The sequence below is a fragment of the Microbacterium aureliae genome, from assembly GCF_054780155.1.
Genome location: NZ_BAAGWW010000002.1, coordinates 378,169 through 432,674, shown reverse-complemented (window position 1 = coordinate 432,674; position 54,506 = coordinate 378,169). Strand labels below are relative to the sequence as shown.

Genomic DNA, 54,506 nt, shown 5'->3' with positions numbered 1-54,506 from the left:
ACCCGGCCTGGATCGAGGAGCCCACGAGCCCCGACGACATCCTCGGCCACGCCGAGATCCGCCGCGCGATCGCCCCGATCCGGGTCGCGACCGGCGAGCACGCGCAGAACCGCGTGATCTTCAAGCAGCTGCTGCAGGCCGAGGCCATCTCGGTCATGCAGATCGACGCCGTGCGCGTGGGCGGCGTCAACGAGAACATCGCGAACCTGCTGCTGGCGGCGAAGTTCGGCGTGCCGGTGTGCCCGCACGCCGGCGGCGTGGGCCTGTGCGAGGCGGTGCAGCACCTGTCGATGTTCGACTTCGTCGCCGTCAGCGGCACCCGCGAGGGCCGGGTCATCGAGTACGTCGATCACCTGCACGAGCACTTCGAGACTCCCACCCGCATCGTCGGCGGCTCCTACCTCGCCCCCACCGCGCCCGGAACGGGGATGCAGATGAAGGCCGACAGCATCCGCTCCTACACCTGGACCGGTGCGCATGCGCGCGGCTGAGGACCGCGCCTCGCCCACCCCCGCTCTGAGCACCCTCGCCTACGGGGCGGCCAACCTCGGCAACCTCTTCCGTCCGCTGACGGATGCCGAGGCGACGGCGATCCTCGAGACGGCCTGGGAGTCCGGCATCCGGTACTTCGACACCGCCCCTCATTACGGCCTGGGGCTGTCGGAGCGGCGGCTGGGCGAGTTCCTGCGGACGAAGCCCCGCGACGAGTTCGTCCTCTCTACGAAGGCGGGCCGCCTGCTGCGGCCGAATCCGGACGACGACGGCGGGCTGGATCTGGCGGCGGACTTCCACGTGCGCACGACCCTGCGCCGCGAGTGGGACCTGAGCGCCGAGGGCGTGCGCACGAGTCTCGAAGAATCGCTGGAGCGGCTGGGCCTGGACCGCGTCGACATCCTCTACCTGCACGACCCCGAGCGCCACGACCTGGAGCAGGCCGTCGCCGAGGCGCTGCCGGGTCTCGAGCAGCTCCGGGCGGACGGCGTCGTGCGCGCGGTGGGCGTCGGGTCGATGGTCGCCGATGCGGTCGAGACGGCCGTGCGGGCCGCCGACCTGGACGTCGTGATGATCGCGGGCCGCCACACCCTGATCGAACCGGATGCCGCGCGGGGCGCACTCGGCGCCTGCCGGGAGCGCGGAGTGGATGTCGTCGCCGCGTCGGTGTTCAATTCGGGCCTGCTGGCATCGGCGACCCCGGAGAGGTCCGCCCGGTACGAGTACGGCGACGTGCCCGACGGGGTGTGGGATCGCCTGCAGCGGATCCTCGCGGTGTGCCGCGCGTGGGACGTCCCGCTGCCCGCCGCGGCCGTGCAGTTCCCGCTGCGGGAGCGCGCCGTCGCCTCGGTCGTCGTCGGCGCGAGCCGGCCGGATCACCTGCGCCAGAACGCCGCGTACATGTCGTCGCCCATCCCCGAGGGATTCTGGGACGAACTCACCGCCGCGGGGCTCATCCCCGCCTGAACCGAGGAGCATCGATGCTCGAAGGAATCCACCCCCTGCTGACCGGGGCTCTGCTGCACCACCTCGACGACATGGGGCACTCCGACGCCGTGGTGATCGCCGACGCGCACTTCCCCGCGGCGGCGGTCGGCCGTCGCGTGATGGATCTGCCCGGCACGACCACCCCCGACGTCGTGGCGGCGATCCGCACCGTCCTCCCCCTCGACGACGCCCCGGCGCTGGACCTGATGGCCTCGGCCGACGGCTCGGTGCTCGAGGTGCAGCGCGAACTCATGTCCGCCGCGGGGACGACGGCGGACACCACCCGGCTCCTCGAGCGGTTCGCGTACTACGACGAGGCCGCCAAGGCGTACCTGGTGATCAGGACGGGCGAGACGCGCGTGTACGGCAACGCCCTGCTGCGCAAGGGTGTCGTGGGACGCCGCTGACGCGTGCCATGTTTCGGTCGGAGGGTAGCGCTGAAATCGATTTCAGCATATGCTCGCGCCAGGTCTACGACGAGGAGACGGAATGAGCCAGGGCGGCACGCGCGACGCCGTCGCCGATGAATCGGCGGGCGTGGGCGGCGAGATCGTGGGGGTCGTCCCACAGGTTCCGCCAGATGCCCAGCGCGTTGCTGAGCGACGGGCTCACCACGGCGGACGAGAAGGACTCGAACACCACCGGGCCGTCGTAGCCGCGGGCGGCGAGCGCGGCGAAGACGTCGTCGAAGTCGACCGATCCGGTGCCCAGGTAGCCGCGGTGGCTCTCGCCGATGTGGACGTAGCCGAGCAGGTCGCCGGCGGTCCGCACCGCGTCGCCGAACGAGTTCTCCTCGATGTTGGCGTGATAGGTGTCCAGGTGCAGCGTCACGTCGCCGTCGATGCCGCCGAGCAGTCGCAGGCCGTCGGCCGCGGTGTTGGCGACGTTGGTCTCGTAACGGTTGACGATCTCGAGCGACAGGCGCACTCCGCTGTCCGCAGCCCGGCGGGCGAGCCTGCCCAGCGCCGCCTGGCTCGCCGCCACGCCCTCCGCCGTCGCGGGCCGGTCGTACTTGCGCATCGCGGAGTAGATCACGCCGCACAGCACGTCGCCGCCCATGGCGGCCACGTGCGCGATGCACTGCTCCAGCATGCGCTCGCCGGCGGCACGCGCGCCCTCGTCCGCGCTGGTGAGGTCGGTGGCATCGGTCAGGCCGAGCGATGCGGTCACGGCGAGTCCGTGATCGGCGGCGAGACTGCCGGCGAGCGCCGCATCGAAGCCCTCCGGCTCCATGAGGGGGATCTCGAGCAGGTCGAATCCGGCGCGGGACGCTCCCTCGACGGCGGTCGTCAGTCCCTCGCGATCGAACGTCCCCGTGAAGACGAGCGCGTGCGCACCGATGAGCATGGTTCCTCCCTCGCACCGTCCCGCGACCGTCGAGGGAAGGTTGTGACCGAGATGTTATTACAGGTCTTTCAATTCGATGGACGGATAGATACATTGAGATACAAGTCCCGGCGACGCGACCGACCCGACCTCCGACGAAGCAGGTGAAACAGTGAGTGAACCCATCCTCAAAGTCGAGGGCATCAGCAAGGGATTCCCCGGAGTCCAGGCCCTCAAGGACGTCCACCTCGAGGTGTACCCCGGCGAAGTCCTCGTCCTCGTCGGTGAGAACGGCGCCGGCAAGTCCACGCTGATGAAGATCCTCTCGGGGATCTACCAGAAGGACAGCGGCCGCATCCTGTTCAACGGCGAAGAGGTCGAGATCCCCGGCCCGCTGCAGGCGCAGCACATGGGCGTGACGATCATCCACCAGGAGATGAACCTCATGCCCGACCTGACGGCCGCGCAGAACATCTACATCGGCCGCGAGCCGAAGGTCGGGCCGTTCGTGTCCGAGAGCCGCCTGAACCGCCAGGCGCGCCAGCTGCTGCAGCGACTGGGCATCAACGTCGACGCCAAGCAGCTCGTCGGGGACCTGACCGTCGCGAAGCAGCAGATGGTCGAGATCGCCAAGGCGCTGTCCTTCGACGCCAAGGTGCTCATCATGGACGAGCCGACCTCGGCGCTCACCGACACCGAGGTCGAGACGCTGTTCGCCCTGATCGCGCAGCTGAAGGAGCGCGGCACCGCGATCGTCTACATCTCGCACCGCATGGACGAGCTCCGCCGGCTCGCCGACCGGGTGACGGTGCTCCGCGACGGCACCTACATCGGCTCGCTCGAGCGAGCGGACATCTCGATCCCCCGGATCATCGAGATGATGGTCGGCCGCAAGATCGACGAGGGCCGCCGGCCTGTGGCCCGCGAGCACCTGAACGACCCCGTCGTCCTCGACGTGCAGGGCCTGTCGACCAAGGCGCTGCTCGACGACGTCAGCTTCCAGCTCCACCGGGGCGAGATCCTCGGCTTCGCCGGCCTCATGGGGGCCGGCCGCACCGAGACCGCACGGGCGATCATCGGCGCGGACCCGCGGGACGGCGGCGTCATCACCATCGCCGGCCGCGAGGCCAAGATCCACCAGCCCGCCGACGCGGTGCGGCGAGGGGTCGGCTACCTGAGCGAGGACCGGAAGCTCCTCGGGCTGATGCTCGAGCAGGACGTCACGTTCAACACCGTGCTGGCCTCCCTCGGCCGCTACGCCAACAACATCGGCTGGATGTCCGACGGCAAGGCCAAGAACATCGCCAAGGACTACGTGCGCAAGCTCCGCGTGAAGACCCCGTCGGTGAACCAGGTGGTGAAGCTGCTCTCGGGCGGCAACCAGCAGAAGGTCGTCATCGCCAGATGGCTGCTGCGCGACTGCGACGTGCTCATCTTCGACGAGCCCACGCGCGGCATCGACGTCGGGGCCAAGGAGGAGATCTACCGCGTGATGCGCGACCTCGCCGACAGCGGCAAGTCGATCATCGTCATCTCGTCGGAGCTCCCGGAGATCCTCCGCGTCGCGAACCGGATCGTCGTGATGGCGAACGGACGAGTCACCGGCACTCTTCGCAACGAAGAGGCGAGCCAGGAAAAGATCATGCAGTTGGCCGCGCACGCGGAGGAGGAAGAATGAGCACGCAGAACACCCCGGGACCGTCAACGACGACGGTGATCCAGACCGCCGTCGACGAGCCGAACTCGTCCGGGGGGATCGCCGCCTTCCTGAGGCGCCAGCTCCAGCAGTCCCTGGCGTTCGGGACGCTGATCGTCCTGATCGTCTTCTTCTCGGTCTTCGGCAACAACTTCCTGACCTGGAGCAACATCTCGGGCATCCTGCTGGCCACCGCGGTCATCGGCATCCTGGCTCTGGGAACGACGTTCGTGATCATCACCGGCGGCATCGACCTGTCGATCGGCACCGGCATGACCCTCTCGGCGGTGATGACCGGCGTCTTCATCGCCAATCTCGGGCTGCCGGTCTGGATCGGCGTCCTGGGCGGCATCGCCACGGGCGTGCTGATGGGCATGATCAACGGCCTCAACATCACCTTCCTGCGACTGCCGCCGTTCATCGCGACGCTGGCGATGATGATGATCGCGCAGGGCCTGGCGCTCGTGATCTCGGGCGTGCGTCCGATCTACTTCTCGGGCCCCGCGCCGGACTTCAAGCAGATCGCCCTCGGCACGCTCGTCCCGGGCCTGCCGAACGCCGTCCTCATCACGCTGATCCTCGCCGTGGTGGCCTACCTGACGCTGAACAAGTCGATCCTCGGCCGCTACACCTTCGCGATCGGCTCCAACGAAGAGGCGACCCGCCTGTCGGGCGTGAACACCCGCCGCTGGAAGATCATGATCTACATGTTCGCGGGCGCCTTCACCGGCATCGCGGGCGTCGTCCTGGCCTCGCGGCTGGACTCCGCCCAGCCCCAGCTCGGCGTCGGCTACGAACTGCAGGCGATCGCCGCGGTCATCATCGGCGGCACGTCCCTGCTGGGCGGCCGCGGATCGATCCTCGGCACGGTGATCGGTGCGCTGATCATGAGCGTGCTGATCAACGGCCTGCGCATCATGGCCATCCAGACCGAGTGGCAGAACGTCGTGGTGGGCATCGTCATCCTCATCGCCGTGTTCTTCGACTCGCTGCGCAACCGCAACGCCACCTGACCTCGCCGGCGGCGATGTGCCCGCCGCCGGCCCGTCACGACCGTGACGGCGGACCCTTCGGCACACCCATACCAGTCCGCAATCGACCGGATCCCCCGGTCACCACCCAACAAACAATGGAGTTTCCATGAAGTACGGCAAGAAGGTCGCCTTCGCCGCAACCCTGGCGGCGGCATCCCTCATGTTCGCCGGCTGCAACTCGGGCGCCGGCACCACCGACGGCGCCACGGACGCACCGAGCGGCGACGGTGACAAGATGTACATCGCGATGGTGTCCAAGGGCTTCCAGCACCAGTTCTGGCAGGCGGTCAAGCAGGGCGCCGAAGAGAAGGCCGCCGAGCTCGGCGTCGAGATCACCTTCGACGGCCCCGCCTCCGAGACCGAGGTCGACGCGCAGCTGCAGATGCTGCAGACCGCGATCGACCGCGGCCCCGACGCCATCGCGTACGCCGCGCTCGACCCCGAGGCCTGCATCCCGCTGTACAACACCGCGGAGGCCGCCGGCATCCCGATCGTCGAGTTCGACGCACCGTGCGACAGCGAGTACTCGCAGTCGCTGGCCGCGACCGACAGCAAGGCCGCGGGCGCGCTGGCGGCGCAGCACATGGCCGAGCTCATCGGCGGCGAGGGCGAGGTCGCGATCGTCGGCCACAGCCAGATCAACTCCACCGGTGTCGAGCGCCGCGACGGCTTCGTCGAAGAGATCGAGGCCAACTTCCCCGACATCGAGATCGTCGACATCCAGTACGGTGACGGCGACCACCTGAAGTCGGCGGACATCGCCAAGGCGATGATCTCGGCCCACCCGGACCTCAAGGGCATCTACGGCACCAACGAGGGCTCGGCGATCGGCGTCGTCAACGCCGTCAACGAGCTCGGCCTGCCCAAGGGCGAGCTGACCATCGTCGGCTTCGACTCCGGCGCCGCCCAGATCAACGCGATCAAGGACGGCACGATGGCCGGCGCCATCACGCAGGACCCGATCGGCATCGGCGCCACGGTCGTGCAGGCCGCCTACGACGCCGCCAACGGTGACGAGGTCGAGGAGTTCTACGACACCGGCTCGTACTGGTACGACGCCGAGAACATCGACGACCCGAAGATCGCCGCGGTCCTCTACGAGTGACCCGCGCGTAGCGGATGCCCCCGTCCTCGGACGGGGGCATCCGTGTTTCCGGGCGAGGTTCGCGGGACGCGTACCGGGCGCGCAGCCGTGGTTCGCCGCCGTCAGCGCCCGAGGGTCAGCAGACGGGCGGGGTTTCGGACCAGGATGCCGGTGACGACGTCGTCGCCGAGCGCCGCCCGCAGCCGCGGGACGTACCGCTCGCCGAGGTAGCGCAGTCCCGGCATCCCGCCGTACGAGAGGTACCGGGTGCGGCGGGCGACGTCGCCGCCGAGCACGACGCGGTCGCCCGCCCCGGCGGCGATCACGCGCTCGGTGAGGGCGACGAGCTCGGCGTCGCTGCGCGTGCGCGGGCGCGCGCATCCGTCGTAGCCGAGGTAGGCCCCGCGCGCGGCGAGCTCGACGTGCAGCACGGGGTCGGGGTCGCGGTCGGCGTGGGCGAGAACGACCCGGTGGGCGGCGACGCCGCCCGACTCGAGCAGATCGAGCACCTCCTGCGCCGCCGTGCAGAACTCCAGGTGCACCATCACCGGCACACCCGTCTCACGGTGGGCGGCGGCGACGGCCTCGAGCGTCTCGTGCTCGAACGGCGAGATCCGCCAGTAGTCGATGCCGGCCTTCAGCAGCCCGGCACGCACCGGCGCGCCGTCGGGCGCCTGCGCCGGGGTGTCGGGGGCAGCCTCGTCCGCCGGCATCCCGTCGGCGATGTCGGCGACCAGTCGCCGGATCAGCCGCTCGCCCCGCAGCCCTCGCACGGGGTGCGTCTCGGGGTAGTGCGCCTCGCGGTGCCGGCCGGTCGTGGCCACCACTCGCAGCCCGGTGGCGGCGCTGATCCGCGCGATGGCCTCGGGGTCGCGGCCGAGGCCCAGGGGCGTCGCGTCGACCATGGCCGCGAACCCGCTGTCGCGGAGCGACGCCGCCTCGGCGCCCGACGCGCGCTCGTCGTCGAGGTCGTCGCCGGGCAGCAGCGGCGAGGTCTGGAACAGGTGCTCGTGGTAGTCCGTCGCCCCCAGCGCGTCGCCGGGGATGTCGCCGAGCACCGTCCGGATCATCGCGTGGTCTCCGCCGCCTCTGCCAGCCGGTCGACCAGGTCGGGGGTGAGCCGCAGGTCGAAGACGTCGGCGACGACCTGCGACCAGCCGTGGATGAAGTACCGCCAGCCGTCGACGACCTCGAGCCCGCGGGACTCCGCCCGCGCCCGCGCCTGGTGCAGGAACTCCAGCGAGCCACGGTAGTTGAACTCCCACACCTTCCCGCCCTGCGGGAAGACGACGTCGTCGGGCAGGGGCGATCCGGGACGATCCTTGCCGAGGCCGGTGGCGTTGACCACGACGGATGCCGGGGGCAGCGCCGCGACGAGGGCGGCGGTGTCCGCATCCGTGGTGATCCTGACGTACCGGATCAGCTCGGGCGGGGTCCCCCGCCGCTCGTGCACGGCGCGCAGGTGGTCGAGCTCGGAGTCCGACAACGCGGTCACCGTGACGCGGGCCGGCCGCTCGGACGGGTCGCGCTCGGCGATCGCCCACGTGAGGGCGGTGCCGGATCCGCCCGCCCCGAGCACCAGCAGCTCGCCGCCCGTGCGGGCGAAGTGGTCGCGCGGCAGGAAGTCGTCCAGCGCCAGCGAGACGGTGAGCGGGTCCTTCGCCTGCCCGATGAGCCGGTCGCCGCGCTTGGAGATGCTGGAGATCTCGCGGCACGAGGTGGCGAAGTCGTCGAGGTCGTCGAACATGTCGGACGCCGCGGCGAACACGTTCATCTTGTGCGTGGTCACCAGCGCGCCGCGGTGATGCGGGTCGTCGCGGATGTGCGCCACAAGCTCACGGTACTGCTCGCGCGTGGCGTCCAGCGGCAGGTCGTGGCCGACGAGCCGGTCGGTGGGCAGGTCCAGGATGCGCGCCCACAGCGGGAAGACGGCGTTGATCGAGGACGAGGCCGTGCTGACCCCGACGAATCCCATGTGGTCGGCGCTCATGCGTCCTTCTTCGTGGCGGCCGGCGCAGCCGGAGTGTTGACGGCGTTGCGGGCGGCGCGCCCGTCGAGCACGGCGAGGGCGTTGTCGAGCGCCCCCTGGCCCATCAGGTCGACCGCCTCGACGGTCTGGGCGCCGAGGTGCGGGGTGACGGTGACGCGGTCGGCGAGGTCGGCGGCCAGCAGCGGACTGTCGCCGCCGGCGGTGTCGCCGGCGAGCATGTCGGCGGCGTACGCGCCGAGCGACCCGCCGCGGAGCGCGTCGGCGACGGCCTGCTCGTCGACGAGGTCCGCGCGCGCGGTGTTGACGATGACGGCGCCCGGGCGCAGCAGCGCCAGCCGCGCGGCGTCGACGAGGGTCTGCCCGCCGGGGGCGTGCAGCGTGATGACGTCGGCGGCGGCGAAGATGGCGTCGACGTCGGCGGGCTCGGCGCCCGCGGCGCGGACGTCCGCCTCGGGAAGGTACGGGTCGAACGCGAGGATGCGGGAGCCGAACCCCGACAGCCGTGCGGCGACCCCGCGGCCGATCCGTCCGAAGCCGACGACCCCGACGACCGCGGCCCCGAGCTGGCGGCCGCGGCGCGCGGACCAGTCGCCGGCGCGCACACGGCGGTCGCCGTCGACGGTGTGCCGCAGGGCGGCGAGCATGAGGCCGACGGCGTGGTCGGCGACGGCGTCGGCGTTGGCGCCGGGGGTGTTCGTCACCACGATGCCCCGCCGCGTGGCCTCGTCGACGTCGACGGCTTCGACGCCGACGCCGTAGCGGGCGATCACACGCAGGCGCGGGGCGAGGGCGAGGTGGGCGGCGGTGACCGGACCGGTGCCCGCGACCCAGGCGTCGACGGTGGGCAGGATGCCGGAGAGCTCGTCCACATCGTGGTGCGAGGCGGCGCGGACCAGGGTGTGGCCGGCGGACTCGAGCTGCGCGGCGAGGTCGGCGGCTCCGTCGCCGAACGATCGGCTGGTGACGAGGATGACGGCCATCAGGCCTCCTTTCGGGCGAACCAGGGTTCGAGGGCGGTGTAGGCGGCGACGAACTCCGCGTGGCGGGCGGCATAGGCCGCGCGCCGGGCGGGGTCGGGGGTGAACTCGGCGGTCACGGCGCTGAGCGAGCGCGCGGCCGAGAAGTCGGCGACGCCCAGGGCCGCGGCGCCGGTGACGGCCGCTCCCAGGCTGTTGGCCTCTTCGACGACGGTCCGCCGACGGACGGGGATCCCCCAGATGTCGGCGAGCACCCCCAGCAGCACGTCGCTCTGCGCGCCCCCGCCGACCGCGTCGATGCGGTCGATCGTGGCCCCGGCATCCCGGAACGCGTGCAGGCACGACAGCAGGTTGAAGCCGACGCCCTCGAGGACGGCGCGCACCAGGTGGCGGCGGTCGTGATGGCGGCCGATGCCCACGAACGCCGCGCGCGCGTCCGGGTTCCACCACGGCGAACGCTCGCCGAGCAGGTAGGGCAGGAAGTACAGGCCGCCGGTGTCGATGTCGCCGCCGGCCTCGCCGACCAGCCGCCCGGTCTCGGGCCGCGCCGGATCGGCCGACAGGGCCTCGGCGATCCACTGGATCGAGGCGCCGCCGGCCTGCATCGTCGCGGTCGGGACGAACATGCCGGGCACGACATGGTCGAACGTGAAGGTGCGGCGGTGCGGGTCGTGCAGCGGCGTGGCAGATGCGAACGAGATCCACGACGAGGTCCCCAGGCACACGTACGCGCCGTCCTCGGGCGCGACGACGCCCGAGCCGACCGCGGCCATCGGGCCGTCGCCGCCGCCCATCACCACGCGCACGCCGGCGGGCAGGCCGAGGGCCTCGGCCGCGTCCGGCAGCAGGTCGCCGACGACGGTGACGGAGTCGACGATCTCGGGGAAGAGCCCGGCGTCCAGGCCTGCCGCGGCCAGGACCTCGGGGGACCAGTCCCCGCTCAGCTGGTCGTACGCGTTGGTGCCGCTGGCGTCGGAGCGGTCGGTGGCCAGGCGCCCGGTGAGGCGCAGCACGATGTAGTCCTTGGCGATGCAGAACCGCCGCACCCGGCGCCACACGTCGGGCTCGTGGTCGCGGACCCACATGACCTTCTCGATCGAGTAGGTGGGGTTCAGCCGGTGGCCCAGCATGCGGTACGCCCGCTCGTCGCCGAGCGCCGCAGACAGGCGCTCCGCCTGCGCTCCCGCCCGGGTGTCGGCCCAGATGATCGCGGGGCGGACGGGCGCGCCGTGCTCGTCCAGCAGCACGGCGCCCATCATCTGACCGCTGATGACGATGCCGGTGACGGCGTCCGCGGCATCCTCCGCCTGACGGATCAGGGTGCGCGTCGCCTCGACGACGGCACCCCACCACTGGCGGGGGTCCTGCTCGGCGACGCCGCCGGCGGCGTAGTGGGTGCCGTAGCCGACGGTCACCGCCGCCAGCAGCGTGCCGTCGTCGCGGTGCAGCGACGCCTTGTCGCCGGTCGTGCCGAGGTCGTGGGCGATGAGCATGTCAGGCGTCGTAGGGTCGCAGCTCGGTCGCGCCGTCGGCGCCGCGGTACGCCCGCCGGCCCATGCCGTGCTCGAGCACCCAGCCGTAGTCGTGGCCGGCGCCGCCGGGGTAGACGGCCAGGAAGGCGTAGGGCTCGTCGCCGGTGTTCACCGAGCGGTGCGCCCAGCCGGGCGGGATGTAGCCGATGGTGCCGGGCAGCATGTCGAGCCACTCGGTGCGCTCGCCGTCCGACATCAGCAGGCCGCCGGTGCCGGTGAGGGCGAGGTAGATCTCGCCCTGGTGATCGGGATGCTGGTGCCCCTTGGTCATCCACAGTTCGCCGCCCGTGGTGCCGGGGTGGATCGTGGTGATCGACTGGGGCAGCTCCCGCTCGATCTCGGGGACCGGGGTCGAGGTCACCGTGTAGACCACCGGGTCGCCGTCCGCCACGGCGGCCCGCCACGCCTCGCGATCGGCGAAGAGGCCGTCGAGGTCGCTCATGCGACGGGTGAGGGTGGGTCCGGGTGGGTCGAACGACAGCGTCTGCTGATCGAACGCGATGGCGAACGGGGCGATGGGGGGCGTCCGGAACTCGGGCATGTGTCCTCCTCGACGACGAGCCGACGGCACGTCAAGCCTGTAATGACAAGTCACTATAGCGCGTCGGGCGCCACTTGTCATGACAGGTTCGGGATTCACTCCCCGCGGTCGGACTCGCCCTCGCCGGGCGGCAGCGGGTGGCGCGGGCGCCACACGACGACCTCGGTCGCCCGCCGCACCCGCGTGCCGTGGCGCAGCGTCACGACCGCGCCGCTGGCCCCCGCCGCGAACACCCGCGCGCCGGGCCGCGCCTGCCGCTCGGCGGCGAGCTGCTGCTCGAGGTCGCGCACCCGGCGCGTCAGGTCATGGACCCGCTGCTCGAGGGTGATCAGCCGGGCGATGGCGGGCAGGCTCATGCCGTCCGCCGACAGCCGGGCGACCTCGCGCAGCTGCTCGACGTGGCGCAGCGAGTAGCGCCGCGATCCGCCCTGGGTGCGGGCGGGCACCACCAGTCCCAGCCGGTCGTACTGGCGCAGGGTCTGGGGGTGCATGCCCGACAGCTCGGCCGCCGCCGCGATCGCGAAGATCGGCGCGTCCTCGTCGAGGTCGGCTCGGTCCATCGCTCAGCTCCTCGCTGGTGTCAGCCGCGGGCCTTGGCCATCAGGTCGGCACGCGGGTTCTCTTTGGGCTCCAGCTCGTGGAAGCGCTCGAGCGCCCGGCGCGCGTCGTCGTCGAGGTGCGTCGGCACGGCGACCTGGACCTCGGCGAGCAGGTCGCCGGTGGCCTTGGAGGTGTGGATGCCGCGGCCCTTGACCCGCAGCACGCGGCCCGAGGGGGTCCCGGGCGCCACGCGCAGCTTGACCGGCTCCCCGCCGAGGGTGGGCACCTCGATCGTCGCGCCGAGGGCGGCCTCGGTGAAGGTGACCGGGACGGTGACCCGCAGGTTCGCGCCCTCGCGCACGAAGACGGGGTGCGGACGCACCGCCACCTGCACGACGATGTCGCCGGCCTCGCCGCCGTCCGGGGACGGGCGGCCGCGGCCGCGCAGCCGAATCTTCTGACCGTCGGCGACCCCCGCGGGGATCTTCACCTTGAACGGCCGGCCGTCCTCGCTCTGCAGCGTGATGGTCTCGCCCTTGGCGGCGGTGACGAAGTCCAGCGTGGTGCGCGCGGTGACGTCGGCCCCGCGGGTCGGACCCCCGAAACCGCGGAAGCCGCCGCTGGTCTGCCCGAACCGGCCCGAACCGAACGAGCCGCCGGGCTGCTGGTTGAACATCGAGAAGATGTCCTCGAAGTCCTGCGTCTGGTAGCGGCCGCGCCCCTGGCCGAAGGCGCTGAAGACGTCCTCGAACCCGCCGGCGCTCTGGCCGCCCGCGGTGAAGCGGGCGCCGGAGCCCATGGCGCGGATCTGGTCGTACTCCTGCCGCTGCTCGGCGTCGCTGAGCACCGAGTACGCCTCGCTGATCTCTTTGAACTTCGCCTCGGCCTTGGCGTCACCGGCGTTGGAGTCCGGGTGGTACTGCCGCGCGAGCTTGCGGTAGGTCTTCTTCAGGTCCGCGTCCGAGACGTCCTTGGACACCCCGAGGACCTTGTAGAAGTCCTTGTCGAACCAGTCCTGACTGGCCATGCGGTCCCCCGTCTAGTCCGTGGGCACCGCGACGACGACCTTCGCCGGACGCAGCTCGACCGAACCCAGCCGGTAGCCGATCTCGACGACCTCGAGGATCGTCGCCTGCTCGGTGCCCGGGGTGGGCGCCTGGAAGATCGCCTCGTGGTGCTGCGGGTCGAACGCCTCGCCCGCCTCGCCGTAGGTGCTCAGACCGATGCGCTCGGCGACGCCGCGCAGCTTCTCGGCGATCGCGGCGAATGCGGTGCCCGCCTCGAGATCGCCGTGCTTCTCGGCGCGGTCGAGGTCGTCGAGCACCGGCAGCAGCCCCTTGGCGACGGAGCCCTTGGCGCGCTCGATCTCGACCTCGCGCTGCTCCTCGGTGCGCCGGCGGTAGTTGGCGTACTCCGCCTGCAGGCGCTTGAGGTCGGTCAGCAGCGCGCTCTCGAGGTCGGCGATGACGGCGTCCTCGGCGGCGGCGTCGGCGTTCTGCGACGCACCCAGGATGTCGTCGACGGTGAGTTCGTCGTCGCCCTCGCCCGCGTCGCCCGCCTGGTCCTGCGGCGCGGGGCCGGAGGACTGCTCCTCCGGCCCCGGCTGTGCGGACTGGGCTTCTTCGGGCTCGGACGCCGAGGCGTCCTGGGGCTCTTCGAAGTCCTTGTCGGCCATGATTACTTGCGCTCCTCCTCGTCGTCGACGACCTCTGCGTCGATGACGTCCTCATCGGATGCCGGCTGCTCGCCACCCTCGGCGGGCTGCTCGCCCGCGGCCGAGGCCTGCTGCTCGGCCTGACCGGCGGCGTAGATCGCCTCGCCCAGCTTGGTCTGGGACTGGTTCAGCTTGTCGTACGCGGTCTTCACGGCCTCGTCGTCGTCACCGGCCAGCGCGGTCTTGAGCGCGTCGACGTCGGCCTGCACGTCGGTCTTGACGTCCTCGGGCAGCTTGTCGGCGTTCTCCTGGATGAGCTTGTCGATGGAGTACGACAGGGTCTCGGCCTGGTTGCGGACCTCGGCGGCCTCGCGGCGCTTCCTGTCCTCGGCGGCGTGCTCCTCGGCCTCGCGCACCATGCGCTCGATGTCCTCCTTGGGCAGCGACGAGCCGCCCGTGATGGTCATCGACTGCTCCTTGCCGGTGCCCTTGTCCTTCGCCGAGACGTGGACGATGCCGTTCGCGTCGATGTCGAAGGTGACCTCGACCTGCGGGATGCCGCGGGGGGCGGGGGCGATGCCGGTGAGCTCGAAAGTGCCCAGCGGCTTGTTGTCGCGGGTGAACTCGCGCTCGCCCTGGAAGACCTGGATGGCCACCGACGGCTGGTTGTCGTCGGCGGTGGTGAAGGTCTCGCTGCGCTTGGTCGGGATGGCGGTGTTGCGCTCGATGAGCTTGGTCATGATGCCGCCCTTGGTCTCGATGCCGAGGCTCAGGGGGGTGACGTCGATGAGCAGCACGTCCTTGCGCTCACCCTTGAGGACGCCGGCCTGCAGGGCGGCGCCGACGGCGACGACCTCGTCCGGGTTCACGCCCTTGTTGGGCTCCTTGCCGCCGGTCTCCTTCTTCACCAGCTCCGACACCGCGGGCATGCGGGTCGAACCGCCGACGAGCACGACGTGGTCGATGTCGCCGACCTTGATGCCGGCCTCGCGGATGACGTCCTCGAAGGGCTTCTTGGTGCGGTCGAGCAGGTCCTTGGTGAGGTCCTCGAACTTCGCGCGCGACAGCGTCTCGGACAGCGAGACCGGGCCGGAGTCCGTCAGCGACAGGTAGGGCAGGTTGATCGAGGTCGACGACGAGCTCGAGAGCTCCTTCTTCGCCTGCTCGGCCGCCTCCTTCAGACGCTGCAGGGCGATCTTGTCGCCCGAGACGTCCACGCCGGTGGTGTCCTTGAACTGCTTGATGAGGTAGTCCACGACCCGCTGATCCCAGTCGTCGCCGCCCAGGCGGTTGTCACCGGCGGTCGAGCGCACCTGGATGGTCGAGAAGTCGTCGTCCTTGCCCACCTCGAGCAGCGAGACGTCGAACGTGCCGCCACCGAGGTCGAAGACGAGGATGAGCTCGTCCTCCTTGCCCTTGTCGAGGCCGTAGGCCAGGGCGGCGGCGGTGGGCTCGTTGATGATGCGCAGCACGTTCAGGCCCGCGATCTCGCCGGCCTCCTTGGTGGCCTGGCGCTCGGCGTCGTTGAAGTACGCCGGGACGGTGATGACGGCATCCGTCACCGTGTCGCCCAGGTACTGCTCGGCGTCGCGCTTGAGCTTCTGCAGGATGCGGGCCGAGATCTCCTGCGGCGTCCACTTCTTGCCGTCGACGTCGAAGCCCCAGTCGGTGCCCATGTGGCGCTTGACGCTCGAGACGGTGCGGTCGACGTTGGTGACGGCCTGGCGCTTGGCGGTCTCGCCGACGAGCACCTCGCCGTCCTTCGTGAAGGCGACCACCGAGGGGGTGGTGCGGAAGCCCTCGGCGTTGGCGATGACTTTCGGCTCGCCACCCTCGAGGACCGAGACGACGGAGTTCGTCGTCCCCAGGTCGATACCCACAGCACGTGCCATGTCTGTCTCCTTCTTTCGGAAGTGTCGAAGTCAGCTCGCGATCTTGAGTCGCGATGGCTCAACCGTACTCCGGGTCCCTGAACGTGTCAAATGAAGTTGATATGACCCGACTCAAGTTCTCAGGATGCCGTCAGGCGCTGCCGCCTTCTGCGCTCGGCCTGCCGGCGCTTCGTCCACGCCGCGAAGCCGGGGTGATCGGGGATCCGAGCCAGGAAGGGCCCGGCGCTGATCGTGATGAGGACGTAGGCCGTCGCGAGCGCCGCGAGGGATCGGTCGACGCCGGCCGCGACGGCGAGCCCGGCGATGACGATCGAGAACTCCCCCCGCGGCGTGAGCGAGAAGCCGGCGCGCCAGCGCCCGGCCTCGCCGATCCCCGCGGTGCGGGCGGCGAGGTAGCCGCTGAGCACCTTGGTGCCGATCGTGACGACCGCCAGCAGCGTCGCCGGGATGAGCATGGGGACGAGGTCGCGGGGGTCGGTGGACAGGCCGAAGAAGAGGAAGAACACCGACGCGAACAGGTCGCGGAGGGGGGTCAGCAGCCGGGCGGCGTGCGTGGCCACCGGTCCCGAGATGGCGATGCCGACGAGGAACGCGCCGACCGCCGACGACACGCTCGCGCCGGCGGCGAGCCCCGCCACCAGCAGCGTCAGCCCCAGCACCGACAGCAGCAGCACCTCGGCGTTGCGCGACCACACCAGGCGCGACACGATGTGCCCGTGCCGCAGGGCGACGTAGAGGATCACGAGCACGGCGGCGAGCGCGACCACGACCGTCACGGTGCCCGCGGCCCAGCCCGCACCCACCAGCACCGCGGTGAGGATCGGCAGATAGAACGCCATCGCGAGGTCCTCGATGACGAGCATCGACAGGATCACCGGGGTCTCGCGGTTGGTGAGGCGCCCGAGGTCCTGCAGCATCTTGGCGATCACGCCCGACGACGAGATCCACGTGATGCCGGCCAGGGCCACGGCCGCCACCGGGCCCCACCCGAGCGCCAGGGCGAGAAGTGCGCCCGGTACGGCGTTGAGCACCATGTCGATCGCGCCCGCGGTGCGTGCCGCGTGCAGGTTCGTCACGAGCTCGCGCGCGGTGTACTCCAGGCCCAGCATCACCAGCAGCAGGATGATGCCGATCTCGGCGCCGATCTCGATGAACTCCACGCCGGCGGCGACCGGCAGCAGGCCGCCCTCTCCGAACGCGAGTCCCCCGATGAGGATGAGGGGGATCGGCGAGATCCCCAGGCGCGCGGCGAGTCGTCCCAGCAGCGCGATCCCGAGCAGGAGCGCGCCGATCTCGATGAGGACGAGCGCGCCGTGGTCCATCCGGGTCAGCTCCCGGCGATGATGCGCGCGAGGGACTCCAGCCCCTCGCGAGTGCCGACGGCGACGAGGGTGTCCCCCGCGCGGATCGGGTCGGCCGGGCCCGGCGCGGGCAGCACCCCGGCATCCCGCACGATCGCCACGATCGACGAGCGGGTGCGCGTGCGCGCCTTGGTGTCGCCGAGGGGGCGCCCGGCGAACGGCGAGTCGGCGGGCACGGGGATCTGCTCGGTGGCAAGGCCGTCCACCTGCTCGCGCAACTGGGCGATCTGGGTGAGGATGAGCGAGCCGCCGAGGACCTCGGACAGCGCGGTCGCCTCGTCGTCGGCGAGCGGGATCGTGCAGGCGGCGCGGTCGGGATCGTCCTCGTCCGACACGGCGAGCTCGCGGCCGCCGTCGCGGAAGGTCACCACCGAGATCCGCCGGCCGGTGTCGGTCTCGATGTCATGACGGATGCCGATGCCGGCCAGTTCGACGCGTTCCACGTGCACGGACATGAGCCCATCATGGCACCGCGCCCGCCGGGCTGCCGGGGCGCTGCGGCCCGCGGCGATAGCCTGTGCCCAGCCGCGACGAAGCGGCGCCCGTGGCGGAACCCGCCGTTCACCGAGAGGTCCTACCGTGACCGACATGCCGCTGCCCCACCAGCCCGCACCCGAGTCCGAGATCGCCCCGCCGACGTCGGCCCGGGCCGGCCGCCGGGGGGTGCTGGCGTGGGCGCTGTGGGACTGGGGGTCGGCGGCGTTCAACGCCGTCGTGACGACGTTCGTCTTCTCGACGTATCTGGCCTCGTCGCTCTTCGTCGACCCCGCGATCGTCGACGCCGCCGCCGGCAGCGACCGCGACCCGGCGCTCGAGCGGGCCCTGGCCGAGAACGCCGGCGTCGTGGGACTCGCGCTCATGATCGCCGGCATCCTGATCGCCGCGCTCGCCCCGGTGCTGGGGCAGCGCTCGGACGGCACGGGCCGCCGCAAGCTGTGGCTGGGCATCAACACCGGCGTCGTCGTGATCGCGATGGCGGCGATGTTCTTCGTCGAGGGGGCGCCGGCCTATCTCGTGCTGGGCGCCACGCTGCTGGCGGTGGGCAACGTCTTCTTCGAGTTCGCCGGCGTCAACTACAACGCGATGCTCGTGCAGGTCTCGACCCGCCAGAACATGGGCCGCGTCTCGGGGTTCGGCTGGGGAATGGGATACGTCGGCGGCGTCGTGCTGCTGCTGATCCTGCTCGTGCTGTTCATCCAGAGCTTCGGCACCGAGGGCCGCGCCGGGGTGCTGGGCATCCCCACCGACGGCGGACTGCACATCCGCCTGGCCGTGCTGACCTCGGCGGTGTGGTTCGCAGTCTTCGCGATCCCGGTGCTGCTGCGGGTGCCCGAGGTGCCGGCACGCGAGCGCCGGGTGCGCGTCGGGTTCTTCCGCTCCTACGCGGTGCTGTGGGCGACGATCACGAAGCTGTGGCGCGGCAACCGGCAGGTGCTGATGTTCCTGCTGGCCAGTGCCGTCTTCCGCGACGGCCTGGCCGGGGTGTTCACGTTCGGCGCGATCATCGCCGCGCAGGTCTTCGGCTTCTCGTCGTCCGAGGTGCTGTACTTCGCCGTCGCCGCCAACGTGGTCGCCGGCATCTCGACGATGCTCGCCGGGCGCCTGGACGACCGCTTCGGGCCGAAGAACGTGATCCTCGCCTCGCTCGTCGGCCTGATCGTCGCCGGCACCGCGGTGCTGTTCATCGGGACCGCGCAGATCGGCTTCTGGATCGCGGGGCTCTTCCTCACCGCGTTCGTCGGCCCGATCCAGTCGGCCAGCAGGTCGTTCCTTGCGCGCATCACGCCCGAGGGCCGCGAGGGCGAGATCTTCGGCCTCTACGCCACCACCGGCCGTGCGGTGTCGTTCCTCGCGCCGGGCCTGTTCGCCCTCTTCGTGGCCGTCTCGGGGAGCACGCGCCTCGGCATCCTGGGCATCGTGCTGGTGCTGGCGGCGGGACTGCTGCTGATGCTGCCGGTGCGGGCGAAGCAGGCCGTCATCGACTGAACGCCGCGGCGGTCCGCCCGGGCCGGGGCGGTCAGCGCGGCCAGCCGTCGGCGAGCTTCGCCAGCAGCCTCGCGAGCTCTTCCCGCTCGGCCTCGGTGAACCTGCCGAGCGCGGCGGCCACCGACTCGCGGCGCTCGTCCTGGAACCCGCGCACCGCCGACCGTCCGCGCTCGGTCAGGGCGATCCGCGAGCGGCGGGCATCGTCGGGGTCGACCTGGCGCTCGACCAGCCCCAGCTCGACCGACTGCTGCACGAGCCGCGAGGCGCGCGGCTGGTCGACGCCGACCGCCTCGGCGACGTCGGTGATGGACAGCGGGCCGGATGCCGCGACCAGCGCCTCGAGCATGCGCAGGCGCGCGGGTCCGGCGAACTTCGCGCCGTGCCCCCACGGACCGCCGCGGCCGTGATGGTGATGCGGATGGCCGTGCTCGCCGTGCGCGTGCCCATTCGACGGCGGGCCGAACGCCTGCGGACCGGCTCCGGCAGGCCGGGGCGGCCCCGCGGGCCGCAGGCGTGCGAGCGCGGCCGCTATCGCGTCGATCGGGTCAGGTGCGTCGCGGGCCATGCCTCGAATTTACATGCGTATTGACATTGATCGTGAATACATGTCACACTGCATCTACTTGTCATTCGACATGCAATCAACCGAAGGATCACCACCATGACCACCGAAGACACCACTCCCGACGCCGCCCCGGCGACCCTGCAGGACATCTCGGCCCGCCTCACCGCGATCGAGGGGATGATCGGCGACCTCGCCGCCCGCCGCGGCAAGAAACGACATGGCAGGCACGCGCACGCCCATGAGGGCCACGGGCCCGGGTACGGCCACCACGGGCACCCGCACCACGGGAACGCCCACCGGCCGCGCCACTGCGGCCACCACGACGCACGCTGAGCGCACCCGCACGCCGTGCCCGACCGGGGACCGTGCGGCAGAATGGGCCGGGATGAGCAGCATCCCGGCCCTTCTCGCGATCTCGCACGGCACGTCCTCGCCCGCGGGCCAGGCGGCGATCGCCGCGCTGGTGGACGCCGTCGCCGCGCGACTGCCCGACGTGACGGTCCGCCTCGGCCACGTCGACGTGCAGCAGCCCGACGTCCCGGCCAGTCTCGACGCGCTGCCCGAGGGGCAGCCGGTGGTCATCGTGCCGCTGCTGCTGTCGGCCGGCTACCACGTGCGCATCGACCTCATCGAGCAGACCGAAGGTCGCGACGGGGTGACCATCGCCCGCGCGCTCGGCCCCGACGAGCGGCTGGTCGACGCGCTCCTCGCCCGCCTCGCGCCGCTGGCACCCGGGCCCGACGACGCGGTCGTGCTGGCGGTCGCGGGCTCCAGCGACGATCGCGCCAACGACGACTGCCGCGCGACGGCGGACATGCTCGCCGAGCGCCTCGGGCGCCCGGTCACCACCGGCTTCCTCGCCGCGGCCGACCCCCGCGTGGGTCCCGCCGTCGCCGAGGCCCGCACGCGGGCGTCCCGGGTGGTCGTCGCCGACTACCTGATGGCCCCGGGCTACTTCCACGACCTCGCGGTGCGGCTCGCCGGCCCCGACCCAGTCGCCCGCCCCCTGCTCGACGACGACGAGCCACCGGCATCCCTCGTCGATCTCGTGATCGACCGCTACCGCGAGGCGGCCGCGACCGCCGCGCCCGCCGACGCAACTGTGTGACGCCGTGTTGCGGCCGTTAACGCCGCTTGACACCTGAGGGCGCGCCCTCAGGTTCCCCCGCCTACTCTCGTCAGGTGGACTCGACGGAGTCCGCACCGGGCTCGCCCGGGAACGACGGAGGCCACCGTGACCATCAGCGACACTTCGACCAGCACCCGCGCCCCGCGCGGCGAGAGTGCCCGCGCGCGTCCGCCGCGCCCCTCGTCCAAGCCCAACGGGCAGTGGAAGGTCGACGGCACGACCCCGCTCAACGGCAACGAGGAGTGGAAGCAGGTCGACAACGGCCTGAGCGTGCGCGAGCGCATCGAAACGGTGTACTCCAAGGGCGGCTTCGCCTCGATCGACCCCACCGACCTGCACGGGCGCTTCCGCGTGTGGGGCCTGTACACCCAGCGCAAGCCCGGCATCGACGGCGGCCGCACCGCCACCCTCGAACCCCACGAGCTCGAAGACGAGTACTTCATGATGCGCGTGCGCATCGACGGGGGCCAGCTGACCACCGAGCAGCTGCGGGTCATCGCCGGGATCTCGACGGAGTTCGGCCGCGACACCGCCGACATCACCGACCGCCAGAACATCCAGCTGCACTGGATCCGGGTCGAGGACGTCCCCGAGATCTGGCGTCGCCTCGAGGCCGTGGGCCTGGGCACGACCGAGGCGTGCGGCGACGTGCCCCGCGTGATCCTCGGATCCCCCGTCGCGGGCATCTCGGCCGACGAACTGATCGACCCGACGCCCCAGATCGACGAGATCACCTCGCGGTTCATCGGCGACGCGTCGCTGGCGAACCTGCCCCGCAAGTTCAAGTCGGCCATCACCGGCCACCCCAGCCAGGACGTCGTGCACGAGATCAACGACGTCGCCTTCGTCGCCGTCGAGCACCCCGAGCTCGGCATCGGCTACGACCTGTGGGTCGGCGGCGGGCTGTCGACGACGCCGCGGCTGGGCGAACGCCTCGGCGCGTTCGTCTCACCCGATCGCGTCGCCGAGGCCTGGCACGGCGTCGCGCAGATCTTCCGCGACTACGGCTACCGGCGCCTGCGCAACAAGGCGCGGCTGAAGTTCCTGCTCGCCGAGTGGGGCGCCGAGAAGTTCCGCCAGGTGCTGCAGGACGAGTACCTCGGCTACGAGCTGCCCGACGGCCCCGCCGCTCCGAAGCCCAAGACGGTCGGCGACCACGTCGGCGTGCACCGCCAGAAGGACGGCCGCTTCTACGTCGGCGCGACCCCCATCGTCGGTCGGGTCTCGGGCCCGAACCTCGGCAGGCTCGCCGACCTCATCGAGGCGCACGGCTCGACGCGGCTGCGCACCACCCCGCACCAGAAGTTCGTGATCCTCGACATCCCCGAGGACCGCGTCGAGTCGCTCATCGCGGGCCTGGACGAGCTGGGGCTGTCGGCGCGGCCGAGCCTCATCCGCCGCGGCACGATCGCGTGCACCGGCATCGAGTTCTGCAAGCTCGCGATCGTCGAGACCAAGGCGTACGCCACCGCCGCCGTACTCGACCTCGAGAAGCGCCTCGAGCAGTTCGAACTGCCGCATCCGATCTCGCTGCACGTCAACGGCTGCCCCAACTCGTGCGCGCGCATCCAAACCGCCGACATCGGCCTGAAGGGCCAGCTCGTCACGATCGACGGCGAGCAGGTCCCCGGCTACCAGGTGCACCTGGGCGGCGGGCTCGCCTCGCAGGACCGCGACGAGGCGGGCCTGGGCCGCACGGTGCGGGGGCTCAAGGTCGCCGCCGACGGCATCGCCGACTACGTCGACCGGGTCGTGCGCCGCTTCCTCGCCGAGCGCGACGCCGACATCGACGAGACCTTCGCCCAGTGGGCGCACCGAGCCGATGAGGAGGCCCTGGTATGACCGTGTCGCTGGCCCCCCGGGCCGCCGTCAAGCGCACCCGCGACGAGCTGAAGACCCTCGCCGAGAGCGGCGCCGAAGAGCTGCGCAACCTCGCCGAGAACGAGGCGTCGCCCGCCGAGGTCGTGGCGTGGGTCGCCCGCAACTTCGGGACGGATGCCGCAGCCGTGGCGTGCTCGATGGCCGACGCGGCGCTGCCTCACCTGGTCGCCGAGCAGCTGCCGGGCGTCGACGTGCTGTTCCTGGACACCGGGTACCACTTCGCCGAGACCCGGCACACCCGGGACGAGGTCGGGCGCGCGCTGGACGTCCGCATCGTCGACGTGCTGCCCGAGCAGACCGTCGCCGAGCAGGACGCCGAGTTCGGCGCGAAGCTGTACGAGCGCGACCCCGCCCTGTGCTGCGCGCGCCGCAAGGTCGCGCCCCTGCAGGACGCGCTGTCCGGCTACGAGGTGTGGTTCACCGGCGTCCGCCGCGAAGAGGCCCCGACCCGCGCGAACACGCCGCTGGTGACGTGGGACGAGCGCAACGGCCTGGTGAAGGTCAACCCCGTCGCGGCGTGGACCTTCGACGACCTGCTCGACTACGCCGGCGCCCACCAGGTGCCGGTCAACCTGCTGGTCTCGAACGGCTACCCCTCCATCGGCTGCGAGCCCTGCACGAAGCCGGTCGCCGCCGGCGAAGACCCCCGATCCGGCCGCTGGGCCGGCCTGTCGAAGACGGAATGCGGTCTCCACGTATGACGATTTCAGAAACCACCGACCCCCGGACGCTGAGCGAGGAGCGCAGCGACGAGACGAAGCGCCGCCTGGACACCCTCGACCTGCTCGAGGCCGAGGCGATCCACGTGATCCGCGAGGTGGTCGCCGAGTTCGAGCGCCCCGTGCTGCTGTTCTCGGGCGGCAAGGACTCCGTGGTCGTGCTTCACCTGGCGACCAAGGCGTTCGCGCCCGGCAAGGTCCCCTTCCCGGTGCTGCACGTGGACACCGGGCACAACTTCCCCGAGGTGATCCGCTTCCGCGACGAGACCGTGGCGCGTCTCGGCATCCGTCTCGAAGTCGCGCGCGTGCAGGACTACATCGACGACGGCCGGCTGCACGAGCGGGCGGACGGCACGCGCAACCCGCTGCAGACGCTGCCGCTGCTGGACGCCATCGCCGCCGGCCGCCACGACGCCGTCTTCGGCGGCGCCCGCCGCGACGAGGACAAGGCGCGGGCGAAGGAGCGCATCATCTCGCTGCGCGACGAGTTCGGGCAGTGGGACCCGCGCAACCAGCGCCCGGAGCTGTGGAGCCTGTACAACGGCCGCCACACCCCCGGCCAGCACGTGCGCGCCTTCCCCATCTCGAACTGGACCGAGCTGGACGTCTGGCGCTACATCGAGCGCGAGGACATCGCCCTGCCACCGCTGTACTTCGCGCACGAGCGCGAGGTGTACGCCCGCGACGGCATGTGGCGCCCGGTGGGCGAGTTCTCGCCGCCGCGCGAGGACGAGGCCGTCGAGGTCCGCACCGTCCGCTACCGCACCGTCGGCGACATGAGCTGCACCGGTGCGGTCGAATCGGATGCCGCGGACATCGCCGCGATCGTCGCCGAGGTGGCACGCTCCACCATCACCGAGCGCGGCGCCACGCGAGCCGACGACCGCCTGTCGGAGGCCGCGATGGAAGACCGCAAGAAGGACGGATACTTCTGATGACCGCGACCCTGTCCACCGGGACGCTGTTCCGGTTCGCCACCGCCGGTTCCGTCGACGACGGCAAGTCCACGCTCGTCGGCCGCCTGCTGCACGACTCCAAGGCGATCCTCGCCGACCAGCTCGAGCAGGTCGCCCGCACGTCGGCCGAGCGCGGCTTCGCGCACGGCGAGTTCGACTTCGCGCTGCTGACCGACGGCCTGCGCGCCGAGCGCGAGCAGGGCATCACGATCGACGTCGCCTACCGGTACTTCGCCACCGGCGAGCGCTCGTTCGTCCTCGCCGACTGCCCCGGGCACGTGCAGTACACCCGCAACATGGTCACGGGCGCCACCACCGCCGACGCGGTGGTCGTCCTCGTCGACGCGCGCAAGGGCGTGGTCGAGCAGACCGTCCGCCACCTCGCCGTGGTCGCGCTGCTGCGCGTGCCGCACGTCATCGTCGCGGTCAACAAGATCGACCTCACCGGCTTCGACGCCGACGTGTTCGCCTCGGTCTCGGCCGACGCGCACCGGGTGGCTGCCGAACTCGGCATCGAAGACCTGCAGGTGCTGCCGGTGTCGGCGCTCGAGGGCGACAACATCGTCGAGCACTCCCCCCGCACCCCCTGGTACGACGGCCCGGCGCTGCTCGAGCTGCTCGAGACGCTGCCGGGCGCCGACGAGCTCGACCGCGAGCACGAGCCGCTGCGCCTTCCGGTGCAGCTCGTGCTGCGGCCGCAGGGGGGCCTCGCTCCAGAGCTCGCCGCCGACCCCGTCGCCGCCGAGTCGCTGCGGGACTACCGGGCGGTCGCCGGACGGATCGCCTCGGGCACCGTGCGCGTGGGCGACCGGGTCGAGGTCTTCCCGTCGCGCGTCGCGACGACGGTCACCGGCATCCGGGTCGCCGGCGTCGAGACCGACGAGGCGATCGCCTCGCAGTCGGTGTCGCTCGAGCTCGCCGACGACGTCGACGCCGCCCGCGGCGCGCTGGTCGTCGCGGCGGGCACCCTTCCCGAGGGCCGCCGCGACATCGACGCCGAGCTGTTCCAGCTCGACCGCCGCACGCTCGCCACCGGCGCGCGGGTGCTCGTCAAGCACGGCACCGCCACGGTGCAGGCGCTCGTGGCCGACGTGTCGTCGCGCTACGACCTCGACACCCTGACTCACGAGCCGGCCGAAGCGCTCGAGACCAACGACATCGGCCGCGTGCGGCTGCGGCTGGCCGCCGACCTGCCGATCGAGCCGTTCGCCGAGAACCGCCACGGCGGCTCGTTCCTCGTCATCCACCCCACCGACGGCGCCACCCTCGCCGCCGGGATCGTGCGCGACCGCGTCGCCGAGGCCGGGCTGTCCGGCGGCACGGAGTGGACGATATGACCACCGGCAAGGTGTGGCTCGTCGGGGCGGGCCCCGGCGACCCCGGCCTGCTGACCGTGCGCGGCCTGCGCGCCCTCGAGAGCGCCGACGTCATCGTCGCCGACCGCCTGGGCGCCCGCGCGGTGCTCGACGGGCTCGCCGCCGAGGGCGTGACCCTGCGCCCCGAGGTCGTCGACGTCGGCAAGCTCCCCGGCCACCACGCCGTCCCGCAGGACAACATCAACGCGCTGCTCGTCGAGCTCGCCCGAAGCGGCCGCACGGTCGTCCGGCTGAAGGGCGGCGACCCATACATCTTCGGCCGTGGTCTCGAGGAGCTGGCGTTCTGCCGGGCCGCCGGGATCGAGGTCGAAGCCGTCGCCGGGATCACCAGCGCCATCTCGGTGCCGGCGGTCGCCGGCATCCCGCTCACCCATCGCGGGGTCGCCACGGCCTTCACCGTCGTCACCGGTCACGACCAGATCCGCGAGATCGGCGGCGGCGCCGACCACACCGTCGTGCTGCTGATGGGCGTCGGCACCCTCGCGCACTCGGCGCTGACGCTCGCCCGCGGCGAGCGCGGCGCGGACTGCCCCGTCGCGATCGTCGAGGACGGCTTCGGCGCGCGCCAGCGCGTCACCGTCGGCACCCTCGCGACCATCGCGGCCCAGGCCGCCGAGCGCGGCGTGCGCTCGCCCGCCGTCGTCGTGATCGGCGACGTCGTGCGGCTGAGCCCGTACGCCCCGGCCGAGCTCGCGACCCTCGACCTGTCTTCGTTCGATCCGCTCGCCCCGGGCGAGCGCTCCCCTCGAAAGGCCTCTCCGCTGTGAGCCACACCTCTTCGTCCCTCACCGATCTGCGCGTCGCGATCATCGGCGCGGGCCCCGCCGGCGTGTACGCGGGCAACATCCTCTCGGCCTCGGTGGCCGAGGCGGGCGGCTCGGTCGCCATCGACCTGTTCGAGTCGCTGCCGGCCCCGTACGGGCTGATCCGCTACGGCGTCGCGCCCGACCACCCCCGCATCAAGGGCATCGTCACGTCGCTGCACGAGATGCTGGATGCCGGTTCGATCCGCTTCATCGGCAACGTCGAGGTCGGCCGCGACATCGCCCTGGACGAGCTGCGCGAGCGGTACGACGCCGTCATCATCGCCACCGGTGCGATCCGCGATGCGGCGCTGGACATCCCCGGCATCGACCTGCCGGGCTCGTACGGCGCGGCGGACTTCGTCGCGTGGTTCGACGGCCACCCCGACGTGCCGCGCGAGTGGCCGCTGGATGCCGCCGAGGTCGCCGTGATCGGCAACGGCAACGTGGCGCTGGACGTCGCCCGCATGCTCGCCAAGCACCCCGAGGACCTGCGCTCGACCGAGATCGCCGACAACGTGCTGGCGGGCCTCGAGGCCTCGGCCGTCACCGACGTGCACGTCTTCGGGCGCCGTGGCCCCGCCGACATCAAGTTCACGCCCATCGAGCTGCGCGAGCTCGGCGAGGTGCCCAACGTCGACATCATCGTCCACGAAGAGGACTTCGGCGACGCCGACCCGGCGACGGCGAAGAACAACCAGCTGAAGGTCATGCTGCGCGTGATGAACAGCTGGCGCACGCGCCCGCAGACCGGCGCCGACCGCCGCCTGCACCTGCACTTCTACCACTCGCCCGTCGAGGTGGTCGGCGAGGAAGCAGTCGAGGCGGTGCGCTTCGAGCGGACCGCGCCGACCGGGGACGGCAGCGTCGCGGGCACCGGCGAGTACCGTGAGATCCCCGTGCAGCAGGTCTACCGCGCGGTCGGGTACTTCGGCACGCCGGTGCTGGGCGCGCCGTTCGACGTGGTTCGCGGCGTGGTCCCGAACGTCGAGGGCCGGGTCACCGACACCGCGTCGGCGACCAGTGCCGAGGACGGCGGCACCGCAATCCAGGGGCTCTACGCCACCGGCTGGATCAAGCGCGGCCCGGTCGGGCTGATCGGGCACACCAAGTCCGACGCGATGGAGACCATCGCCCACCTCGTCGCCGACGCGAAGGCAGGACTGCTGGCGGCGCCCGCGGTCACCGGCGACGTGCTCGACGTCCTCGCCGAGCGCGACGTGGCGTACACGACATGGGAGGGCTGGCGCGCGCTGGACGCGCACGAGCGCGAGCTCGGCGCCACGCACCGCTACCCGCGCGAGCGCGTCAAGGTCGTCCCGCGTGACGAGCAGGTCGGCATCTCGCGGTCGGGGGCGTTCGTCTCATGACGTACGTGATCGCCCTTCCCTGCGTGGACGTCAAGGACCGCGCCTGCATCGACGAGTGTCCCGTGGACTGCATCTACGAGGGCGACCGGTCGCTGTACATCCACCCCGACGAGTGCGTGGACTGCGGGGCATGCGAGCCGGTGTGCCCCGTCGAGGCGATCTACTACGAGGACGACCTGCCCGACGAGTGGCAGGACTACTACAAGGCCAACGTGGAGTTCTTCGACGACATCGGCTCGCCCGGCGGCGCCGCGAAGGTCGGCGTGATCCACAAGGACCACCCGATCATCGCCGAACTGCCCCCGCAGGCGGAAGGCCATGACTGACACGGATGCCGTCGCCACCGAGGTCGACGCGCTGGTCATCGGCGGCGGACCCGCCGGGCTGTCGGCCGCGCTCAACCTCGGTCGTGCGCGCGCATCGGTGGTCGTCGTCGACGCCGGCCGGCCGCGGAACGCCGCGACCCTGCGCTCGCACGGCTTCCTGACGCGGGACGGCGTCTCGCCGCTGGAACTGCGCAAGCTCGCACGCGCCGAGCTCGCCGCCTACCCGAACGTGCGGGTGCTCGACCGCGCCGTCGTCTCGGGGCTGCGACGCTTCGACGGCGGCGACGGGATGCGCTTCCTCGCCGGCATCACCGCCCGCACCCCGCGGACCCCGGCCGCCGTCTCCGCCCGGTCGGTGCTGGTGGCGACCGGCCTGCGCGAGAACCTGCCCGACATCCCGAGCCTGCGCTCGTACTACGGCATGTCGGTCTTCAGCTGCGCCGCGTGCGACGCGTGGGAGCTCCAGGACCGGCCGCTCGCACTCATCGGCGAGACGCCCGATCTGGCCGCGCGGGCGCGCCTGATCGCGCGGTGGACCGACCGCCTGACCGTCTTCACCCACGGCGCCGACGTCATCGACACCGTCCAAGAGGCCGGGCTCGCAGCATCCGGGATCACCGTCGAACGGACACCCGTCGCCGACCTCGAGGGTGAGCGGGGCGCGGTGTCGGCCGTCCGGCTGACCGACGGCCGGGCCGTCGCGGTCGAAGGCGGCTTCGTGCGGCCGGTGTGGCACCCGGCGCTGGACTTCCTGTCGGGGATCGACGCCGATCGCGACCCCGAGGGGCACCTCGTCGTCGACGGGTCGGGGCGCACCACCGCGCCGGGCCTGTACGCCGCCGGCGATGCGGCCGCGCCCGGTCCGCAGCAGCTCATCGTCGCCGCCGGCCAGGGCGCTCGGGCCGCCGCGGTGCTGGTGCACGACCTCGTGGGCGTGAGCACCGCGCACTGACGCGGCCGCGGGTCGGGCTAACGCTTGTCAATACTATTGATGCACGTTAGTATCACGAAGTGATCCAGTCGTTCGGGGACGAGCCGACGCGAAAAGTCTGGTTGCGCGAGCGTGTCCGGCAATTCGGGGCGGAACTGCAACGCGCTGCACAGAAGAAGCTTCGCCTGCTCAACGCAGCCGAGACGATCAATGATCTGCGCATCCCGCCGGGCAACCGGTTGGAGAAGCTGGCCGGCAACCGCGACGGACAGCACTCGATCCGAATCAACGACCAGTACCGAATCTGCTTCATCTGGACGCCTGCCGGCCCCGCCGACGTTCAGATCACCGACTACCACTGAGGAGGAACCACCGATGACGAAGGCGCACGCCCCGATCACCCCGGGCGAGATTCTCCAGACCGAGTTCCTCGAGCCGCTGGGCATCACGGCCTACCGCCTTGCGCAGGCGACCGGCCTGCCGCAGACGAGGCTCAGCGAGATCATCCGCGGCAGGCGGCGGATCACCACCGACACCGCACTACGACTGTCTCGCGCGTTCGGCCTCTCGGAGCGCTTCTGGCTCAACATCCAGAACGACTACGACATCGAGCTGGCGCACGACGAGCATGACGCCGACCTCGCTCGTGTCGAGCTTCTGATCCCGGCCTGACTCTGCGAGTCGGGTGAGCGGGAAAAGGGCCGGCTGTGGGGCGGGGCCAGCACCCTACGCCCGCACGGCCCCCCGATAGCGGCCCCGTACGCGCGTTGTCAAGACACCTCGCGCATCGGCGCCGGGTGCAAGGGTGGGGGACATGCCTGCCCTCGTTGTCATCCTCATCGTCGTCGGAATCGTCCTGCTGCTGCTCGGCGTCTTCGTCGAGGCCGTGAAGTTCCTGCTGTGGCTGGGCCTGGTCCTGCTGATCATCGGCGTGATCGCCTGGCTGCTGAAGTTCATCAAGCGCAAAGCCTGATCCTCCCCACAGCAAGCGGCGCCGGTCATCGACCCCCGGCGCCGCTTCGCTGTTCAGCGGCCGGCTGACCCGGCATCCGTCGAGCCGACATCGGTGCGGTGGAAGTTCTGGAACGAACGGGATGCCGTCGGCCCCCGCTGCCCCTGATACCTGTTGCCGTACGGGCCCGAGCCGTAGGGGTTCTCGGCCGCCGACGACAGGCGGAAGAAGCACAGCTGCCCGATCTTCATCCCCGGCCAGAGGGTGATCGGCAGCGTCGCCACGTTCGAGAGCTCGAGCGTGACGTGGCCGGTGAAGCCGGGATCGATGAAGCCCGCGGTGGAGTGCGTGAGCAGGCCGAGCCGGCCGAGCGAGGATTTGCCTTCGAGGCGGGCGGCCACGTCGTCGGGGAGCGAGACCTGCTCGAACGTCGAGCCGAGCGCGAATTCACCCGGATGCAGGATGAACGGCTCGTCGGGGTCCACCTCGATCATCCGCGTGAGCTCGGGCTGGTCTTTCGCCGGGTCGATGAACGGGTACTTGTGGTTGTCGAAAAGCCGGAAGTAGCGGTCGAGGCGCACGTCGACGCTCGACGGCTGCACCATCTGGGGATCCCACGGCTCGAGCCCGATGCGTCGCGCGTCGACTTCGGCCCGGATGTCTCTGTCGCTGAGCAGCACCCGCTCAGCCTATCCGGGAGGGACTGTTATGCTGTCGGGGCGCCGTAATCCGGCGTTCGGGGCTGTAGTTCAATGGCAGAACTTCTGCTTCCCAAGCAGACAGCGCGGGTTCGATTCCCGTCAGCCCCTCCAAAGGCCCAGCGTGCCGCCGAAGGCGGTGCGAGGGGCCTTTCGCGTGGTTGGCGTCGGATCGAACCTCACCCGGGAGGTCCCGCTCCGCCAGAGGCTCCGCGCGACGCGCAGCGGCGCGTGGAGAGGCGGAGTGGCCGATTCCCGTCAGCCCCTCCAATGTGAGTTCTCGAGCTAGTCCGGACATTCTCAACCTACTTCGGACTGCCCGCGCGTTGGCCGTCGTCATGTGCGCGACTTTCGCTCATTGCTTGGATGCAGACGTCGAGCACTCGCAGATCTACTCCGGCGTCGTATAGGGACCCCCTGGTGAGAAGCTGCGCGAGCGGGGCATCTGACCTACGGGGGTGCTGTTTGCGTCGCGGGCGCGTTGTCGGTCGATGGAGTTCGCAATGCGACCGCTTTCCGCGCGACGACGGCGATCGGGCTCACCTGCATCTCGGCGGTTGACGCAGCGCCTGGTCCCCGTCAGCGGCCATTCACCAGCTACGCGGATCCCTCAGCCTCCGATCATCTTCCCTCTCGTCGACAAGACGCCGCGCAGCATCGTCTGACACCTCGGAATAGAACGCGCGAGGCACCGATCCCTCGGGGAACTCCTTAGCAACGGTCATTGCTGCATCGCGGAGGACGATCTCCGCTGGGTTGTCCTCGCCGACGGTGCGACTCCGGATGCCGTAGACCGCTGACCCCTTCAGCCCCGCTCTGACTCGTTGTGCAAGTTGGGGTGGATAGGTCTCGATCCTGGAAAGCGTCTCAACGACAAACGGCACGTTCGCCAGCAGGAAGCCATGGCCAGCTTTGCCGAGGAGGCGCGCGGCCAGTGCGACCTGCGACTCCTCACGAGAGTCGATGAGGTCGGACACCACCGCGAGCACTTCGGCGTCGATTGGGCCCACCACGAGTTCGAAGAGGTCATTGCCGTAGAAGGCGCGCCGCCAGTCGTCGTCGTCGATCGTCAGCCATCTCACAAGCTCAGCAAGAATCGCGCGGAAGTGCGGGCTCGCTCGGAAGTTCAAGCTAGGAACGGGCGGATGAGGGATGGGCTCAAAGCGTTCGACCCCCTCTTGAGGGTTGTCGATACGCGCCATTAGGAGCCTCACCACGCTCAGCGGGTCGACTGCGATCTGTCGGGCCAGGAGTTGCTCGATGCTGTACTCCGACACGTTTGGAGTGACTTCGAGTCGCCTCAGCACCGTCCCGCGCTGCTCCTCGGTGAGCATCTCCCACGAGATCACGCGATCGTCCGTAAGCACGGAAGCAACCTCGGCCGCGATTCGCGAATCGTCGGCAATGGCGGTCGTCAAAATGACCTCCAAGGCGAGGCTCCGGTCCGCGTCGTTAAACCATCGCAGTGCTCCGACAATGGCGCGCTCGACACTCTTGAGGTCAAGCACACGAAGTGCGCGGAGGACGGCAGTTCGTGTGGCGCCGAGCGGACCTTCTTGTCGGAAGAAGACCGCTCGCGCCACGATGAGCGCTCCGTCCTCGCCTCTGTCGATCAGTGCTTCGGTCGCTTCCATTGCGGAGTCCGGGTCGGAACTGAAAAGCGAGGCGAGTGCGACGGACTGCGCGGCAGCAACGATCGGATCTTGAGAGTCATTGATCGCGATCAGTTCGTACGCGGCAAGGGGGCGCGCTTCGACGAGGCGGGCGAAGAGCCTCTCCGGGAACACTGGCTGCTGCGTTGCCTGGTGCTCGCTCCGCACCAGATCCATGAGGTGCGCAAGCGCGGCGGTGTCCGAAAGAGGGCCCCACGCCGCAATCGCCTGTGCGGCGATGTCGTCATTCCGGTGCTGAGCGCGTTCGAAGCTGAATTCTTCATCAGTCTCGTCGTCGACTATCCATCCGCTCCGGATGGTTGAGGTCACGAGAAGATCGACGTCGCGAATCAGTTGCTTTCTGGTCGTCCGCGCTAGATCGCGCCTCGTACCTTTGCCGTACTTCGCATGCCAGCCGAGTGCACGGTAGGCGCTGAGGCGGACGGACGGACTGTGCGCGGGTGACGACATCACTCGTTCAAGGGTGATCGCGGCGAGCCGGAACTCATCGGTCACGGGATCACTGGGGTCGCCGGCGCGGAGGAGCTCTTCAAGGAGGTCAATTGCTGCGAGCGCTTCGGCTGGCTCGGAATCGACCCGCTCGTTTGCAGCCTCAACAACAGCGCGCCGAATGGGAGCGGTCGCATCCAAGTCGATCGACCGGCGCGACCATTCGATGGACATCCGCCGGGATCGCGTGATGGTGACTTCGTCTGCGAGTGCAGCCTTGAGCAGTCCGAGGCATTGGACCACTTCGCGCGAAGTCTCCGCTGTAGCGATCCATCCCTTCACGATTCGCGTGTATTCGAGATGAAAGGACACGGGCGTACCGGAGCCGTACTCTCCGAGTTCCCGCAGCAGACGCATCGCGTGGCTGGGGTTCTGATTCTCGGGTCGAGGATCGTCTCGGCCGATAGTGCGCAGGAGCCGCATGGATCGCTCGAGGTTGTCGGGAGTGTACGCGGCATTTCGGACTAGCACGGCCAGGCTTCTGTTGCAGTCGGTGGCGGTAATGACCCCGCCGTCACCGCGGAGCACTGAGAGCGCGCTAGCTTCGTCGGGTGCAGGGTTTGCGAGGATGGCCTCGGCAATGTCGAGTGCTCGGGTCGGGTACACACCGGCGACATCCTGAACGCCAGCCACGAGCCCGATGCGTTGCGAATTCCCTGCAGAGCGAGCTTCGTTGTCGAGTGCTCCCCAGAGGATATCGGCGAGTTCGGACTGTCCGTCGGCCCGGCGCCGCCAGTCCACGATGCTGACGTTTCGGATCGCGTTGGTGAGTGCAGTGCTTCGCACGTTGGCCGCGAGCGTCGCTGCGAAGCGCCTGTCTCGGCCGCCTCTTCCGACGAGTGATCTCTCGAGAATCGCTTCGCCGAGCAAGTCTGGGACGACGCGAACCGTCATCCCCCGCCGGATCACGAGTCCCAGATCCTCGAGCTCATCGATGCAATCCAGAGCCACGGTCTCGCCGACCCCAGCAGTTGACCCCAAGGCTTCAAGTATGTCGGGCCTGTCCATGTTTGCGGGTTGGAGCGCGGCGAGCGCCTCAAGCACTGCAAGACGCACGTCATTGCCAGGTCCGCGGACCAGGGTGTCCGCAAAGTGCGTGAGGATCTCCTGGCGGAGCGACGGACTTGAGCCGATTGCCTCAATGCGTATGTGCCCTCCACGCACAAGATGCGCACCAATGATGATGAGCAGAGGGCAGTCGTACCCAACTCGAGCCAGCCCCTCGACAACGCCGATCGCCTCGTCCTCACCGAGTGCGCGACGCGCGAGTCGCTCTGCCTCGTCGAGTTCCAGATCACCGATGTCGATTCGACAGGTAGCTGCATCATGTTCCGTAACCCGCAAGGACACGAGAAGCTCCGGCAGGGTCCGGGGGCGTGTTGCGAGGACGATCGTTGCTCCCGGACGGGCGGCGCGAATACCGGCTACGAGGTCCGCGATGCGCGGTCCGGTGTCGCCCGCGTCATCCACAACGACAATGGGATCTCCGGGAGGTAGCAGGTCGTACGCCGCGGAAGTGAGCGCGTCACCAGAGGCAAACCGCACTTCCCGATCGCCCTCTGTGCGCCCGAGTTCAGCAAGGAGCCGAGACTTCCCGATTCCTCCGCGCCCAACGACGAACGCCAAGGGCGACCCCCGCGATACGAGATCCCGCAATGCTTCCAGTTCACGTTCCCGACCGGTCAGCTGGAAGTCCCGGTCGTAGCCGAGGCGCCCGGCTAGCGCAGTGTCGAACTCGGCCACTCGACGCCACGGGGAAGGGGCAGGGATGCCCAGGAATGGCTCTCGAAGCTCAGGAAAGTAGGCGTCCACAAGCGCGAGGGCATCGGAGGAAGCGAGCGACCGCACCCTGCTCGATAGATCCTCACCGTCCCAGATCGTCCAGCCGGGAGCCTTGGCAGCCTCCAGCCTTGCATTCGGCGTCGCAACTTTTCGGCTCAGCGCAATGACGCAGCGGTCGAAGTTGGCGGCAGCATCTACCTCTCTGACTGCAGCAGCGACTTGACTGGGCCCGAAGGTTTCATGGCGCTTGCACTGGATACCAATCCGTTCACCCTCGCCATCGACAATGACATCGACGCCGTGTTGCTTGAAGCCTCTCGATCCGTTGCGACTCACTTCCCGCCTCGGAAACAACGCCCGCGCGAGGTCCCGACAGAACGCCTCGAACGCGTCTTCGCTCAGAGCTCCCAACGGGAGCGTGAGCATTCGCGGAGGGGCTACTGGCGTAGCCGACTGCTCATACTCGCCGAGGAGCCGAAGCTCATCGATCCCGACGCCGAGGATCTCAGCCAGGGTGGCGAGCTGCTTCGCGCGAGGGCGTGAGCTACCCAGCTCCCAGGCGCTCACGGCCTGCTGGCCGACGTTGAGCATGCGCGCAAGATCCGCCTGCTCGAGACCACGCGCGCCGCGCGCAGCTCGAATAACCGGACCCAGCTTCTGATACTTCACACCTGAATGCTACACAAATAAAGTGCGTGCACGCAGTTTATTTGTGCCTAATTGCTTCGCCAACCCTTTTGTCCCGGACTTTCGCATCGGGGCCGATGGCGCGTGCTCCGCCTTGCTGCACGGCCTCACGCACGCCCGCGACGAACCCCAATCGTGCAACGCCCGCACGGGAATCGAGGTGGGCGCTCAGTCAGCGTCGAGGTCCAGCGTAGATGCGAAGCCTCTACCGGTCTCGAGCTTGTGCACCGCTTCGAGGAACGCGTCGAATACGTGCCACATGCTGTCGGTCTCAGCTTCGAGGAGAATCGCGCGCTGATGCGGCGTCAGGTCTTCTCCGAGCTGCTCTTTAACATCCTTTCGCAGCTGCCGCATCTCCGCACGCTGACCCTCCATAAGCTCGTAGAGCGTTGCCGTCACGGGAGCCGCGTCGGCGTTCATTGAGTCCTGTAGGCGCATGCGGCGAAGCTACGCGACGCCTCCGACGTTGAAGCAGCCATATGCCTCCCCACAGGTGACAGCCGGCGCCCGCACATCGAGCGGACCGACCTCCGGTGCTCGCGCGCGACCCGCTTGCGGGCATTGCCCGCATGAGGATCAGCAGGGATGCCGACGCGGTCGCGTGTTCACCTTGCCGCGATCGGGAGTGCTCGGTTCTCGACGACTTGCCGCATGACGAGAGTGGTGGTCAGTTTCTGCACGCCGGGAAGGGTGCTGAGTTGCTCGTCGTATAGGTGTTGGAAGTCGGGCAGGTCGCGGGCGACGACGCGGAGCAGGTAGTCGGGTTCGCCGAACAGCCGCTGCGCGTCGACGATGTGCGGGACCGCGTCGACCGCGTCTTCGAACTGGCTGATGATGGCCCGGGTGGCGCCTTGCATGGTGACGAACACCAGGGTCTGGAATCCGAGCCCGACCGCGTCGGGGTCGAGCACGGCACGGTACTCGGCGATGACGCCGCGCGCTTCGAGGTCGCGCAGGCGACGGTGGCAGGGAGACACGGTGAGCTGCACGCGTTCGGCAAGCTCGGTGATCGTCAACCGACCGTTCGCCTGCAACTCCGCAAGAATCTTCCGATCAATCGCATCCACAGCAAGAATCATTGCGCATAACGCTGGCCCTCGCCTGGAAGTTGCAACCATCACCCGCGGAAACGCTCCTAATCTCGTCCCTGCAACACTTCAGGCGGGCGAGGGAGGGTCGTGGTGCAGACAGGGGCGGTGCTGGCATTCTGGGGCGTGTCGATGCTGTTCGTGATCACGCCCGGCGCGGACTGGGCGTACGCGATCACCGCGGGCCTGGCCCGCCGCACCACCCCCGCGGTGCTCGGACTGCTGACCGGGCACCTGCTCGCGACCGTCATCGTCGCCGCCGGGATCGGCGCGCTCGTCGCCACCACCCCGACCGCGCTGACCGTCCTCACCATCGCCGGGTCGGTGTATCTCGTGTGGCTGGGTATCGGGACCCTGCGCCACCCGGCCGCCATTCACGCCGGGCCGGACGTGGCGGCGGTGCCGGCGTGGCGGTGGGGCGTGAATGGGTTCGGGGTCAGCGGACTGAACCCGAAACTGCTGCTGCTGTTCCTTGCCGTGCTGCCTCAGTTCCTCACCCCATCCACCGGGCTCCCGGCCGGGGTCCAGATCACGATCCTCGGACTCGTGCACGTTGCCAGCTGCGCCGTCGTCTACTTCCTCGTCGCGCACACGGCCCACCTCGTGCTCGGCACCAGGCCGACGGCCGCCCGCATCGTCAGCCGCGTCTCCGGCGCCCTGATGATCAGCATCGGCCTCATCCTGCTCGCCGAACGACTCCTACACTGACCCGACAGAAACCAACCGAAGGATCTCGATGCACACGCCCGAAGCTCGCCGCGTCCGCGACCTCGTCTACGCCACCCTCGCAGGTGAGGGTCGCGCCCCCTCGATCAACGAACTCGCCAGACTCACGGGGACGCCCGCCGACGAGATCGCCCAGACGCTGCGGGAGCTTGCCGACGCGCACGCACTCGTCCTCTCCCAAGACGGCGACGCGGTCCGGATGGCGCATCCGTTCACCGCCGCCCCGATGGCGTTCGTCCTCACCCCGACCGACGGACACGACGACCGTCGCTGGTGGGGCGGGTGCGCATGGGACTCGTTCGGCATCAGTGCCGCCCTCAACCTCGACGTCCAGATCGCCACCGCCTGCCCGCACTGCGGCGCCCACATCAGCTTCGACAGCGGGCCGAGCACTCCACCACCGGCCGACCTCGCCGTCCGGTTCCCGCGCCCGGCGGCGCAGTGGTGGGACGACGTCGTCGCGACCTGCACCATGATCCGCATGTTCTGCACCCGCGACCACGCCGAACAATGGACGACTGAGCACCCCCCGGGCGCCGGGTACATCGCTGACGCGGTCACGGTGTGGCGCCTCGCCGGCCCCTGGTACGGCGACCGCGTCCACCCCGACTTCCAACCCCACACCCGCGACCACAACCAGCAACTGCTCGACAGCGTCGGCCTCACCGGACCGTTCTGGCAACTCCCGTAACAACGCGCTCCGCCCGCGAGGACCCACGACCCAGCATTGCTCGTAAGAGGATCGACTAGGGCCGGCTCGACCGAAGTCGTCGGACCTTGAGCGCCGTGATCGTGCAGACGATGACCGTCAGTGGGAGCCAGGGCCACAGCGATGTGTCCATCCCGATAATCGAGCGCTCAAATGTTCCACATGTCGACGATCCGCTGACAGGAGCGCCGGCGCACCATCCGCCTGTGACCACCGGCGCGAAGAAGACTGCCACGACGAGGACGCCTGCGATCCCGAGCCACAGCACAGGGGCAACGCGTGAACCGCTTCTGCTCATGGCCCCGATCAAATCAGATGACTACTCACTCGTGGAAGACGAGACATCACACCCCAGCCGAAGCGCCGCCCGCCGCCGTCCCCTCATCGCGCATTGCCCGTTTACGGATCGCCCTTCACACCGCAGGCGACACGAAGAACCCGTTCGGACTCACGGGATTTGGTTGCCGCCCACTCAACTGTCGTGCTTTGCGAGACATCCCCTGCGCCTCACGGCTGGGAGGCCAACGTCGCTCCTGAGGCGCTCCGGACGGCACTGGGTTCGTGTCTGTCCCGAGGGTTGAGTGCTTGATCGAACCCGCGGTAGGCCCCGTCATTGTTCTGCGGCAAACTCCAGGTTTGTTGAGCATCTCGGCGAGGGCGCGACGATGCGATAAGGGTTGTCCTGGATACCATAGGGGGGTATGGTACTTGCCATGAACGGCTACACGGCGAGCAAGGATGACCTGCTGAAGCGGCTGCGACGCGCGGAGGGTCAGGTTCGTGGGATCGCGCGGATGGTGGAGGAGGACAAGTACTGCATCGACGTCCTCACGCAGGTCTCCGCGGCGACGAAGGCACTCGAGTCTGTCGCGCTGTCACTGCTGGGTGACCATCTCTCACACTGCGTTGCCGAAGCAAGCGCCGAGGGTGGTGCCGTCGCGGAACAGAAGATCCGCGAAGCCAACGATGCAATCGCCCGTCTGGTCCGTTCCTAGCCCGCCTGCCCACGCACTATGAGGAGACGATGATGAACACTGAGAACCGCAACGACCTGGGCTTGAGGGACGCTGGCGCCGGCTGTGCGTGCTGCGCGATCGCATCGACGCCCGAGACCGTGGGTGAGGTCACGGCGGCGGTGACGTCCGAGGTGCTGGTGACGGGGATGACCTGCTCGCACTGCGTGTCGAGCGTCACCGAGGAGTTATCCGCGATCGACGGGGTAGAGGGTGTGTCGGTTGACTTGAACGCGGGCGGTGCGTCGCGGGTGACTATCCGCAGCTCGACGCCGATCCCTGCTACCGCTGTGGAGGCGGCGGTGGCGGAGGCTGGTTACGCCTTGGCCAGCAGCCCGTCATGAGCACCTTCGATGACGAGCTCGACCTCACCGGGATGACCCGCATCCGTCGAATGCGAACAGTGGAAGGACGCTCGTCATGAGCCAGCACGACCACGACGCACATCACCGCTCCACGCCGACCAGCGCAGGCGATGACGACGCCGCTCAGGGCGCCCGAGCGACGGTCGCAGAGTCCGAGACCGCTGGCGACCACCACGCACACCGCACATCCGCGCAGCACAGCACCGATGAGAGACACGGCGGCGTCCACGAGGGGATGCAGCACGGTGGCCATGGTGGGCACGCCGGGCATGGTGCGGACCATGTCGCACGCTTCCGTCGATTGTTTTGGATCAATCTGATTCTCGCCGTCCCGGTGGTGGCGTTCTCGGGCATGTTCTCGATGCTGCTCGGGTACCCGCTGCCCGACGGGGCATGGGTGGGCTGGATTTCACCGGTTCTCGGCACTGTCATGCACGTGTGGGGTGGTGCCCCGTTCCTGACCGGCGCGGTCAGCGAACTGCGTGCCCGTAAGCCCGGCATGATGCTGCTGATCGGGTTGGCGATCACCGTCGCGTTCGTGGCGTCTTGGGGCGCGAGCCTCGGGTTGCTGGATCACGAGCTGGACTTCTGGTGGGAGCTGGCGCTGCTGATCGTCATCATGCTCCTGGGGCACTGGATCGAGATGCGCTCGCTCGCGCAGACCACCTCCGCCCTGGATTCTCTTGCCGCTCTCCTCCCGGACGAGGCGGAGAAGGTGGACGGGGACACCACCGTCACGGTTGCGCCCGCGGATCTGCAGGTCGGCGACGTCGTTGTGGTGCGCCCGGGTGGACGAGTTCCGGCTGACGGTCGGGTGGTGCAGGGTTCGGCGAGCATGGACGAGTCGATGATCACCGGCGAGTCCAAGCCTGTCCGCCGAAGCGGCGGGAATGCGGTCGTGGCCGGCACCGTTGCCACCGACTCCGGCATCCGTGTCGAGATCAGCGCGGTCGGGGAGGACACCGCCCTCGCCGGCATCCAACGCCTGGTCACCGAGGCGCAGAACTCTTCGTCGAAGGCGCAGCGCCTCGCCCATCGTGCGGCCGGGTGGCTGTTCTGGTTCGCGCTGACCGCCGCAGCGATCACCGCCGTGGTGTGGACCCTGGTTGGGCTTCCTGATGACGCGGTGATCCGCACCATCACCGTGCTGGTGATCGCCTGCCCCCACGCTCTCGGCCTGGCAATCCCGCTGGTGGTGTCCATCGCCACCGAGCGGGCCGCCCGCGGCGGGGTGCTGATCAAGGACCGTCTGGCCTTGGAGAGCATGCGCACCGTGAACACGGTGCTGTTCGACAAGACCGGCACCCTCACCAAGGGCGCGCCCGCCGTCACCGCTATCGAATCGGTAGACGGGATCGACGCCGACCGGCTGATGGCCCTCGCGGCCGCCGCGGAGGCCGATTCCGAGCACCCGTTGGCCCGAGCCATCGTCGCCGCTGCGGGGGAGAAGAGTCTGTCCGTGCCGGGTTCGACGGATTTCGAGTCGTCACCCGCGGTTGGGGTGCGCGCGACGGTCGACGGCCAGGTGGTGCAGGTCGGTGGCCCGTACTTGCTCGAGCAGACCGACACGCAGGAGCTGCCCGTCGCTGACACCTGGCGTGAGGAGGGGGCGATCATCCTGCATGTCCTCATCGACGGGAAGGTCGCCGGTGCGCTGCGGCTGGCCGATGAGATCCGCCCCGAGTCCCGGCAGGCTATCGACGCCCTGCACGCCGGTGACGTGCAGGTCGTGATGATCACCGGTGACGCCGATGCTGTCGCCGCATCGGTGGCTGCTGAACTGGGCATCGACCGGTTCTTCGCCGGTGTGAGGCCGGAGGATAAGGCGTCCAAGGTGAAGCAGCTGCAGGACGAGGGACGCAAGGTCGCGATGGTCGGCGATGGTGTGAACGACGCGCCCGCTCTCGCGCAGGCCGATGTCGGTATCGCCATCGGCGCCGGCACGGATGTCGCGATCGCCTCGGCGGGGGTGATCCTGGCCAGCGACGACCCCCGCTCGGTGCTGTCTGTGATCGAGTTGTCCCGCGCGAGCTACCGGAAGATGAAGCAGAACCTGTGGTGGGCTGCCGGGTACAACCTCATCTCGGTGCCCCTGGCCGCCGGCGTCCTCGCCCCGATCGGTTTCGTGCTGCCGATGTCGGTGGGCGCGATCCTCATGTCCCTGTCCACGATCGTCGTTGCCCTCAACGCCCAGCTGCTGCGCCGGCTGGATCTCAGCCCCGACGCGGTCATCCGACGCTGACGGGTGTGACGTACCGTGGAAGGGAGGGAGGTGACATGTCGCTGATCGCACTGACGGACCGGCTTCGCACCGGCCGGTCTGTGGCCCGCACGCTGCTGCTGCTCATCGCGGTCACCGGCGCGGTCATCGTGGGCCTGCTGGCCATGCACTCCCTCAACGCCCACACCGCGACAGAAGCGGGACACTCGACCACAGTCACCTCCGCCGCCCCAACCGATGCCACCGACCACCACACGGGGCATACGGCAACCGACGAGCCGTGCGCGGAGTGCGGCAGCGGACACTCCGACATGCTCGCGATGGCGTGCGTGCTGGCACTTCTGGCGACCGTGCTGTTGCTGATGCGGCCCGGCGCGGTCACGCGATGGTTGTCGATCCTCCCGCGACCGAAACCCTCGGTCCTGACGGCACTGTTCACCAGGCCGGCGCTGCGTCCACCTTCACTCACCGTTCTCTGCCTCAGCCGTACGTGATGCGCCCGAGCCGACCCCTCGTGTCCGGCTCCCGCACCCGCACGCCCGTCACCCTGACCGGCGCTGCTTTCACGTACCCCTGTATTGGAGAACCCTGATGAAGATCCGTACCACCGCAACCGCCGCACTCACCCTCGCCGCCGCACTCACCCTCGCCGGCTGCGCCGGCGGCACAGGCTCAGAGTCCATGCCCGGCATGGACCACGGCAACAGCTCCGCCCCGTCCCCCTCGTCCGCAGCCACAGCGGACTTCAACGACGCGGATGTGATGTTCGCGCAGATGATGATCCCGCACCACGAACAGGCCGTCGAGATGTCCGACATGATCCTGGACAAGGAAGGCATCGACCCGGCCGTTCTTGCCCTGGCGTCCGAGATCAAGGCCGCGCAGCAGCCCGAGATCGACCAGCTGAAAGAGTGGCTGGACGAATGGGGCGCCGACAGCGACACCGGCACCATGGAAGGCATGGACCACGGCGGCGGCATGATGAGTAACGACGACATGGCGGCCCTCGATGCGGCTAACGGCGCGGAGGCGTCGCGGCTGTTCCTCGAGCAGATGACGATGCACCACGAAGGCGCCATCGAGATGGCGCAGGACGAAGTCGACAACGGGAAGAACCCGGACGCGATCGCGATGGCGCAGACCATCATCGACACGCAGACCGCGGAAATCGCCACCATGCAGGAGCTGCTCGGGAGCCTCTGACCCGTTGCGCGCCGGTCGGTGCAGTTACAGTGCGCCGACCCGCAAGCGACCGACTCCGAAAGCAACGCCATATGCTTCTTCATCGCACTCTGACATCGACCCTGCGGCATCACCACGCGCGTCGCAGCATCCTCGCTGCGGGCGCGGTCGCCGCGCTCATCTTCATCGCCGGGTGCGCTGCCCAAACGCCCTCCACCGGCGACGACCACGCCACGTCCACGATCGAACACGCGCATAACGTCGTCGCCGACCCGTCCGGGTCGGGGTTCCTGATCGGTACGCACGACGGCATCTACACCGCAACCGAAGACGGCAAACTCGGCCCCCGAGTCGACGGCCCCCGCTTCGACGCCATGGGCCTCACCGCCGTCGGCGACATCCTGCTCGCCTCGGGACACCCCGGCCGCACCACCCCTCCCGAACTCGGCACCCCACACCTGGGCATCATCCGCAGCACCGACACCGGTCGTAGTTGGACTCCGGTCGCGTTCACGGGAGAAAAGGACTTCCACGTCCTCGCGACCGCCCCGGACGGCACGGTGTACGGGCTTGCCACCGACTCCTCGGATGTGTTGGTGAGCACCGACGAAGGAGACACCTGGACACCTACGGGCGGTTCCATATCGGCGTTCAACCTGGTCGCGGACGCCACCGGCAGAGTCATCGCGTCGACACCCGACGGGCTACAGGTCAGTACTGACGGCGCAGCATCGTTCGGCCCGTGGGCGGATACGCCGCTCATCGCGCTGCTGGGCGTGTCACCGGATCATCAACGCGTCGTGGGGGTAGGCAGCGGCGGAAAGATCTGGACGACTACCGCCGGAGCCCCCTCCTGGAGCGAAGCAGGAACCGTGCATGGTCAAGCCCAAGCGATCGCCATCACCAACACTGGCGACCTGCTCGTCGTCGACGACAGCGGCCTCACGCTGCTCCCGTCACCCCCTTCGCCCTAGCAGCCCCCGCCACCTACGATCCTTCGCCACCTCACGAAACAAGGAGAGATACAGATGTCCCACCACGATGAGCACTCCGGCACTCACCAGGAGAAGCAGCAGAAGAACGGGTCCGTCAGCATGTACATCCGCTTCGGCGCGATGATCCTCACCGCTGTCGTCATCATGTACTTCGTGATGTTCGCCGGCTCCTGGGAATGGAGCCACATCCGCCTCAGCGAAAGCCGCATCTTCATGGCGCTCACCATGGGAGGCACGATGGTCCTCATCATGCTCGGCTGGATGCTCAACATGTACAAGAACACCAAAGCGAACATCGCGATCATCATTGCCGGCGTGGTCCTCATCGGCGGAGGGATCGCCCTCGACCGCAGCCAGATCACGGTCGACGACACCGCCTTCATGCAGGGAATGATCCCGCACCACTCGCTCGCCATCACCCGCTCAGAGCGTGCACAGATCCAGGACTATCGCGTCTGCCAACTCGCGGTCAACATCAGCGAAGCGCAGAAGCGCGAGATCCACGAGATGGACTGGCTCATCAACGACATCGCAGAGAATGGCATTGCTGCGACGGCCGAGCAGGCCGCGGACCGCCCCGTACCCACCTACGACGACACGGCGGATCGCACCTGCCCGCCGGAATGACGCCGCTGCCCCAAACGCCTCGTTGAGACTCGACGAGGGGCGACGAGGCGAACGCACGCTGCCCTCCGCTCAGCGTGCATTGCCCGCAAGGGGATCCTGGCGTCTCGTCGGATAAATCTAGGCTTACGTCATGGCGCACTCTTCTGGGTCCCGGCCCGTCACGATCATCACCGGGGGAAGTCGTGGCATCGGCGCGGCCATTGCCGAGCGCCTCGCCGCGGACGGCCATGACCTCGCGCTGACCTACCGCGCCGCGCGCGACGAAGCCGAGGCCGTCGCCGCAGGTTGCCGCGCCCTGGGTGCCACGGTGCTGCTCATGCAGGCGGACCTCGGCGACCTCAATGCTGTCGCGCGTATCGTCCCGGCGACGCTGGAAGAGTTCGGCCGGCTGACCGGCCTCGTGAACAACGCTGGCGTCATCATCCGCATCGGCGACTACCTCGATGTCGATCTCGACGAGGTCGAGCGGATGCTCCGCATCAACGTCCTCGCTCCCATCGCTCTTTCGCGCGCCGCGCTCGACGCCATGTCGACCGACCGCGGCGGCGACGGGGGCACGATTGTGAACATCTCCTCGGGCGCGGCGACCACCGGCGCGCCGAACACGTATGTGCCGTACGCGATGAGCAAGGCCGCGATCAACGCGATGACGATCGGACTATCCAAGGAGTTCGGCCCGCAGGGCGTGCGGGTGAACACCGTCTCGCCCGGGACGACGTACACGACCATCCACGCCGACGGTGGACGCCCGAACGCTCCCGACGAGCGCGCCCCGGGCATCCCTCTGCGCCGTGCCGCGTATCCGCACGAGGTCGCCGACGCGGTCGCATATTTCTTCGGCCCCGGCGCCGCGTTCACGACCGGCGCCGACCTGCGAGTCGCGGGCGGCAGCTGAGCACGCACCTTTCGGAGCTGCCAGGTCGAAGATCCGACCGGCTCCGGTTGGCTACTTCTTCTGTGGGGAGAGCTTGACGCGTACGCCGCCACCGGGGCGAGGTCCGACCTCGAAGAGTCCGATCTCGCGGACAAGTTCGGAGAGCTTCGCATATCCCCAGTTGCGAGAATCGAAGTCGGGCCGCTGCTTGCGGACCAGCGATCCCACCGCCGCAAGGTCGGCCCATCCGTCATCTTGGGAGGCGCCGCCGATCGCTGCGCGGAGTGCGCTGACCAGGGGGCCATCTGTGCGGAGCTTCGCCGTCGGAATGCGGACCTTCAATGCTGCAGTGTCGGCGACATCGGTCGACGGTTCGGCGAGCACGTCGAGGTAGGTGAATCGGTCACAGGCGTTGCGGAACGCTTCAGGCGTCTTGCGCTCACCGAACCCGTACACGGTCACACCGTCCTCACGGATACGGGAGGCGAGACGGGTGAAGTCGCTGTCACTGGAGACGATGCAGAACGCCTGGAACCGACCGGCATACAGCAGGTCCATCGCGTCGATGATGAGCGCGCTGTCGGTGGCGTTCTTCCCTGCAGTGTTCGCGAACTGCTGCATGGGCTGGATGACGTGCTCGCTCGCCGCCGACTTCCAGCTCGCGAGCTGCGGCTTCGTCCAGTCGCCGTACACCCGCTTGACCGATGCGGTCCCGTACTGGGCAATCTCGGTCATCACGGCGCCGACGCGTGTCGGGGAGACGTTGTCTGCGTCGATGAGGACGGCGACGAGGTCGTTCTGCTGGGCCACGAACACAGCATGCCAGGCCTCCCCGGCTGGGGCGCCCGCGTCCGAAGGGCTGAGCGTCGACGGGTCACCCATAGAATCGCGCCATGGTGCAGCCGATCGGTGAGGCGAACGACCGCCGCATGCTGCTCCGATACGCCGGCCGCTGCCGCTTGTGCGGCGCATCGCTGACCGCGGGGACGGACGCGATCTATGAGCGCGATCGCAGGACAGTGCGGTGTATCCAGTGCAAGCCCGCAACCAAAGCACCCGCTGAGGCCGCGCCCGTGGCCGAACTTCGGACCCAGCGACCGCCTGCGCCTGATGTCCTCCGACTGCGGGCCCCGGCGTCGTCGGTGATCGCTGAAGCACTTCGGATCCAGTCGTCGGCCCCCGCGCGCACCGGGGCGCAGCGATTCTTCGGGCGGAGCCCGCTGAGTGTTGAAAGCCGACCCTGGTACCTCGGCGCACTCGGCGAACTGGAGGTCGCCCGTCTACTCGATCAGCTCGGCCCCGGATGGCTCGCGATCCACGCCATACCCGTCGGCACCGCCGGCAGTGACGTCGACCACATCGTCATCGGGCCCGGCGGCGTCTTCACGATCAATTCCAAGTTCCATGAAGGTGGGAACGTCTGGGTCGCATCCCGGCGGCTGCTGGTCAACGGGCAGCGCACGGACCACCTCCGCAACGCGGAATACGAAGCGCGACGCGTCGGGAAACTCCTCACGCAAGCGGCACGGCATCCTGTCGATATCACGCCGGTGATCGCGATCGTTGCCGCCCGCAGACTCACCATCCGAGAACGGCCAGAACGCATCATCGTCTTGAACGCTGCGCGTCTGCCTCAGTGGCTGCAAAGCAGGACCGCCGTACTCACCGCCAGCGACGTCGACACGCTGAGCCGTATCGCGGCAGCACCAGCGACCTGGGGCAATCCCGCAATCCCGCAACCCGACCTCGTCGCGTTCGCGCAACTCCGGACGGCTGTCGCCGCTGCGCGCAACCGCCGTCTTGGATGGGCGCTTGCCCTTCTGCTCAGCCCGTTCGCGATGCTGACCACGCTGGCGCTCGGGATGCTAATCCCCGCGTTCCGATGACAGAGCGAGCGCACGAGCCGGCCCCGCTTCCGGGCATTGCCCGTGAGGGGATCGCCACGGGTCTCATGGGCGGGCGGACGGCACCGTCTTTCGCATGACGGTCTTGCTCTTGCCGATGTGGCGTTCGAAGGTGAACCCCGCTTTCTCGAACATGGCGCGGGTGCCGTTGTGGAGGAACGACGATGATGTCCGCTTGCCGGGGACGAGTTCGTTGGGGAACGAGACGACCTCGCCGCCGCCGGCCGCCGCGATCAGCTCGAGCGCGCCGTCCAGCGCTTCCCGGGCCACGCCGGAGCGTCGGTGGTCCCGATCGACGAAGAAGCATGTGATCCGCCAGGGCGCCGGGTTGTTCTCGCCGGCGTCGTACTGTTTGCGGTGGTAGATATTCGGCAGCTCGGCCGGGCTGCCGAACTCGCACCACGCGATCGCGTGGTCTCCGTTGAACACGAGCGCGGCGTGCGCGACGCCCTCGTCCACGAGCCGCCGCTTGAATGTCGCCCGGTCGTAGTCGTCCTTGACGGTGTGCTCGGTGTCGGCGTGGAAGTACGAGCAGTAGCATCCGCCCCACACCCCGTTGTGCTTCTGCGCGAGCGCGAGCCATGCAGGGAAGGTCTCCGGGGTGAGCGGTCTGATCACGTGTGCGGTGGCCATGGCGTCCTCGGTCATTCGCGGATGTCGGTCCAGGGGACGATGTCGATGCCGTGGTTCTCGGGAGACGCGAGTGTCCAGAACGCCGGGGCGTTCGTGTCATCGACGATTCTCCCGCCGGCCGCGACAGCGGCATCCACCCGGGCGCGAGCCTGGTCGGCCGGAACGTAGACGTCGAGATGGGTGCGCCCCCGGTTCGCCACGTCGCCGCCGATCGGGTTGAACGCGAGCTGGGGTCCGCAGCGCAGCGGATCGATGGCATCCGTCTCGTCCAGCTCCTCGTAACCCAGCGCGGCGGCGAAGAACGGGCGGGTGTCCGCCGCCGAGTGCTGGGCGACGTAGAGCGACATGGATTGCACCCGGGACGGAGTGGGCACCAGATGCAGGTCTGCGGCCGCGCGGGACACTTCGGCCGCGAATGCCACCGCGGCCACCGGGATACCGGGCGCGCCGCGCAGCGGGACGCGCACCACGACACCCTCGGGACGGACATCGAGGTCCGGAAGGATGCCCACACGCTCGGCGGCATCAAGCACCGGAGCGACCAGACCGGCCGCGTGCGAGAGGGACGTCGCGGCGAACACGGCCTGCGGCCCCGTCGCCGGTACCCTCCAATCCGCAACGCCCGGCTGCCGGTGGAACTCGGCGGCGGAGATGCGGATTGAACTGCTCTCGTCATCGCTCATGTGGATGCTCCCTTTCGCAGATTCCTCAGCCTGCAGGTGCCCAGCGCTGGCGGCCACGTTACGACGTACAGCCGGACCACGGAACCCCGGTCACCCGCGACAACGGCGTCAAGCGCACCTCGATGGCGATCCCGCGTCCCGATCGTCCCGCCGCTCGGAGTCCTACTGGGCGGCAGTGCCCGACTGACGCGAATATCGTCAGGGTCACGCTAACGGGTGCCCCAAGCGCACGCCTCCCCAGTCTGTCCGCGTCGTTCCCCTCTCGCGCATTGCCCGATTGAGGATCGAGATTGAAACAGCAGCGCGCGGTTCGAGAGATGCCAGCCCGGCTACGATGACGGCATGAGCAATTGGCAACGCTAGCCCCGTCTGGGGCCGCGCCGATCGAAGGGCCATTATGGGTCGCCTGCTCTGCAACACCATCTTCCGCATGTTCGGACACCGCATCTGCTGCGGACAGCTCCCCGAGTGGACGGCGCATGTCGGCCAGCCGTGGCAGCCCATCGACGACGCACCGTGGAATCTGTACAACATCGTCTGGCGGGCCCAGACGTGGGTCCGTAGTCGGGTCGATTGACACCAGCCTGCCGCAGCGCTCGCAAGTGGATCCATCCCAGGTGCGCCTGCGCGCTGCGGGGACCACGCTCGGCGGCATGAATGGAATACAGATTGGCTATGCCAGAGTCTCTACCGCCGATCAGGACCTCACATCGCAGCGGGATGCGCTGTTGCGACTCGGGGTCCTCGATTCGAACATGTACGTCGATCACGGGCTGACCGGCACAAACCGCGCCAGGCCCGGACTTCGAGAGGCCCTCGCCGCCGTGAGGGAAGGCGACACCCTCGTCGTCACGAAGCTCGACCGGCTCGCCCGTTCGGTGCCGGACGCACGTGACATCGCCGACGAGCTGACGACGAAGGGCGTCGCGCTCAGTCTCGGCGGCAGCAGGTACGACCCCACCGACCCGGTGGGGCGGCTGCTGTTCAACGTGCTCGCCATGGTGGCCGAGTTCGAACGCGACCTGATCAGCATGCGCACGAAGGAAGGAATGGCTGTTGCACGCGCGAAGGGCCACCTGAAGGGCAAGCAACCCAAGCTGTCGACCACGCAGCGGAAGCTCCTGTTCGACGTGCAGTATCGCGGCGAGGACACCCAGACGGAGATCGCCGAGTTGTTCAACGTGTCCCGCGCGACGGTCTACCGCGAACTGCACCGCCGGCGCGTGGCATTCCTTGCCACTTGCGACGCACATATCTTCTGAACCAACCTCACCGCACCCACTCGCCGCTGCACTTTGCCGGAGGTCGCAGTCACGGGAGATCCGAGCGGCCGATTCACAGCGCCGGAGACCTGGAGAGAAGTAGTTTTTCGTATTACGATTCACCCATGAGCAGCGGCGAGACGATCAACGGTGTACCGGTCACCGAAGAGCAGATCACGGCATGGGCAGCGGAGGCCGAAGCCGGCTACGACGTCGACGCTCTCAAGCGCCGGGGACGCGGACGGCCAGGACGGGGCGCGGAGCCCGCCCAAGTGGTGGCGCTCCGCCTAACCGCCGACGAGCTCGCCGCCCTTGACGCCCGCGCCGCTCGAGAACACAAGTCCCGGTCGGAGTTGATCCGCGAGGCGATCGCCGCGTACGCGGCGTGAACATCCACGACGCCGCCCTCAAACACGGAATCGCGCCCGACGACATCCGGCAAGCGGCTTCCTGGCCCGTATGGATCGAAGACCTCGACGACGACTCGCCCGCTCGCCAGCTCCGACTCGGCTTCGACACACATGGACGCCTGCTCGAGACCGTGGTCCTTGTCTTCGACAGCGGCAACGAGCTCGTGATCCACGCCATGAGGGCGCGCCCGAAGATGCTCGACCTCCTCCCCTGACCCCCGACCACGACACCGCACCGGTCGCTACGGGGGCGGCTGGAACGCCACCGCCCCTCAACCGCGCATTGCCCGCAAAGGGATCCAACCCGGGTGCGCCTCTGCCGTGACGGTGGCACCGTCGGCGGCATGAACGAAATACTGATTGGCTACGCCAGGGTCTCCACAGCGGATCAAGACCTGACTTCGCAGCGAGACGCATTGCTGCGACTGGGAGTTCTCGATTCGAACATCTACGTCGATCAAGGGCTGACCGGCACCAACCGGGCCAGGCCCGGACTGCGCGAAGCGCTCGCCGCCGTCCGGGAAGGTGACACGCTCGTCGTCACCAAACTCGACCGGCTCGCCCGATCGGTGAGGGACGCACGCGACATAGCCGACGAACTGACAACGAAAGGCGTCGCCCTGAGTCTCGGCGGCAGCAGGTACGACCCCACAGATCCAGTGGGGCGGCTGCTTTTCAACGTGCTTGCCGTGGTCGCCGAGTTCGAACGCGACCTGATCAGCATGCGCACGAAAGAAAGGATGGCGGTGGCGCGTGCAAAGGGTCACCTGAAGGGTAAGCAGCCAAAGCTGTCGATGACGCAGCGGAAGCTCCTGTTTGACGTCCAGGACCGGGGTGAGTACACCCAGACCGAAATCGCCGAGCTATTCAATGTGTCCCGTGCCACTGTCTACCGCGAATTGCGGCGCCGCCGCGTGGCGTTCCTCGCCGCATGCGAAGCACACATCTTCTGAACTACCACGTCGCGGTCGGGTCGGAAGTCCCCTACGCCGCCACGCACTCCTGCCGGACCGCGCCCCGCGTGGCGATCTCGATGAACCCGAAGTCGTGGTCGGAGTTCAGGATGACAGCGTCGTTGACGACCGCGTATGCCGCAATGAGGCAGTCGAACGCCGCTGCCGCGCGCATGACCCCCGTGTCCCACAGCGCCTGCTGGACGTCGAGGGCGTGCTGCTCGTCGGGGTGTTCCCATGCGGGCAGCAGTTGCGCCTCGATCTCAAGCGGATGTACCTTCCATCGAGCCAGAGGCCCACGAGCGACACCAGTTACCGATACTGCGCCCCACGGCCTGCCTCGGCCCGCCGAAATTGCAGGAGCGCGGACCCGCGCCCGCGATCGTGCGACAGCATGGCTGCATGAAGGTGTACTCGGATTACGCGGATCATCGAACCCGTCAGATCATCGTCGACGTCATCGCGCTGGCGGCGATCGCCGCGTGGACAACTCTCGGGATCGTCATCTACGGACTCGTGATCAATCTCGCCTCCTTCGGGGTGCAGATGGAGGATGCCGGCGCCGGTTTCGAGCGGACGATGACCGACATCAGCGGGACCCTCGGCGACGTGCCGCTCATCGGTGACGGCATCCGCGCTCCATTCGAGTCGGCCGCGGGTGCGGGGGCAGACCTCGAGGCGGCGGGCCAGGCTCAGCAGGATGCCGTCCAGCGCCTTGCGCTCGGACTCGGCGTCGGAATCGCAGCGCTCCCGACTCTGACGATTCTCGCCTTCTGGCTCATTCCGCGGATCCGATTCATCCGACGCGCGGGAAGCATGAAGACGCTGTTGAGACAGTCTTCGAGCGTGGACTTGCTTGCGTTGCGCGCTCTTTCCCGCCAGAGCCTCGCCGACCTCGCCCGACTCCACCCCGACCCGGCCGGCGCGTGGCGCCGTCAGGAGATGACCGTGATCCACTCGCTCGCGGCACTCGAACTGCGCTCGTCGGGCGTGAGACTCGAGTCGTCGGCCCGCCACGATATGCCTCAGTGAGGGTACCTTGACGCGCCGACCCGGCGGCGCGACCGCGTGCGGGCTTTCGGTTCGTTTAACGTGCACCCGGCCCCAAAGACTGGGTACACGTCGCGCCTGCGGGTACGGTCGCCGCCATGAACGCCGCCGCCGCTCTCATGATCGCGGCGTCTGCGCATCTGCTCGTGCTGCTCGGAACCGAGATGCAAGCGCCCACCGTCATCGTCGGCACGGCCGCGGTGCTCGCCGGCGCGATCGCACTCGACTCGCGGTGCCCGCGCGACTTCGTGGAGCACGCCGCGGTCGCTGTCGTCGCCCTGGTGCTCGGAGTCGGGGCGATCGCCATGACGATCACGACCTCGTGGGTGTGACGCACGCCGACCTCCTCGAGTGACAGCGGGCCGCGCGACCGCACTTCCGCCGTATCCTCTGATCACAGCTGCGAGGGGCCCCACCCCTCCGGCGCTCGATCCGACGGGAGGGTCCATCGTGACGGCATCCGAGCTCATCGAACAGATGAAGAAGGCGGGCACCCATCCCGAACCGCCACCCCCGCCCGGGACCACGCCGACCGCCGACGACGAGTGCCCCATCATCGAGGACCTGCGGGCGATAGGCGTCGACACGAACGGTGTGCACCACCTGCACGGCAAGGCCGATCAGCATCCGGGAATGCGAGACATCCTCTTCGAGCACCTCGGGCGTGACTACTCGGAGTACATCCGTTCGCGCATGGCGGCAGCGTTGGGAGGAAAGAAGGCATCGGATGCAGAATTCGCCCGACTCGTCGCGGCCTCTCGGGCCGAGACCTCAGACCGGGTGCGTCAGCAGTTCGCGGCCGCCATCGACCAGTCCGCGGGCGGCCGCATCGATGAGGTCATCGAGCTGATCGGCGACCCGAGCCTCGGCCGCAGCCGCGTACTCCTGATCTCGGCGCTCCGGCGCTCGAGACGACCCGAGGCGAAGCAGGCGCTCGAATCGCTGCGGTCCGACCCGATCCTGGAAGCCGAGATCAGGCGGCGCCTGAAGAAGTAACGGGGGATGCCGGGGCGCATCCCCGGGGCATCGCGGCACTGCGCCGGGGCTAAGGAAGGTGCCAGAACGGGCCTGTGAGCCCGACGCTGTCGAGCAGCTTCTGGTTGTGTTCGCGGGTGTGGGGCTGGAAGTCAGGGTCGACACGGTCGCCGTACCACGGACCGGCGAGGCGCCACACGACGGTGGCGTCGACGATGCGACCGTTCTCTGGCGCGTGGTCCCTTGTCCACTGTTCGGCGTGGTCGGTGCTGCAGAACATGCGGATCATCCTGCAGGTCGCCACGACGTCGTCCCACCATTGCGCGGCCGGCCGCGGAAAACGGACCACGAGGCCGGCCGGTGGCGGAGTGGTCGGACCGGTTTCGAAGCTGATGTGCGCACCGCACAGAGGGCACGCGGTAGCGATCCGGACATCAAGGTTCAGGGCCGCGCTGATGCCGAACGAGTCCCACGCGCATCCTCCCCACCAGCGACGGTCGTCGCGCCCGTCACTCGGTGTGAGGACGAACGCCATGGGCGCGGCGGTGAAGGGATGTGCCATCTGTATGACATCCCCGTCCTCGGAGAGCACGAGCGCGTGCGCGTCGGCGAGCTCGCTGAGGACGCGTCGGACTCGCGACGGGTCGGAGTTCGTGAGACGCGCGATCTCGGCGACCGACGGAGGACGGCCCTGCGCGACGAACGTGTCATACACGAGGTCACGAACCTCTCGGGACTCAGCAGTCTTCATCCCACGGCCTCCTTACTCGCGCACGCATCGTCGCCCGCCGAAGTCGATCTTCCATGGACAGCTTGGCCGATCTTCCTGCGCGCGGCGAGTGGAGAGGAGTTGCGGCGCACGGCCGCGGCGGCGCGGGGCGGCGACGTCGAGTCTCAGGCGGGCGTCATCGCTCGACGAGCACTCCATCAGCATCCGCCCAGACGTGCTTACCGGGGGCGAAGCGGACGCCGGCGATCACGAGGTCGACGTCGACCTCGCCGATCCCGTCCTTCGCGCTCTTGCGGGGGTTGGTGCCGAGTGCCTTGACGCCGAGCGGCAGCGACGCCATCGCCTGACTGTCGCGGATCGCGCCGTGCACGATGACGCCCGACCAGCCGTTCTCGACGGCCGACGCCGCGATGAGGTCGCCCACGAGCGCGGACTCGAGGGATCCGCCACCGTCGATCACGAGCACCGCGCCGCCGCCCGGCGTTGCCAGGATCGACTTCACCAGCGCGTTGTCGCGGTGGCACCGAACGGTGCGCACGGGTCCGTCGAACACCACCCGCCCACCGAAGTCGCGCAGCTGCAGCGACAGCGAGTCCAGCTCGTCGCCGCGCTCGTCGTAGAGGTCTGCTGTCGCCGTCATGCGCCCAGGGTACGCGGGGCGGGGGGTCGGGGGGTCG

The 54,506-nt window shown here is 69.2% G+C and carries 62 protein-coding genes and 1 tRNA gene (1 of these 63 running past the window's edge); 40 read left to right on the top strand and 23 right to left on the bottom strand.

What is annotated here, in order from left to right; translation table 11 throughout:
- The 3 genes in view from ACYVF4_RS08165 to ACYVF4_RS08155 are tightly spaced (at most 14 nt apart) and all read left to right on the top strand, a layout consistent with a single transcriptional unit that may run on beyond the window.
- On the top strand, positions 1-491 hold the final stretch of the coding sequence (locus ACYVF4_RS08165; protein WP_460721558.1) for an L-fuconate dehydratase. The gene continues 802 nt to the left of window position 1, outside the view; the window shows 491 of its 1,293 coding nt (coding positions 803-1,293); the start codon falls outside the window, past its left edge; the stop codon is at positions 489-491.
- The gene (locus ACYVF4_RS08160) at positions 478-1,458 is read left to right on the top strand and encodes an aldo/keto reductase (protein WP_460723080.1); all 981 of its coding nucleotides are present in this window, start codon (positions 478-480) and stop codon (positions 1,456-1,458) included. Before ACYVF4_RS08165 ends, ACYVF4_RS08160 begins: the two co-directional genes overlap by 14 nt.
- A 14-nt stretch (positions 1,459-1,472) precedes the next feature.
- Positions 1,473-1,886: an RbsD/FucU family protein gene (locus tag ACYVF4_RS08155; protein ID WP_460721556.1), complete on the top strand. Its 414-nt coding sequence runs from the start codon at positions 1,473-1,475 to the stop codon at positions 1,884-1,886.
- A gap of 64 nt (positions 1,887-1,950) precedes the next feature.
- Here the strand turns inward: ACYVF4_RS08155 and ACYVF4_RS08150 are convergent, their stop codons facing one another.
- The gene (locus ACYVF4_RS08150) at positions 1,951-2,826 is read right to left on the bottom strand and encodes a sugar phosphate isomerase/epimerase family protein (protein WP_460721554.1); all 876 of its coding nucleotides are present in this window, start codon (positions 2,824-2,826) and stop codon (positions 1,951-1,953) included.
- Positions 2,827-2,977: 151 nt separating this feature from the next.
- Between ACYVF4_RS08150 and ACYVF4_RS08145 the strand changes: the two genes are divergently transcribed.
- From ACYVF4_RS08145 to ACYVF4_RS08135, 3 genes are all read left to right on the top strand, one after another.
- Positions 2,978-4,483 carry a sugar ABC transporter ATP-binding protein gene (locus ACYVF4_RS08145; RefSeq protein ID WP_460721552.1) on the top strand — a complete coding sequence of 502 codons (1,506 nt, stop codon included), beginning with the start codon at positions 2,978-2,980 and terminating at the stop codon, positions 4,481-4,483.
- Positions 4,480-5,514: an ABC transporter permease gene (locus tag ACYVF4_RS08140; protein WP_460721550.1), complete on the top strand. Its 1,035-nt coding sequence runs from the start codon at positions 4,480-4,482 to the stop codon at positions 5,512-5,514. Before ACYVF4_RS08145 ends, ACYVF4_RS08140 begins: the two co-directional genes overlap by 4 nt.
- Before the next feature lie 127 nt (positions 5,515-5,641).
- The gene (locus ACYVF4_RS08135; protein ID WP_460721548.1) at positions 5,642-6,640 is read left to right on the top strand and encodes a substrate-binding domain-containing protein; all 999 of its coding nucleotides are present in this window, start codon (positions 5,642-5,644) and stop codon (positions 6,638-6,640) included.
- 101 nt (positions 6,641-6,741) lie between these two features.
- On the opposite strand, the gene ACYVF4_RS08130 is transcribed toward ACYVF4_RS08135, so the two are convergent.
- From ACYVF4_RS08130 to ACYVF4_RS08080, 11 genes are all read right to left on the bottom strand, one after another.
- Entirely contained in the window at positions 6,742-7,689 is a 948-nt protein-coding gene (locus tag ACYVF4_RS08130; RefSeq protein ID WP_460721546.1) for a phosphotriesterase family protein, read from the bottom strand.
- Positions 7,686-8,609, bottom strand: a complete 924-nt coding sequence (locus tag ACYVF4_RS08125; RefSeq protein ID WP_460721544.1) for a shikimate dehydrogenase family protein — start codon at positions 8,607-8,609, stop codon at positions 7,686-7,688. Before ACYVF4_RS08125 ends, ACYVF4_RS08130 begins: the two co-directional genes overlap by 4 nt.
- The gene (locus tag ACYVF4_RS08120; RefSeq protein WP_460721542.1) at positions 8,606-9,589 is read right to left on the bottom strand and encodes an NAD(P)-dependent oxidoreductase; all 984 of its coding nucleotides are present in this window, start codon (positions 9,587-9,589) and stop codon (positions 8,606-8,608) included. Before ACYVF4_RS08120 ends, ACYVF4_RS08125 begins: the two co-directional genes overlap by 4 nt.
- Positions 9,589-11,079, bottom strand: a complete 1,491-nt coding sequence (gene xylB, locus ACYVF4_RS08115) for a xylulokinase (RefSeq protein WP_460721540.1) — start codon at positions 11,077-11,079, stop codon at positions 9,589-9,591. Before xylB ends, ACYVF4_RS08120 begins: the two co-directional genes overlap by 1 nt.
- Position 11,080: 1 nt before the next feature.
- Positions 11,081-11,659: a glucose-6-phosphate isomerase family protein gene (locus ACYVF4_RS08110; protein WP_460721539.1), complete on the bottom strand. Its 579-nt coding sequence runs from the start codon at positions 11,657-11,659 to the stop codon at positions 11,081-11,083.
- A gap of 95 nt (positions 11,660-11,754) precedes the next feature.
- Positions 11,755-12,219, bottom strand: a complete 465-nt coding sequence (locus ACYVF4_RS08105) for a heat shock protein transcriptional repressor HspR (protein WP_460721537.1) — start codon at positions 12,217-12,219, stop codon at positions 11,755-11,757.
- Between the two features lie 20 nt (positions 12,220-12,239).
- The gene (locus ACYVF4_RS08100; protein ID WP_460721536.1) at positions 12,240-13,226 is read right to left on the bottom strand and encodes a DnaJ C-terminal domain-containing protein; all 987 of its coding nucleotides are present in this window, start codon (positions 13,224-13,226) and stop codon (positions 12,240-12,242) included.
- 12 nt (positions 13,227-13,238) lie between these two features.
- Positions 13,239-13,874, bottom strand: a complete 636-nt coding sequence (locus ACYVF4_RS08095; RefSeq protein ID WP_460721534.1) for a nucleotide exchange factor GrpE — start codon at positions 13,872-13,874, stop codon at positions 13,239-13,241.
- Positions 13,875-13,876: 2 nt separating this feature from the next.
- Entirely contained in the window at positions 13,877-15,745 is a 1,869-nt protein-coding gene (gene dnaK, locus ACYVF4_RS08090) for a molecular chaperone DnaK (RefSeq protein ID WP_460721532.1), read from the bottom strand.
- A 119-nt stretch (positions 15,746-15,864) separates the two neighbouring features.
- Complete coding sequence (locus tag ACYVF4_RS08085) at positions 15,865-17,067, bottom strand: cation:proton antiporter (protein ID WP_460721530.1); 1,203 nt, start codon at positions 17,065-17,067, stop codon at positions 15,865-15,867.
- Between the two features lie 5 nt (positions 17,068-17,072).
- Entirely contained in the window at positions 17,073-17,561 is a 489-nt protein-coding gene (locus ACYVF4_RS08080; RefSeq protein ID WP_460721528.1) for a cation:proton antiporter regulatory subunit, read from the bottom strand.
- 133 nt (positions 17,562-17,694) lie between these two features.
- Here ACYVF4_RS08080 and ACYVF4_RS08075 point away from each other — a divergent pair, with 133 nt between their 5' ends.
- Positions 17,695-19,092, top strand: a complete 1,398-nt coding sequence (locus ACYVF4_RS08075) for an MFS transporter (protein WP_460723078.1) — start codon at positions 17,695-17,697, stop codon at positions 19,090-19,092.
- Positions 19,093-19,123: 31 nt separating this feature from the next.
- On the opposite strand, the gene ACYVF4_RS08070 is transcribed toward ACYVF4_RS08075, so the two are convergent.
- Positions 19,124-19,657: a MarR family winged helix-turn-helix transcriptional regulator gene (locus ACYVF4_RS08070; protein WP_460721526.1), complete on the bottom strand. Its 534-nt coding sequence runs from the start codon at positions 19,655-19,657 to the stop codon at positions 19,124-19,126.
- Between the two features lie 96 nt (positions 19,658-19,753).
- Here ACYVF4_RS08070 and ACYVF4_RS08065 point away from each other — a divergent pair, with 96 nt between their 5' ends.
- The 13 genes from ACYVF4_RS08065 to ACYVF4_RS08005 all read left to right on the top strand — a co-directional run bounded on the left by ACYVF4_RS08065 (position 19,754) and on the right by ACYVF4_RS08005 (position 30,121).
- Complete coding sequence (locus ACYVF4_RS08065; protein WP_460721524.1) at positions 19,754-19,990, top strand: hypothetical protein; 237 nt, start codon at positions 19,754-19,756, stop codon at positions 19,988-19,990.
- A 52-nt stretch (positions 19,991-20,042) separates the two neighbouring features.
- Positions 20,043-20,765: a sirohydrochlorin chelatase gene (locus ACYVF4_RS08060; protein ID WP_460721522.1), complete on the top strand. Its 723-nt coding sequence runs from the start codon at positions 20,043-20,045 to the stop codon at positions 20,763-20,765.
- 126 nt (positions 20,766-20,891) lie between these two features.
- Positions 20,892-22,628 carry a nitrite/sulfite reductase gene (locus ACYVF4_RS08055; protein ID WP_460721520.1) on the top strand — a complete coding sequence of 579 codons (1,737 nt, stop codon included), beginning with the start codon at positions 20,892-20,894 and terminating at the stop codon, positions 22,626-22,628.
- Positions 22,625-23,368, top strand: a complete 744-nt coding sequence (locus ACYVF4_RS08050; RefSeq protein WP_460721518.1) for a phosphoadenylyl-sulfate reductase — start codon at positions 22,625-22,627, stop codon at positions 23,366-23,368. The genes ACYVF4_RS08055 and ACYVF4_RS08050 overlap by 4 nt, the downstream gene beginning before the upstream one ends.
- Positions 23,365-24,321: a sulfate adenylyltransferase subunit CysD gene (cysD, locus tag ACYVF4_RS08045; protein WP_460721516.1), complete on the top strand. Its 957-nt coding sequence runs from the start codon at positions 23,365-23,367 to the stop codon at positions 24,319-24,321. The genes ACYVF4_RS08050 and cysD overlap by 4 nt, the downstream gene beginning before the upstream one ends.
- Positions 24,321-25,679, top strand: a complete 1,359-nt coding sequence (locus tag ACYVF4_RS08040) for a sulfate adenylyltransferase subunit 1 (protein ID WP_460721514.1) — start codon at positions 24,321-24,323, stop codon at positions 25,677-25,679. The genes cysD and ACYVF4_RS08040 overlap by 1 nt, the downstream gene beginning before the upstream one ends.
- The gene (gene cobA / locus ACYVF4_RS08035; RefSeq protein WP_460721512.1) at positions 25,676-26,485 is read left to right on the top strand and encodes a uroporphyrinogen-III C-methyltransferase; all 810 of its coding nucleotides are present in this window, start codon (positions 25,676-25,678) and stop codon (positions 26,483-26,485) included. Before ACYVF4_RS08040 ends, cobA begins: the two co-directional genes overlap by 4 nt.
- Entirely contained in the window at positions 26,482-27,891 is a 1,410-nt protein-coding gene (locus tag ACYVF4_RS08030) for an FAD-dependent oxidoreductase (RefSeq protein WP_460721510.1), read from the top strand. Before cobA ends, ACYVF4_RS08030 begins: the two co-directional genes overlap by 4 nt.
- Positions 27,888-28,217: a ferredoxin gene (fdxA, locus tag ACYVF4_RS08025; protein ID WP_460721508.1), complete on the top strand. Its 330-nt coding sequence runs from the start codon at positions 27,888-27,890 to the stop codon at positions 28,215-28,217. The genes ACYVF4_RS08030 and fdxA overlap by 4 nt, the downstream gene beginning before the upstream one ends.
- Positions 28,210-29,169 carry an NAD(P)/FAD-dependent oxidoreductase gene (locus tag ACYVF4_RS08020; RefSeq protein ID WP_460721506.1) on the top strand — a complete coding sequence of 320 codons (960 nt, stop codon included), beginning with the start codon at positions 28,210-28,212 and terminating at the stop codon, positions 29,167-29,169. Before fdxA ends, ACYVF4_RS08020 begins: the two co-directional genes overlap by 8 nt.
- Before the next feature lie 59 nt (positions 29,170-29,228).
- Positions 29,229-29,510 carry a type II toxin-antitoxin system RelE/ParE family toxin gene (locus tag ACYVF4_RS08015; protein WP_460721504.1) on the top strand — a complete coding sequence of 94 codons (282 nt, stop codon included), beginning with the start codon at positions 29,229-29,231 and terminating at the stop codon, positions 29,508-29,510.
- Between the two features lie 13 nt (positions 29,511-29,523).
- Positions 29,524-29,820 (top strand): HigA family addiction module antitoxin, encoded by a 297-nt coding sequence (locus tag ACYVF4_RS08010; RefSeq protein ID WP_460721502.1) that lies wholly within the window; start codon positions 29,524-29,526, stop codon positions 29,818-29,820.
- Between the two features lie 142 nt (positions 29,821-29,962).
- Positions 29,963-30,121 carry a hypothetical protein gene (locus ACYVF4_RS08005; RefSeq protein ID WP_460721500.1) on the top strand — a complete coding sequence of 53 codons (159 nt, stop codon included), beginning with the start codon at positions 29,963-29,965 and terminating at the stop codon, positions 30,119-30,121.
- A 53-nt stretch (positions 30,122-30,174) separates the two neighbouring features.
- On the opposite strand, the gene dcd is transcribed toward ACYVF4_RS08005, so the two are convergent.
- A complete protein-coding gene (gene dcd, locus ACYVF4_RS08000) occupies positions 30,175-30,780 on the bottom strand; it encodes a dCTP deaminase (protein ID WP_460721498.1) in 606 nt (201 codons plus the stop codon).
- Between the two features lie 58 nt (positions 30,781-30,838).
- Here dcd and ACYVF4_RS07995 point away from each other — a divergent pair.
- A tRNA-Gly gene (locus tag ACYVF4_RS07995) sits at positions 30,839-30,912 on the top strand.
- Positions 30,913-31,388: 476 nt separating this feature from the next.
- Here the strand turns inward: ACYVF4_RS07995 and ACYVF4_RS07990 are convergent.
- The 3 genes from ACYVF4_RS07990 to ACYVF4_RS07980 all read right to left on the bottom strand — a co-directional run bounded on the left by ACYVF4_RS07990 (position 31,389) and on the right by ACYVF4_RS07980 (position 36,496).
- Positions 31,389-35,411 (bottom strand): helix-turn-helix domain-containing protein, encoded by a 4,023-nt coding sequence (locus tag ACYVF4_RS07990; RefSeq protein WP_460721496.1) that lies wholly within the window; start codon positions 35,409-35,411, stop codon positions 31,389-31,391.
- 186 nt (positions 35,412-35,597) lie between these two features.
- Positions 35,598-35,867 (bottom strand): hypothetical protein, encoded by a 270-nt coding sequence (locus ACYVF4_RS07985; protein ID WP_460721494.1) that lies wholly within the window; start codon positions 35,865-35,867, stop codon positions 35,598-35,600.
- A gap of 167 nt (positions 35,868-36,034) precedes the next feature.
- Complete coding sequence (locus tag ACYVF4_RS07980) at positions 36,035-36,496, bottom strand: Lrp/AsnC family transcriptional regulator (RefSeq protein ID WP_274646448.1); 462 nt, start codon at positions 36,494-36,496, stop codon at positions 36,035-36,037.
- 129 nt (positions 36,497-36,625) lie between these two features.
- Here ACYVF4_RS07980 and ACYVF4_RS07975 point away from each other — a divergent pair, with 129 nt between their 5' ends.
- The 10 genes from ACYVF4_RS07975 to ACYVF4_RS07930 all read left to right on the top strand — a co-directional run bounded on the left by ACYVF4_RS07975 (position 36,626) and on the right by ACYVF4_RS07930 (position 45,250).
- Positions 36,626-37,225 carry a LysE family translocator gene (locus ACYVF4_RS07975; RefSeq protein ID WP_460721491.1) on the top strand — a complete coding sequence of 200 codons (600 nt, stop codon included), beginning with the start codon at positions 36,626-36,628 and terminating at the stop codon, positions 37,223-37,225.
- A gap of 28 nt (positions 37,226-37,253) precedes the next feature.
- Positions 37,254-37,934: an alkylmercury lyase family protein gene (locus tag ACYVF4_RS07970; RefSeq protein WP_274646450.1), complete on the top strand. Its 681-nt coding sequence runs from the start codon at positions 37,254-37,256 to the stop codon at positions 37,932-37,934.
- Positions 37,935-38,665: 731 nt separating this feature from the next.
- Entirely contained in the window at positions 38,666-38,947 is a 282-nt protein-coding gene (locus ACYVF4_RS07965) for a metal-sensitive transcriptional regulator (RefSeq protein ID WP_318353149.1), read from the top strand.
- A gap of 32 nt (positions 38,948-38,979) precedes the next feature.
- Complete coding sequence (locus ACYVF4_RS07960) at positions 38,980-39,309, top strand: heavy-metal-associated domain-containing protein (protein WP_318353150.1); 330 nt, start codon at positions 38,980-38,982, stop codon at positions 39,307-39,309.
- 76 nt (positions 39,310-39,385) lie between these two features.
- Complete coding sequence (locus tag ACYVF4_RS07955) at positions 39,386-41,572, top strand: heavy metal translocating P-type ATPase (protein ID WP_460721488.1); 2,187 nt, start codon at positions 39,386-39,388, stop codon at positions 41,570-41,572.
- Positions 41,573-41,607: 35 nt separating this feature from the next.
- Positions 41,608-42,045: a DUF6153 family protein gene (locus ACYVF4_RS07950; protein ID WP_274646454.1), complete on the top strand. Its 438-nt coding sequence runs from the start codon at positions 41,608-41,610 to the stop codon at positions 42,043-42,045.
- Between the two features lie 97 nt (positions 42,046-42,142).
- Complete coding sequence (locus ACYVF4_RS07945) at positions 42,143-42,754, top strand: DUF305 domain-containing protein (protein WP_460721485.1); 612 nt, start codon at positions 42,143-42,145, stop codon at positions 42,752-42,754.
- 71 nt (positions 42,755-42,825) lie between these two features.
- Positions 42,826-43,707: a F510_1955 family glycosylhydrolase gene (locus ACYVF4_RS07940; protein ID WP_274646456.1), complete on the top strand. Its 882-nt coding sequence runs from the start codon at positions 42,826-42,828 to the stop codon at positions 43,705-43,707.
- 54 nt (positions 43,708-43,761) lie between these two features.
- Entirely contained in the window at positions 43,762-44,355 is a 594-nt protein-coding gene (locus tag ACYVF4_RS07935; protein ID WP_274646457.1) for a DUF305 domain-containing protein, read from the top strand.
- 130 nt (positions 44,356-44,485) lie between these two features.
- The gene (locus ACYVF4_RS07930) at positions 44,486-45,250 is read left to right on the top strand and encodes an SDR family NAD(P)-dependent oxidoreductase (protein ID WP_460721483.1); all 765 of its coding nucleotides are present in this window, start codon (positions 44,486-44,488) and stop codon (positions 45,248-45,250) included.
- Between the two features lie 51 nt (positions 45,251-45,301).
- Here the strand turns inward: ACYVF4_RS07930 and ACYVF4_RS07925 are convergent, their stop codons facing one another.
- Positions 45,302-46,039 carry an NYN domain-containing protein gene (locus ACYVF4_RS07925; RefSeq protein ID WP_460721481.1) on the bottom strand — a complete coding sequence of 246 codons (738 nt, stop codon included), beginning with the start codon at positions 46,037-46,039 and terminating at the stop codon, positions 45,302-45,304.
- A gap of 83 nt (positions 46,040-46,122) precedes the next feature.
- Between ACYVF4_RS07925 and ACYVF4_RS07920 the strand changes: the two genes are divergently transcribed.
- Entirely contained in the window at positions 46,123-47,115 is a 993-nt protein-coding gene (locus ACYVF4_RS07920) for a nuclease-related domain-containing protein (RefSeq protein ID WP_460721479.1), read from the top strand.
- A gap of 63 nt (positions 47,116-47,178) precedes the next feature.
- Here the strand turns inward: ACYVF4_RS07920 and ACYVF4_RS07915 are convergent, their stop codons facing one another.
- Both ACYVF4_RS07915 and ACYVF4_RS07910 read right to left on the bottom strand, forming a co-directional pair.
- Entirely contained in the window at positions 47,179-47,781 is a 603-nt protein-coding gene (locus tag ACYVF4_RS07915; protein ID WP_460721477.1) for a GNAT family N-acetyltransferase, read from the bottom strand.
- A complete protein-coding gene (locus ACYVF4_RS07910) occupies positions 47,778-48,506 on the bottom strand; it encodes a VOC family protein (RefSeq protein WP_460721475.1) in 729 nt (242 codons plus the stop codon). The genes ACYVF4_RS07915 and ACYVF4_RS07910 overlap by 4 nt, the downstream gene beginning before the upstream one ends.
- A gap of 340 nt (positions 48,507-48,846) precedes the next feature.
- Between ACYVF4_RS07910 and ACYVF4_RS07905 the strand changes: the two genes are divergently transcribed.
- The 5 genes from ACYVF4_RS07905 (at position 48,847) to ACYVF4_RS07885 (ending at position 51,074) form a co-directional block, all read left to right on the top strand.
- Complete coding sequence (locus ACYVF4_RS07905) at positions 48,847-49,026, top strand: hypothetical protein (RefSeq protein ID WP_460721473.1); 180 nt, start codon at positions 48,847-48,849, stop codon at positions 49,024-49,026.
- A 76-nt stretch (positions 49,027-49,102) separates the two neighbouring features.
- Positions 49,103-49,711: a recombinase family protein gene (locus ACYVF4_RS07900; protein ID WP_460723076.1), complete on the top strand. Its 609-nt coding sequence runs from the start codon at positions 49,103-49,105 to the stop codon at positions 49,709-49,711.
- Between the two features lie 125 nt (positions 49,712-49,836).
- On the top strand, positions 49,837-50,100 hold the full coding sequence (locus tag ACYVF4_RS07895) for a ribbon-helix-helix protein, CopG family (protein WP_460721471.1): 264 nt from the start codon (positions 49,837-49,839) through the stop codon (positions 50,098-50,100).
- Positions 50,097-50,336: a toxin gene (locus ACYVF4_RS07890; RefSeq protein ID WP_460721469.1), complete on the top strand. Its 240-nt coding sequence runs from the start codon at positions 50,097-50,099 to the stop codon at positions 50,334-50,336. Before ACYVF4_RS07895 ends, ACYVF4_RS07890 begins: the two co-directional genes overlap by 4 nt.
- 129 nt (positions 50,337-50,465) lie before the next feature.
- A complete protein-coding gene (locus tag ACYVF4_RS07885; protein WP_460721467.1) occupies positions 50,466-51,074 on the top strand; it encodes a recombinase family protein in 609 nt (202 codons plus the stop codon).
- Positions 51,075-51,105: 31 nt separating this feature from the next.
- Here the strand turns inward: ACYVF4_RS07885 and ACYVF4_RS07880 are convergent, their stop codons facing one another.
- On the bottom strand, positions 51,106-51,249 hold the full coding sequence (locus ACYVF4_RS07880) for a hypothetical protein (protein ID WP_460721465.1): 144 nt from the start codon (positions 51,247-51,249) through the stop codon (positions 51,106-51,108).
- 227 nt (positions 51,250-51,476) lie between these two features.
- Between ACYVF4_RS07880 and ACYVF4_RS07875 the strand changes: the two genes are divergently transcribed.
- From ACYVF4_RS07875 to ACYVF4_RS07865, 3 genes are all read left to right on the top strand, one after another.
- The gene (locus ACYVF4_RS07875; protein ID WP_460721463.1) at positions 51,477-52,106 is read left to right on the top strand and encodes a hypothetical protein; all 630 of its coding nucleotides are present in this window, start codon (positions 51,477-51,479) and stop codon (positions 52,104-52,106) included.
- Between the two features lie 116 nt (positions 52,107-52,222).
- Positions 52,223-52,456 carry a hypothetical protein gene (locus tag ACYVF4_RS07870; RefSeq protein WP_460721461.1) on the top strand — a complete coding sequence of 78 codons (234 nt, stop codon included), beginning with the start codon at positions 52,223-52,225 and terminating at the stop codon, positions 52,454-52,456.
- A gap of 118 nt (positions 52,457-52,574) precedes the next feature.
- The gene (locus ACYVF4_RS07865) at positions 52,575-53,120 is read left to right on the top strand and encodes a hypothetical protein (RefSeq protein WP_460721459.1); all 546 of its coding nucleotides are present in this window, start codon (positions 52,575-52,577) and stop codon (positions 53,118-53,120) included.
- 49 nt (positions 53,121-53,169) lie between these two features.
- Here the strand turns inward: ACYVF4_RS07865 and ACYVF4_RS07860 are convergent, their stop codons facing one another.
- Together ACYVF4_RS07860 and rraA are read right to left on the bottom strand one after the other, a co-directional pair.
- Positions 53,170-53,850 (bottom strand): alkylmercury lyase family protein, encoded by a 681-nt coding sequence (locus ACYVF4_RS07860; protein ID WP_460721457.1) that lies wholly within the window; start codon positions 53,848-53,850, stop codon positions 53,170-53,172.
- A 154-nt stretch (positions 53,851-54,004) separates the two neighbouring features.
- Positions 54,005-54,469 (bottom strand): ribonuclease E activity regulator RraA, encoded by a 465-nt coding sequence (rraA, locus tag ACYVF4_RS07855; RefSeq protein WP_460721455.1) that lies wholly within the window; start codon positions 54,467-54,469, stop codon positions 54,005-54,007.
- Positions 54,470-54,506 lie beyond the last annotated feature (37 nt).

Coding starts and splice junctions, on each gene's coding strand:
- cysD (WP_460721516.1), top strand. CDS start 23,365: ATGACGATTTCAGAAACCACCGACCCCCGGACGCTGAGCGAGGAGCGC.
- ACYVF4_RS07880 (WP_460721465.1), bottom strand. CDS start 51,249: ATGCGCGCGGCAGCGGCGTTCGACTGCCTCATTGCGGCATACGCGGTC.
- ACYVF4_RS08020 (WP_460721506.1), top strand. CDS start 28,210: ATGACTGACACGGATGCCGTCGCCACCGAGGTCGACGCGCTGGTCATC.
- ACYVF4_RS08130 (WP_460721546.1), bottom strand. CDS start 7,689: ATGATCCGGACGGTGCTCGGCGACATCCCCGGCGACGCGCTGGGGGCG.
- ACYVF4_RS08160 (WP_460723080.1), top strand. CDS start 478: ATGCGCGCGGCTGAGGACCGCGCCTCGCCCACCCCCGCTCTGAGCACC.
- ACYVF4_RS08095 (WP_460721534.1), bottom strand. CDS start 13,874: ATGGCCGACAAGGACTTCGAAGAGCCCCAGGACGCCTCGGCGTCCGAG.
- ACYVF4_RS08075 (WP_460723078.1), top strand. CDS start 17,695: ATGCCGCTGCCCCACCAGCCCGCACCCGAGTCCGAGATCGCCCCGCCG.
- ACYVF4_RS08135 (WP_460721548.1), top strand. CDS start 5,642: ATGAAGTACGGCAAGAAGGTCGCCTTCGCCGCAACCCTGGCGGCGGCA.
- ACYVF4_RS08070 (WP_460721526.1), bottom strand. CDS start 19,657: ATGGCCCGCGACGCACCTGACCCGATCGACGCGATAGCGGCCGCGCTC.
- fdxA (WP_460721508.1), top strand. CDS start 27,888: ATGACGTACGTGATCGCCCTTCCCTGCGTGGACGTCAAGGACCGCGCC.
- ACYVF4_RS08105 (WP_460721537.1), bottom strand. CDS start 12,219: ATGGACCGAGCCGACCTCGACGAGGACGCGCCGATCTTCGCGATCGCG.
- cobA (WP_460721512.1), top strand. CDS start 25,676: ATGACCACCGGCAAGGTGTGGCTCGTCGGGGCGGGCCCCGGCGACCCC.
- ACYVF4_RS07930 (WP_460721483.1), top strand. CDS start 44,486: ATGGCGCACTCTTCTGGGTCCCGGCCCGTCACGATCATCACCGGGGGA.
- ACYVF4_RS07860 (WP_460721457.1), bottom strand. CDS start 53,850: ATGAAGACTGCTGAGTCCCGAGAGGTTCGTGACCTCGTGTATGACACG.
- ACYVF4_RS07900 (WP_460723076.1), top strand. CDS start 49,103: ATGAATGGAATACAGATTGGCTATGCCAGAGTCTCTACCGCCGATCAG.
- ACYVF4_RS07905 (WP_460721473.1), top strand. CDS start 48,847: ATGGGTCGCCTGCTCTGCAACACCATCTTCCGCATGTTCGGACACCGC.
- ACYVF4_RS07940 (WP_274646456.1), top strand. CDS start 42,826: ATGCTTCTTCATCGCACTCTGACATCGACCCTGCGGCATCACCACGCG.
- ACYVF4_RS07950 (WP_274646454.1), top strand. CDS start 41,608: ATGTCGCTGATCGCACTGACGGACCGGCTTCGCACCGGCCGGTCTGTG.
- ACYVF4_RS08060 (WP_460721522.1), top strand. CDS start 20,043: ATGAGCAGCATCCCGGCCCTTCTCGCGATCTCGCACGGCACGTCCTCG.
- ACYVF4_RS08125 (WP_460721544.1), bottom strand. CDS start 8,609: ATGAGCGCCGACCACATGGGATTCGTCGGGGTCAGCACGGCCTCGTCC.
- ACYVF4_RS08110 (WP_460721539.1), bottom strand. CDS start 11,659: ATGCCCGAGTTCCGGACGCCCCCCATCGCCCCGTTCGCCATCGCGTTC.
- ACYVF4_RS08065 (WP_460721524.1), top strand. CDS start 19,754: ATGACCACCGAAGACACCACTCCCGACGCCGCCCCGGCGACCCTGCAG.
- ACYVF4_RS07920 (WP_460721479.1), top strand. CDS start 46,123: ATGGTGCAGCCGATCGGTGAGGCGAACGACCGCCGCATGCTGCTCCGA.
- ACYVF4_RS07970 (WP_274646450.1), top strand. CDS start 37,254: ATGCACACGCCCGAAGCTCGCCGCGTCCGCGACCTCGTCTACGCCACC.
- ACYVF4_RS07870 (WP_460721461.1), top strand. CDS start 52,223: ATGAACGCCGCCGCCGCTCTCATGATCGCGGCGTCTGCGCATCTGCTC.
- ACYVF4_RS08100 (WP_460721536.1), bottom strand. CDS start 13,226: ATGGCCAGTCAGGACTGGTTCGACAAGGACTTCTACAAGGTCCTCGGG.
- dnaK (WP_460721532.1), bottom strand. CDS start 15,745: ATGGCACGTGCTGTGGGTATCGACCTGGGGACGACGAACTCCGTCGTC.
- ACYVF4_RS07875 (WP_460721463.1), top strand. CDS start 51,477: ATGAAGGTGTACTCGGATTACGCGGATCATCGAACCCGTCAGATCATC.
- ACYVF4_RS07965 (WP_318353149.1), top strand. CDS start 38,666: ATGAACGGCTACACGGCGAGCAAGGATGACCTGCTGAAGCGGCTGCGA.
- ACYVF4_RS08050 (WP_460721518.1), top strand. CDS start 22,625: ATGACCGTGTCGCTGGCCCCCCGGGCCGCCGTCAAGCGCACCCGCGAC.
- ACYVF4_RS07935 (WP_274646457.1), top strand. CDS start 43,762: ATGTCCCACCACGATGAGCACTCCGGCACTCACCAGGAGAAGCAGCAG.
- ACYVF4_RS07945 (WP_460721485.1), top strand. CDS start 42,143: ATGAAGATCCGTACCACCGCAACCGCCGCACTCACCCTCGCCGCCGCA.
- ACYVF4_RS08120 (WP_460721542.1), bottom strand. CDS start 9,589: ATGGCCGTCATCCTCGTCACCAGCCGATCGTTCGGCGACGGAGCCGCC.
- rraA (WP_460721455.1), bottom strand. CDS start 54,469: ATGACGGCGACAGCAGACCTCTACGACGAGCGCGGCGACGAGCTGGAC.
- ACYVF4_RS07915 (WP_460721477.1), bottom strand. CDS start 47,781: ATGACCGAGGACGCCATGGCCACCGCACACGTGATCAGACCGCTCACC.
- ACYVF4_RS07885 (WP_460721467.1), top strand. CDS start 50,466: ATGAACGAAATACTGATTGGCTACGCCAGGGTCTCCACAGCGGATCAA.
- ACYVF4_RS07985 (WP_460721494.1), bottom strand. CDS start 35,867: ATGCGCCTACAGGACTCAATGAACGCCGACGCGGCTCCCGTGACGGCA.
- ACYVF4_RS07960 (WP_318353150.1), top strand. CDS start 38,980: ATGAACACTGAGAACCGCAACGACCTGGGCTTGAGGGACGCTGGCGCC.
- ACYVF4_RS07895 (WP_460721471.1), top strand. CDS start 49,837: ATGAGCAGCGGCGAGACGATCAACGGTGTACCGGTCACCGAAGAGCAG.
- ACYVF4_RS08150 (WP_460721554.1), bottom strand. CDS start 2,826: ATGCTCATCGGTGCGCACGCGCTCGTCTTCACGGGGACGTTCGATCGC.
- ACYVF4_RS08140 (WP_460721550.1), top strand. CDS start 4,480: ATGAGCACGCAGAACACCCCGGGACCGTCAACGACGACGGTGATCCAG.
- ACYVF4_RS07955 (WP_460721488.1), top strand. CDS start 39,386: ATGAGCCAGCACGACCACGACGCACATCACCGCTCCACGCCGACCAGC.
- ACYVF4_RS08155 (WP_460721556.1), top strand. CDS start 1,473: ATGCTCGAAGGAATCCACCCCCTGCTGACCGGGGCTCTGCTGCACCAC.
- ACYVF4_RS08040 (WP_460721514.1), top strand. CDS start 24,321: ATGACCGCGACCCTGTCCACCGGGACGCTGTTCCGGTTCGCCACCGCC.
- ACYVF4_RS08085 (WP_460721530.1), bottom strand. CDS start 17,067: ATGGACCACGGCGCGCTCGTCCTCATCGAGATCGGCGCGCTCCTGCTC.
- ACYVF4_RS08005 (WP_460721500.1), top strand. CDS start 29,963: ATGCCTGCCCTCGTTGTCATCCTCATCGTCGTCGGAATCGTCCTGCTG.
- xylB (WP_460721540.1), bottom strand. CDS start 11,079: ATGCTCATCGCCCACGACCTCGGCACGACCGGCGACAAGGCGTCGCTG.
- ACYVF4_RS08080 (WP_460721528.1), bottom strand. CDS start 17,561: ATGTCCGTGCACGTGGAACGCGTCGAACTGGCCGGCATCGGCATCCGT.
- ACYVF4_RS08010 (WP_460721502.1), top strand. CDS start 29,524: ATGACGAAGGCGCACGCCCCGATCACCCCGGGCGAGATTCTCCAGACC.